The 56,048-nt window shown below is 65.3% G+C and carries 50 protein-coding genes and 1 pseudogene; 7 read left to right on the top strand and 44 right to left on the bottom strand.

Going from position 1 to position 56,048, the window contains the following annotated elements; all coding sequences use genetic code 11:
• The 3 genes from BAC01S_RS28590 to BAC01S_RS28580 form a co-directional block, all read right to left on the bottom strand.
• Window positions 1-554, bottom strand: a 554-nt coding sequence (locus BAC01S_RS28590; protein ID WP_027797830.1) for a contractile injection system protein, VgrG/Pvc8 family, incomplete at its 3' end; no start/stop codon positions are given.
• Between the two features lie 293 nt (window positions 555-847).
• Window positions 848-2,260 carry a hemolysin family protein gene (locus tag BAC01S_RS28585; RefSeq protein WP_027797829.1) on the bottom strand — a complete coding sequence of 471 codons (1,413 nt, stop codon included), beginning with the start codon at window positions 2,258-2,260 and terminating at the stop codon, window positions 848-850.
• 117 nt (window positions 2,261-2,377) lie between these two features.
• Complete coding sequence (locus BAC01S_RS28580) at window positions 2,378-3,133, bottom strand: sensor histidine kinase (protein WP_027797828.1); 756 nt, start codon at window positions 3,131-3,133, stop codon at window positions 2,378-2,380.
• Window positions 3,134-3,312: 179 nt separating this feature from the next.
• Here BAC01S_RS28580 and BAC01S_RS28575 point away from each other — a divergent pair, with 179 nt between their 5' ends.
• Both BAC01S_RS28575 and BAC01S_RS28570 read left to right on the top strand, forming a co-directional pair.
• Complete coding sequence (locus BAC01S_RS28575; protein ID WP_027797827.1) at window positions 3,313-3,654, top strand: FKBP-type peptidyl-prolyl cis-trans isomerase; 342 nt, start codon at window positions 3,313-3,315, stop codon at window positions 3,652-3,654.
• Window positions 3,655-3,718: 64 nt separating this feature from the next.
• Window positions 3,719-4,516 (top strand): AraC family transcriptional regulator, encoded by a 798-nt coding sequence (locus BAC01S_RS28570; protein WP_027797826.1) that lies wholly within the window; start codon window positions 3,719-3,721, stop codon window positions 4,514-4,516.
• 33 nt (window positions 4,517-4,549) lie between these two features.
• On the opposite strand, the gene BAC01S_RS28565 is transcribed toward BAC01S_RS28570, so the two are convergent.
• From BAC01S_RS28565 to leuC, 19 genes are all read right to left on the bottom strand, one after another.
• Complete coding sequence (locus BAC01S_RS28565; protein ID WP_027797825.1) at window positions 4,550-5,410, bottom strand: MOSC domain-containing protein; 861 nt, start codon at window positions 5,408-5,410, stop codon at window positions 4,550-4,552.
• A gap of 90 nt (window positions 5,411-5,500) precedes the next feature.
• On the bottom strand, window positions 5,501-6,697 hold the full coding sequence (locus BAC01S_RS28560) for an O-succinylhomoserine sulfhydrylase (protein ID WP_027797824.1): 1,197 nt from the start codon (window positions 6,695-6,697) through the stop codon (window positions 5,501-5,503).
• A 122-nt stretch (window positions 6,698-6,819) separates the two neighbouring features.
• Window positions 6,820-8,367, bottom strand: coding sequence for an amidophosphoribosyltransferase (gene purF, locus BAC01S_RS28555; RefSeq protein ID WP_027797823.1), 1,548 nt, complete (start codon window positions 8,365-8,367; stop codon window positions 6,820-6,822).
• Between the two features lie 152 nt (window positions 8,368-8,519).
• Window positions 8,520-9,014, bottom strand: a complete 495-nt coding sequence (locus BAC01S_RS28550; protein WP_027797822.1) for a CvpA family protein — start codon at window positions 9,012-9,014, stop codon at window positions 8,520-8,522.
• Between the two features lie 7 nt (window positions 9,015-9,021).
• Window positions 9,022-9,939, bottom strand: a complete 918-nt coding sequence (locus BAC01S_RS28545) for an SPOR domain-containing protein (RefSeq protein ID WP_027797821.1) — start codon at window positions 9,937-9,939, stop codon at window positions 9,022-9,024.
• A gap of 50 nt (window positions 9,940-9,989) precedes the next feature.
• Window positions 9,990-11,300, bottom strand: a complete 1,311-nt coding sequence (gene folC, locus BAC01S_RS28540) for a bifunctional tetrahydrofolate synthase/dihydrofolate synthase (protein WP_027797820.1) — start codon at window positions 11,298-11,300, stop codon at window positions 9,990-9,992.
• A gap of 151 nt (window positions 11,301-11,451) precedes the next feature.
• Window positions 11,452-12,324: an acetyl-CoA carboxylase, carboxyltransferase subunit beta gene (gene accD, locus BAC01S_RS28535; protein WP_027797819.1), complete on the bottom strand. Its 873-nt coding sequence runs from the start codon at window positions 12,322-12,324 to the stop codon at window positions 11,452-11,454.
• A 137-nt stretch (window positions 12,325-12,461) separates the two neighbouring features.
• The gene (trpA, locus tag BAC01S_RS28530) at window positions 12,462-13,277 is read right to left on the bottom strand and encodes a tryptophan synthase subunit alpha (RefSeq protein ID WP_027797818.1); all 816 of its coding nucleotides are present in this window, start codon (window positions 13,275-13,277) and stop codon (window positions 12,462-12,464) included.
• A gap of 52 nt (window positions 13,278-13,329) precedes the next feature.
• Complete coding sequence (locus BAC01S_RS28525) at window positions 13,330-14,247, bottom strand: DNA-methyltransferase (protein WP_027797817.1); 918 nt, start codon at window positions 14,245-14,247, stop codon at window positions 13,330-13,332.
• Window positions 14,248-14,267: 20 nt separating this feature from the next.
• Window positions 14,268-15,461, bottom strand: coding sequence for a tryptophan synthase subunit beta (trpB, locus tag BAC01S_RS28520; RefSeq protein WP_027797816.1), 1,194 nt, complete (start codon window positions 15,459-15,461; stop codon window positions 14,268-14,270).
• A 63-nt stretch (window positions 15,462-15,524) separates the two neighbouring features.
• A complete protein-coding gene (locus BAC01S_RS28515; protein ID WP_027797815.1) occupies window positions 15,525-16,223 on the bottom strand; it encodes a phosphoribosylanthranilate isomerase in 699 nt (232 codons plus the stop codon).
• Window positions 16,224-16,261: 38 nt separating this feature from the next.
• Complete coding sequence (truA, locus tag BAC01S_RS28510) at window positions 16,262-17,056, bottom strand: tRNA pseudouridine(38-40) synthase TruA (protein ID WP_027797814.1); 795 nt, start codon at window positions 17,054-17,056, stop codon at window positions 16,262-16,264.
• A 20-nt stretch (window positions 17,057-17,076) separates the two neighbouring features.
• Window positions 17,077-19,221, bottom strand: a complete 2,145-nt coding sequence (locus BAC01S_RS28505; protein WP_052408867.1) for a FimV/HubP family polar landmark protein — start codon at window positions 19,219-19,221, stop codon at window positions 17,077-17,079.
• A gap of 221 nt (window positions 19,222-19,442) precedes the next feature.
• Window positions 19,443-20,564 carry an aspartate-semialdehyde dehydrogenase gene (asd, locus tag BAC01S_RS28500; RefSeq protein WP_027797812.1) on the bottom strand — a complete coding sequence of 374 codons (1,122 nt, stop codon included), beginning with the start codon at window positions 20,562-20,564 and terminating at the stop codon, window positions 19,443-19,445.
• 82 nt (window positions 20,565-20,646) lie between these two features.
• Window positions 20,647-20,787 carry a hypothetical protein gene (locus tag BAC01S_RS35405; protein WP_218001798.1) on the bottom strand — a complete coding sequence of 47 codons (141 nt, stop codon included), beginning with the start codon at window positions 20,785-20,787 and terminating at the stop codon, window positions 20,647-20,649.
• Window positions 20,788-20,798: 11 nt separating this feature from the next.
• Window positions 20,799-21,866, bottom strand: coding sequence for a 3-isopropylmalate dehydrogenase (gene leuB, locus BAC01S_RS28490; protein WP_027797811.1), 1,068 nt, complete (start codon window positions 21,864-21,866; stop codon window positions 20,799-20,801).
• A gap of 60 nt (window positions 21,867-21,926) precedes the next feature.
• Window positions 21,927-22,577 (bottom strand): 3-isopropylmalate dehydratase small subunit, encoded by a 651-nt coding sequence (gene leuD, locus BAC01S_RS28485; protein ID WP_027797810.1) that lies wholly within the window; start codon window positions 22,575-22,577, stop codon window positions 21,927-21,929.
• A gap of 52 nt (window positions 22,578-22,629) precedes the next feature.
• Window positions 22,630-22,770, bottom strand: a complete 141-nt coding sequence (locus BAC01S_RS35225) for a hypothetical protein (protein WP_169740159.1) — start codon at window positions 22,768-22,770, stop codon at window positions 22,630-22,632.
• Window positions 22,771-22,783: 13 nt separating this feature from the next.
• Window positions 22,784-24,193, bottom strand: a complete 1,410-nt coding sequence (gene leuC / locus BAC01S_RS28475; protein ID WP_027797809.1) for a 3-isopropylmalate dehydratase large subunit — start codon at window positions 24,191-24,193, stop codon at window positions 22,784-22,786.
• Window positions 24,194-24,841: 648 nt separating this feature from the next.
• On the opposite strand from leuC, the gene BAC01S_RS28470 reads away from it, so the two are divergent.
• Entirely contained in the window at window positions 24,842-25,414 is a 573-nt protein-coding gene (locus BAC01S_RS28470) for a cupin domain-containing protein (protein WP_027797808.1), read from the top strand.
• A gap of 84 nt (window positions 25,415-25,498) precedes the next feature.
• Here the strand turns inward: BAC01S_RS28470 and BAC01S_RS28465 are convergent, their stop codons facing one another.
• The 17 genes from BAC01S_RS28465 to BAC01S_RS28385 all read right to left on the bottom strand — a co-directional run bounded on the left by BAC01S_RS28465 (window position 25,499) and on the right by BAC01S_RS28385 (window position 48,263).
• Window positions 25,499-28,660, bottom strand: coding sequence for a multidrug efflux RND transporter permease subunit (locus BAC01S_RS28465; RefSeq protein ID WP_027797807.1), 3,162 nt, complete (start codon window positions 28,658-28,660; stop codon window positions 25,499-25,501).
• 16 nt (window positions 28,661-28,676) lie between these two features.
• Window positions 28,677-29,234, bottom strand: a complete 558-nt coding sequence (locus BAC01S_RS28460; protein ID WP_027797806.1) for a GNAT family N-acetyltransferase — start codon at window positions 29,232-29,234, stop codon at window positions 28,677-28,679.
• 4 nt (window positions 29,235-29,238) lie between these two features.
• Window positions 29,239-29,766 carry a GNAT family N-acetyltransferase gene (locus BAC01S_RS28455; RefSeq protein ID WP_027797805.1) on the bottom strand — a complete coding sequence of 176 codons (528 nt, stop codon included), beginning with the start codon at window positions 29,764-29,766 and terminating at the stop codon, window positions 29,239-29,241.
• Window positions 29,767-29,828: 62 nt separating this feature from the next.
• On the bottom strand, window positions 29,829-31,190 hold the full coding sequence (locus BAC01S_RS28450; protein WP_027797804.1) for a TldD/PmbA family protein: 1,362 nt from the start codon (window positions 31,188-31,190) through the stop codon (window positions 29,829-29,831).
• The gene (locus BAC01S_RS28445; protein ID WP_027797803.1) at window positions 31,190-32,626 is read right to left on the bottom strand and encodes a TldD/PmbA family protein; all 1,437 of its coding nucleotides are present in this window, start codon (window positions 32,624-32,626) and stop codon (window positions 31,190-31,192) included. Before BAC01S_RS28445 ends, BAC01S_RS28450 begins: the two co-directional genes overlap by 1 nt.
• Window positions 32,623-34,251 (bottom strand): ABC transporter ATP-binding protein, encoded by a 1,629-nt coding sequence (locus BAC01S_RS28440; protein ID WP_027797802.1) that lies wholly within the window; start codon window positions 34,249-34,251, stop codon window positions 32,623-32,625. Before BAC01S_RS28440 ends, BAC01S_RS28445 begins: the two co-directional genes overlap by 4 nt.
• Window positions 34,251-35,366, bottom strand: a complete 1,116-nt coding sequence (locus tag BAC01S_RS28435) for an ABC transporter permease (RefSeq protein WP_027797801.1) — start codon at window positions 35,364-35,366, stop codon at window positions 34,251-34,253. Before BAC01S_RS28435 ends, BAC01S_RS28440 begins: the two co-directional genes overlap by 1 nt.
• Window positions 35,320-36,372: a microcin C ABC transporter permease YejB gene (locus BAC01S_RS28430; protein WP_027797800.1), complete on the bottom strand. Its 1,053-nt coding sequence runs from the start codon at window positions 36,370-36,372 to the stop codon at window positions 35,320-35,322. Before BAC01S_RS28430 ends, BAC01S_RS28435 begins: the two co-directional genes overlap by 47 nt.
• Before the next feature lie 16 nt (window positions 36,373-36,388).
• Window positions 36,389-38,284, bottom strand: coding sequence for an extracellular solute-binding protein (locus BAC01S_RS32990; RefSeq protein WP_043204027.1), 1,896 nt, complete (start codon window positions 38,282-38,284; stop codon window positions 36,389-36,391).
• 14 nt (window positions 38,285-38,298) lie between these two features.
• On the bottom strand, window positions 38,299-40,224 hold the full coding sequence (locus tag BAC01S_RS28420) for an extracellular solute-binding protein (RefSeq protein WP_156954569.1): 1,926 nt from the start codon (window positions 40,222-40,224) through the stop codon (window positions 38,299-38,301).
• A gap of 181 nt (window positions 40,225-40,405) precedes the next feature.
• On the bottom strand, window positions 40,406-43,261 hold the full coding sequence (locus BAC01S_RS28415) for a TonB-dependent receptor (protein ID WP_027797798.1): 2,856 nt from the start codon (window positions 43,259-43,261) through the stop codon (window positions 40,406-40,408).
• Between the two features lie 378 nt (window positions 43,262-43,639).
• Entirely contained in the window at window positions 43,640-44,212 is a 573-nt protein-coding gene (locus BAC01S_RS28410; RefSeq protein ID WP_027797797.1) for a helix-turn-helix domain-containing protein, read from the bottom strand.
• A 237-nt stretch (window positions 44,213-44,449) separates the two neighbouring features.
• Window positions 44,450-45,625, bottom strand: coding sequence for a tetratricopeptide repeat protein (locus tag BAC01S_RS28405; RefSeq protein ID WP_156954568.1), 1,176 nt, complete (start codon window positions 45,623-45,625; stop codon window positions 44,450-44,452).
• A gap of 49 nt (window positions 45,626-45,674) precedes the next feature.
• The gene (locus BAC01S_RS28400) at window positions 45,675-46,103 is read right to left on the bottom strand and encodes an ExbD/TolR family protein (protein ID WP_027797795.1); all 429 of its coding nucleotides are present in this window, start codon (window positions 46,101-46,103) and stop codon (window positions 45,675-45,677) included.
• Between the two features lie 19 nt (window positions 46,104-46,122).
• Complete coding sequence (locus BAC01S_RS28395) at window positions 46,123-46,548, bottom strand: ExbD/TolR family protein (protein ID WP_027797794.1); 426 nt, start codon at window positions 46,546-46,548, stop codon at window positions 46,123-46,125.
• A gap of 14 nt (window positions 46,549-46,562) precedes the next feature.
• On the bottom strand, window positions 46,563-47,489 hold the full coding sequence (locus tag BAC01S_RS28390) for a MotA/TolQ/ExbB proton channel family protein (protein WP_027797793.1): 927 nt from the start codon (window positions 47,487-47,489) through the stop codon (window positions 46,563-46,565).
• Between the two features lie 75 nt (window positions 47,490-47,564).
• A complete protein-coding gene (locus BAC01S_RS28385; RefSeq protein ID WP_027797792.1) occupies window positions 47,565-48,263 on the bottom strand; it encodes an energy transducer TonB in 699 nt (232 codons plus the stop codon).
• A 956-nt stretch (window positions 48,264-49,219) separates the two neighbouring features.
• On the opposite strand from BAC01S_RS28385, the gene BAC01S_RS28380 reads away from it, so the two are divergent.
• From BAC01S_RS28380 to BAC01S_RS28370, 3 genes and pseudogenes are all read left to right on the top strand, one after another.
• The gene (locus BAC01S_RS28380) at window positions 49,220-50,116 is read left to right on the top strand and encodes a MipA/OmpV family protein (RefSeq protein WP_084168956.1); all 897 of its coding nucleotides are present in this window, start codon (window positions 49,220-49,222) and stop codon (window positions 50,114-50,116) included.
• Between the two features lie 15 nt (window positions 50,117-50,131).
• Window positions 50,132-50,659 (top strand): annotated as a pseudogene (locus BAC01S_RS32985) (TerC family protein); the annotation flags it as partial.
• 35 nt (window positions 50,660-50,694) lie between these two features.
• Complete coding sequence (locus tag BAC01S_RS28370; protein WP_027797789.1) at window positions 50,695-51,105, top strand: tellurite resistance TerB family protein; 411 nt, start codon at window positions 50,695-50,697, stop codon at window positions 51,103-51,105.
• Between the two features lie 69 nt (window positions 51,106-51,174).
• Here BAC01S_RS28370 and BAC01S_RS28365 read toward each other — a convergent pair whose 3' ends face one another.
• Entirely contained in the window at window positions 51,175-51,831 is a 657-nt protein-coding gene (locus tag BAC01S_RS28365; protein ID WP_027797788.1) for a response regulator transcription factor, read from the bottom strand.
• Between the two features lie 35 nt (window positions 51,832-51,866).
• Window positions 51,867-53,183, bottom strand: a complete 1,317-nt coding sequence (locus BAC01S_RS28360; RefSeq protein WP_043204022.1) for a sensor histidine kinase — start codon at window positions 53,181-53,183, stop codon at window positions 51,867-51,869.
• A 151-nt stretch (window positions 53,184-53,334) separates the two neighbouring features.
• Between BAC01S_RS28360 and BAC01S_RS28355 the strand changes: the two genes are divergently transcribed.
• Window positions 53,335-53,802: a VOC family protein gene (locus tag BAC01S_RS28355; protein ID WP_027797786.1), complete on the top strand. Its 468-nt coding sequence runs from the start codon at window positions 53,335-53,337 to the stop codon at window positions 53,800-53,802.
• 99 nt (window positions 53,803-53,901) lie between these two features.
• Here BAC01S_RS28355 and gltA read toward each other — a convergent pair whose 3' ends face one another.
• From gltA to BAC01S_RS28340, 3 genes are all read right to left on the bottom strand, one after another.
• Entirely contained in the window at window positions 53,902-55,203 is a 1,302-nt protein-coding gene (gene gltA / locus BAC01S_RS28350) for a citrate synthase (RefSeq protein ID WP_027797785.1), read from the bottom strand.
• A gap of 125 nt (window positions 55,204-55,328) precedes the next feature.
• Window positions 55,329-55,595 (bottom strand): FAD assembly factor SdhE, encoded by a 267-nt coding sequence (locus tag BAC01S_RS28345; protein WP_027797784.1) that lies wholly within the window; start codon window positions 55,593-55,595, stop codon window positions 55,329-55,331.
• Window positions 55,596-55,613: 18 nt separating this feature from the next.
• A partial coding sequence (locus BAC01S_RS28340) for a succinate dehydrogenase iron-sulfur subunit (protein ID WP_027797783.1) occupies window positions 55,614-56,048 on the bottom strand: 435 nt, incomplete at its 5' end.

Here is a 56,048-nt window from a genome sequence, read left to right as displayed (position 1 = left end):
TCCCATAAGGACTCCTCGTACATCACCACTTCTTCCATCTTTTCCTGCAGCCCTTCGATCTGGAATTCCACGTCGAAGGCATCGAAATTCTTGCGGTCAACCAGCGCCTGCCTGATCATCTCCGGCAGCGTCACGTCCTTGAAGGTATCTGACCTGATGATCCGCTTGCAGAGGGCAGCAAAGCGCGGCTCGATGCGCAGCCGGTAGGTGGCCTCGTCGCGACTCACGCCGGTGCGCTCCATGCGCGTGATCACGCCGTTGAAGGTGGCGGCTTCATGATCGACGGGTTCGACGTAGCTGACCGAGGGCACGGCCACGCGCTCGTCGATCTGCAGCCCCGCGCGCCGCCCGACGAACTGCCTGCCGTCGAGATCGAGCTGCGACGCGGTCACCGTCAGATCGACCACGTAGTCCTTGCAGAATCCTCCACGCACCCGGAACTTGACCACCTGGAAGTCCTGCTGGAGTATCCCGACCCAGACCCGCAGAAGCTGCCGCAGACGCGCGCTCGGGTGGCGCAATGCAACCGCGAAGTTCTTTGTTACTGCATTCATACGCCATCCCCGCTCTGCCGAAAAAGAAAGGAACGCTGCCAGGCCGTTGCGAAGGCAACGATTAGCGCGTCAGGCTATGCGGGATGAGGAAAGAATGTCGACCGACTTGATCGGAGATGTTGACGAGTCTCAACGTCTGACAGGCAGACGCATGGACCAGCCAAGGGCATAAGGCCGCGATGTTGCGGCTAAATCTGACGGGCCGTTCAGAGCCCCTGAACTGAATTGCGGAGTGGAAACGCGGTACACAAAGATTGGCCGGGAATGCCAGAGAACGGCATTTTAGGCAGCGCTCACCCCCCTTCGTCCACCAGCCCCTTCGGATAAACGCGCACGAGCACGATGCGCGGCCCCTTCATCTTCTTCACGACAATGTCGAACTGCGGGAACGACACGCGCTGCCCCTCGGCGGGCAGATCGTTCAGCGCATGAATCACGAGCCCGCCCACCGATTCCGCGCGCCCTTCGTCGATGTCGATGCCTAGCGCCTGCTCCAGCGACACCACGGGCAGACTCCCGCGCCCCATCAGCGTGCCGTCGTCCATGCGCGTCCAGTCCGTGTCGGCCTGGTGGAATTCGTCGTGAATCTGGCCCACCAGCGCGCCCAGCAGATTGTCGAGCGTGAGGAAGCCATTGGGCCGCGCACCCTTGCGCCCCACGAGCGCGAAATGCGGCGCCCCCTTGCGAAAGCGCCTGAAGAGCGCGAGCGCGGGCGCTTCGGGCTTCACATACTGCACCGGGCGCACGAACTTGCCGAGATCGTCGAGCGCCTGGCCGGCCTCGCGCGCGAGCAGCAGATCCTTCAGATGAATGAGCCCCGCCACGCGCTCGCCCGACCCGTCCTCGAACAGCGGATAGCGGCTGAAGCGATGGCGCGCGACGATCTGCATATTCTCGGCAAGCGGCCGATCGCGCCGCAGCCCCACCATCTCGTGCGTGGGCCGCATGAGGTCCGATACGGTCATGCGCGAAAAGTCGAGCGAGTGCGCGAGCGTGTTCCATTCGTCGGCGCTGTAGGCATTCGCCACGGCGGCCAGAGCGGGCGGCCGGCCGCCGTTCGTGTCGGCGCCGGTCCCGTTCGCACCGTGCGTGTGCTGCAGGGCGGCTTCGGCCTCGGCTGCGGCACGGCGGCTACGCAGGATGAGCTTCAATTCGTCGGTGGAATAGTGAGCGTCCGAGCCGTGCGCCGATGCGAGCCCCGCAATGCGCAGCACCGCGTTCGCGCTGGCGTTCAAGGCCCAGATGGCGGGGTACATGGTCCAGTAGAAGCCGTAGAGCGGCGCGGCCGTCCATAGCGACATCTTCTCGGCCTGACGGATCGCCAGCGACTTCGGCGCGAGTTCGCCCACGACGATATGCAGGAAGGAGATCACCGTGAAGGCGAACACGAGCGAAATGCCATGAATCAGCTGCGCGGATTGCACGCCGAAGAGCTCGAACAACGGCGAGAGCAATTGCGCGAAAGCGGGTTCGCCGATCCAGCCCAGGCCGAGCGATGCGAGCGTGATGCCGAGCTGGCACGCGGAGAGATAGGCATCGAGCTGCCCGTGCACCTTCGCGAGCAGCTTGCCGCGCAGGCCATGCTGGGCCGCGAGGCTCTGCACGCGCGTCTGCCGCAGCTTGACGAGGCCGAACTCGGCGGCCACGAAGAAACCGTTGAGGGCGACGAGCAGCAGCGCGCCGACAAGGGCGATAACCTGGATCAAGACGGAGGGCTCCGGTAGGGCGAAGCGCTCAGTATAAGCGGCGAAAGACAGGGGAAGGCGCCGTGCGGCCCGGTGAGGCCGGCGACAACGGCATTGCGCCCTCAGGGACGGCGCGGCTCACGCCAGCGGCACGTTCAGCCCGAGCGCAGCGGCCTTGCCTTCGGCAAGCGGCCGCTGCTCGAACCGCCCGCCATGCGCCTCGGCCACGCGCAGGCACAACGCCAGCACCCAGGCCGTGCGCCCCGACTCCAGCGGCTCGCGCGCCTGCTCGCGCGCAAACGGTTCCAGCAGATGCGGCAGCGACGCGTCGGTGAGCGCTTGCGGCGCGGCGGTCCACTTCACGTCGAACTGAACGGCGGAAGCCGTCGCGCTCACCTCCAGCGTCACGCTCGCGCCTTGCGCGCTCGACTCGACCGCGAAGGCCAGCATCAGCCATAGCGCCTGCACGAGGCGCTCGCGGTCGCCATCGAGCGTGAGATCCGTCGGCATACCCTGCACGGCGAGCGCGACCTCACGGGCCTCGGCAAGCGCGCCGCGCGCGGCGTCCGCGGCTGCGTCGATCGCCGCGTCGAGCGCGAACGGAGCGCGGTCGATCTGCAGCTTGCGCGTTTGCGCACGCGTCCGGTCCACGAGCGACTCGAGCAGCTGCACCTGCTGCTCGACACCGGTGCGGATACCGCCCAGCGCGCGCTGCGCCGCCGGGTCGGCGGCATCGATCTTGCGCTCGAGAACGTAGGCCCAGCTATGGATGGCATTCAACGGACTGCGCAGGTCGTGCGAGACGCGCGAGAGCACATGGTCCCGCATGAACAGCGCGGCTTCGGCGCACAGCCGCGCCGTGCGTTCGGATCGGGAATCGGAAGTCGACGCCATCGGTGTCCTCGTCTCTCGCCCATGATGGGCCAACCAGAGCAGTTCGCGCCCCGGGCCAGCCCTCATTATAGGCAGGCACCCCAGAGCGCCCGGTTGGCTTGTCTCGCACGCGCCGTGCCTGCGTTGCGCCTCGTGCGCCTACAATAGCGTTTTTATTCCATCCGATTCAGGAGTCTTCCATGTCTATCGTGACCACCGCATCCGGCCTCCAGTACGAGGACCTGACCGAGGGCAGCGGCGCCGAAGCGCGCGCGGGTCAGACCGTCAGCGTGCATTACACCGGCTGGCTGACGGACGGCCAGAAGTTCGATTCGAGCAAGGACCGCAACGACCCGTTCGCCTTCGTGCTGGGCGGCGGCATGGTCATCAAGGGCTGGGACGAAGGCGTGCAGGGCATGAAGGTGGGCGGCGTGCGCAAGCTCACGATCCCGCCGCAGCTCGGCTACGGCGTGCGCGGCGCGGGCGGCGTGATTCCGCCGAACGCCACGCTCGTGTTCGAAGTGGAGCTGCTCGACGTCTGAGCATTGCCGCTCTTTGCAGCGCTTTTTACCTGTAATTCGCGCAGCAGTTCGAACTCGCCCCGCCATGAATCCGCATCACCACGCCCCCGTCGTCGCGCCCAGCGTTGAACTGCGCTGCTACGGCGCGATCGAGGAAACCGATCTGCACGATTTCCACCAGATCGTGCTCGGGCTCGACGGCGCGATGGAGATGACCGTGAACGGCGTGGGCGAGCGCATCGACTGCTGCTCGGCCTGGCTGATTCCGGCCGGCGCGCAGCACGACTACGTAGGCATCGGCGAGAACCGCCAGCTCGTGCTCGACCTGCCCGCCGCAGCGCTCGCCGTGCCCGAACGGCTCTTCGATTCGGCACGCGCCTTGCGCATCGACCCCGCGCTCGCACACCTCGCCCGGCAAATCGCGCAGCGCGCAGCGCTTGCCGCGCCGCCCGCGGGCGGCGAGCCAGGCGCGCGGCGCTTTCACTGGGATGCTTCAGCACGGCTCTGCGCCGCCGTGATCGCGCAAACCGGCATCCTGGCCGGCGCCCCGTTCGACGCGGCGGCAGGCCTCGATTTCGCGCGCATCGACCGCTGGCTGCGCGCCCGTCTTGCGCAACCGCTGCGCATTGCCGACCTCGCCGCGCATTGCGGCTTCGGCATGCGGCGTTTTCATCAGCTGTTTGTCGAGGCGTTCGGCGAAACGCCGCACCGCTACCTCCAGCGTCTGCGGATCGACACGGCGGTGACGCTGCTGGCCGATCCGCGCCGCTCGCTCATCGACGTCGCGCTCGAAGTGGGTTTCGGCGACCAGAGCGCGTTCACGCACGCCTTCACGCGGCGCTTCGGCATCGCGCCGGGGCAATGGCGAGCGTTGCCGCATTAGCGCTCACTCGCGCGTATTTACGCTCACTCGCGCTTATTCATCAAAGCGCCACTCCCACTGAACCTCGGCCCCCACGGCCACGCGCGTCCCCGCCCCGGCCACGACCATGGCGTTCTGCCCGAACGTGAGGCCGCCGTCCACGCGCGCGTCGGCGCGAAAAGCCGCCATCGTGTCGAGCGGCTCGGCTGGCCACGCTGCGTCGCGCAAACCGGTCTGCTGATCGATCGTCGTGATCGGACAACGCGCGCACGGCTTCGCGAAACGCAGGACCACGCCGTCTCCGTCGATCGACATCGTCTCGATGAAGTCCTCGTCGAAGGCACCCTCGCCGTCCACGACGATATTCGGGCGAAAGCGGCTCATCGGCACCGGCGGCGCGCCCTTCTGCGCAAGACGTGCATTCAGGTCCGCGAGCGACGCCTCGCTCGTGACGAGCAGCGGAAAGCCGTCGGCGAACTGCGTCGGCACCTCCGCGCCCTGGGTCCATTTCGGGCTGGACAAACGCGTGACGTCGGGCGCGAAACGCACGAGCCGCAGCGGCACGCCTACCGCCTGGGAAAACCACTGCGCCGCTTCGTCGCCTTCGTCGAGCGCTTCGAACGTATCCTTCCACACCGTTGCCGCGACGCGGCGCGCCTCGCCTCGCGGCTCGAACGGCAGCAGCAGCGTGGTGGGCAGGTCCGCCATGGAAAGCCGCACGCCGCCTTCGACGAAGGCCGGGACGATACGCGCCATCGCCGCGTACTCGCGCTGCGACACGAAGCGGCCCTGCTCGTCCACTGCCATCCAGTGGCGGTCCCACTTGAGGCCCTCGGCTTCGAGCGGCGCCGTGTCGAGCGCGATGGCCCCGCACGATTTGACCGGATACACGAACAGCGCGCGAATAACAGGCATGGCAATCGACCTCAAGCAACGAATGAAAACGGGCCGCAACAGGCGGCCCGAAACAATACTACGTAGGGCGAACGAAATAAAGCAACGACATCAAGCCGCCGCGTCGAGCCCGCGCGCGAGGTCGTTGCGAACGTCCCCCGCGTTCTCGAGCCCCACCGCCAGGCGGATCAGGCCTTCCGTGATGCCCGCTGCCGCACGCGCTTCCGGCGTGATGCGGCCGTGCGTGGTCGTCGCCGGATGCGTGATCGTGGTGCGCGTGTCGCCCAGGTTGCCCGTGATCGAACACACCTTCGTATTGTCGATCACGCGCCAGGCGTTCTCGCGCTGCTTCTCGGGCGTCTCGCCCTTGAGCTCGAACGAGACGATCGCGCCGCCGGCCTTTTGCTGACGCATGGCGAGCGCATGCTGCGGATGCGATTCGAGCCCCGGATAGAACACGCGGCTCACGGCCGGATGCGTTTCGAGCCAGCGCGCGATTTCGAGCGCGTTGGCCGACTGCTTCTCCACGCGCAGCGAGAGCGTTTCCATGCCCTTGAGCAGCACCCACGCGTTGAATGCGGAGAGCGTCGGGCCCGCGCTGCGCACGAACGGAAACACCTTCTCCATGATGAGCGGCTTCGAGCCCACGAGCGCGCCGCCCAGCACGCGGCCCTGGCCGTCGAGGAACTTGGTGGCCGAGTGCATCACCACGTCCGCGCCGAACTTGAGCGGCTGCTGCAGCGCCGGGCTGCAAAAACAGTTGTCGACCACGAAGAGCGCGCCCGCGGCCTTCGCGATCCTGCCGATTGCTTCGATGTCCGATACTTCGGTGAGCGGATTAGACGGCGTCTCGAGAAAGAACATCTTCGTTTCGGGGCGCACGGCGTTCTGCCAGGCGTCGAGATCGGTGGGATCGACGAAGGTGGTCGTGATGCCGAACTTGCTGAAGATCTGCGAGAACATGCCGAGCGTCGAGCCGAAAAGGCTCTGCGAGCTGACGATATGGTCGCCCTGCTGCAGCGCGGCCATCACCACCGACATGATCGCGGCCATGCCCGAGGCCGTCGCCATGCACGCCTCGCCGCCTTCGAGCGCGGCCAGCCGGTCCTGGAACATCGTCACGGTCGGGTTCGTGAAGCGCGCGTAGGTGTAGCCGGTTTCGGAATTCTTGAAGCGCTCGGCCGCTTCGGCGGCGCTGCCGAAACAGAAGCTCGACGTGAGGTAAAGCGCTTCCGAATGCTCGTTGAACTCGCTGCGCAGCGTGCCCGAGCGCACGGCGAGGGTGTCGAAGCCGAAGGTGTCGTCCATGTTCGTGTCGTTTCCCATTCGAAGACCCCGGGACGCGAAACCCGAGGGCGCAAAAAAGCCCGCTTTGCGTCGGCAAAAGCGGGCTTTCGGGGTTTCGGGGCTCGCACACTCCCCGGCCCGTCTTACTCCACCGAGAGCTGCAGATGCAGCTGCGAACGCGCGGCGCCGCCTTCGATCGCTTCGCTCGCGGCGTCGCGATCCGACTGCGCCTGCGGGGCAAGACGCGCGGTCTCGATCCGGTCGAGATAGGCGCTCGTGATGTCGCCTGTGATGTAGTCGCCGTCGAAGCACGAGGCTTCGAAGCGCTTGAGCTCCGGATTGATGTCGCGCACCGCCTGCTTGAGCGCCTCGACGTCCTGATACACGAGGTGGTCCGCACCGATGATGCGCGCCACTTCCTCGTCCGTGCGGCCGTGCGCCACGAGTTCGCCGCGCGTGGGCATGTCGATGCCGTAGACGTTCGGGTACTTCACGGGCGGCGCAGCCGAAGCGAAGATCACCTTGGTCGCGCCCGCGTCGCGCGCCATCTGCACGATTTCGTGCGAGGTGGTGCCGCGCACGATCGAGTCGTCGATGATCAGCACGTTCTTGCCCTTGAATTCGATGCCCATGGCGTTGAGCTTCTGGCGCACCGACTTCTTGCGCATCGCCTGGCCCGGCATGATGAAGGTGCGGCCCACGTAGCGGTTCTTGAAGAAGCCTTCGCGGTATTCCACGCCCAGCTTCTTCGCCACCTGCATGGCCGCCGGACGCGACGAGTCGGGAATCGGCATGACCACGTCGATCCTCACGTCGGGCAGCTCGCGCTTGACCTTCTCGGCGAGATAGTCGCCCATGCGCAGGCGCACGTTGTAGACGGGCACGCCGTCGAGCACCGAGTCCGGACGCGCGAGGTACACGAGCTCGAAAATGCAGGGGTTCAGGCTCGGAGCCGCCGCGCACTGCTGCGAGTGGAAGTTGCCGTCGAAGTCGATGAACACTGCCTCGCCCGGCGCCACGTCGCGCACGAACTCGAAGCCGATGCCTTCCAGCGCCACCGATTCCGAAGCCAGCATCCATTCGGTGCCTTCCGGCGTCTCCAGCTTGCCGATGCACAGCGGGCGAATGCCGAACGGGTCGCGGAACGCGAGCAGGCCGTAGCCGGCGATCAGCGAAACGATGGCGTACGAGCCGCGCACGCGCTTGTGCACGCCCGAGACGGCCTTGAAGAGCGCCGCCGGATCGAGCTCGAGGCCCGAGCTGGCCGTCTGCAGTTCGTGCGCGAGCACGTTGAGCAGCACTTCCGTGTCGGAGTTGGTGTTGATGTGCCGGCGATCGACGCGGAACATCTCTTCCTTGAGCTGTTGCCAGTTCGTGAGATTGCCGTTGTGCGCGAGGATGAGGCCGAACGGCGCGTTCACGTAGAACGGCTGGGCCTCTTCTTCGCTCGACGCCGAACCGGCCGTCGGGTAGCGCACCTGGCCGATGCCGCTGGTGCCCGGCAGGCTGCGCATGTTGCGCGTGCGGAACACGTCGCGCACCATGCCGTTGGCCTTGTGCATGTGGATGGTGCTGCCGTTCGCGGTGGCAATGCCGGCCGCGTCCTGGCCGCGGTGCTGCAGAAGCAGCAGCGCGTCATAGAGAAGCTGGTTGACGGGAGAGCGGGAAACTACGCCTACGATGCCGCACATGGCAGGTCCTTCAAGAAAGCGAAATCGGTAAAACCGCGCGATGGCGGCGGAGGGGCCTGAGCCTCGCCTCTCGCCGCGTGGGCAGTGCTGCTTTTCGAACGGCCTTGCCCCGTTGGTGTCCGGTCGGCTCCGGGCGCATCGGCCCGGGCAGGCTAGACGCGAACGTAAGCCGCGAGCGCGTCGGGCAGCAGCGGTTTCAGTTCGCGCACGCCCTGCTCGGCATAGGGCCGCAGCAGCGCATTGCGCCAGAAGTCCTGCTGGGGCAGCTCCGTCAGTCCGCCGAGGACGACGAGAATCAGCACCAGCACGACGCCTCGCACGAGGCCGAACATCAAACCGAGCGACCGGTCCACGCCGGACAGTCCGCTCACCTGCACGATCCGCCCAAGCAGCGCATTCGCCACGCCGGCCACGAGCACCACGCCTATCACGATCAGCGCGAAGGCGATCAGCCATTGCGTGAGGGCGCCGCCCGGCCAGTGCGCCGGAATCCACGGCACCACGCGCTCCACATAGCGGCAGGCCACCAGAAACGCGACGATCCAGCCGATCAAGCCGAAAATCTCGCCGATCAGTCCGCGCCACGCCCCGCGCAGCGCCGACAAACCGATCACCGCCATTACAGCGTAGTCGAAGGCGGTGAACATCGGCGGCTTAATCCGCTGCCCCGTTCGAACCCGCCATCAAGCCCGCGCCGCGCACCTTCGCGATCGCCTCAGAAGCCGCCGCGCGGTCCGGGAACGGGCCTGCGCGCAGCAGCGTGCGCGTCGAGCCGTCGGGCTGCTTGCGCTGCTCGGTATATGCGGGTACGCCGGCCGCTTTCAACTTCGTCACCCAGTTGCTCGCGGCCGTGGCATTGCTGAACGAGCCCAGTTGCACGGCGAAGCGCGAGCCCGGCGGCGTGGGCGGCGGGCTGCTGTTGTCCCCGCTGTCACCGCTTCCGGCGGCGTTCGTGTTCTGGTTCGACGCAACGGCCATGTTCGCCGAGGGCGCAGCCGGCCTGGCCACAGGCTTGCCGGCGGCGGAAGTCGGCGCCGCGGAGGTCTTCGCGGCGGCGGTCGTCTGGGTCTGAGTCTGCGTGGCGGCCTTCGTGCCGGCCGTGGCCGCGCTCTGGGTGCTTGTGGCGCCCTGCGCCGGCGCCGCGGAAGCGCCTGGCGCCACCGTCGCGAGGTTCGATGCGCCGGGATTGTCGGGCGCGACGCCGGCCTGCGTATCGTCGTCGCTATCGGCGTCGTCGCGGGCCGCGGCCTTCGCGCCGGGCGGCGTCGGGCGGCTCGGAATGTCGATCGCGATGTCGTCGGTAACGGGCTTCGGGTGCGAATCGAGCACCATCGGCAAGATCACGATAGCCGCCACCACGAGCGCGATCGCGCCCACGAGGCGCCGGCGCGCGCGCTGCTTCTCAGGAAGGGTGGGATCGAGCAGCATCGCTTCGGCGTCGGCCGACCGGTCCGGCCGGCGGCTGCGCCGCTCCACGCGCGTGCTCTGGCTGCTACGCCGGCCCGAGCCGGCTTCAGCGCCGCGCCGTCGGGGCGCCGCGTCGTCTTTCTTGCCGAACGAGAAAATTCCCATGTATGGCTGCTTTAGGCCTGTATCTGCGTAGCGTGGCGGCGTGTGCAGGTTCAGTGCTGCTGCGACTTTCGCCAGGCCATCACGCCGGCAACTGTCAGGAAACTACCGAAAACAAGAATTCTATCATTTTCAGATGCGCGTTTTAGCGCATCTTGAAAAGCCGAGGCAGGCGATTCGTAGCACGTGACGCTGCTGTCCGGGCCATCCTCGACGCCGGCCTCGCGCAACGCGGCTTCCAGCTGTTGCGCAGAAGCCGCACGCGGCCCCGGCAGACCGGTCACGCACCAGTAATCGATCTCGCCCTTGAGATGCTGGATCACGCCGGCAATGTCCTTGTCGCGCATCGCGCCAAACACGGCGTAGGTGTACGGGAAGTAGCCCATGCTGCCGAGGTTCTGCGCGAGCACGGCGGCGGCATGCGGGTTGTGGCCCACGTCGAGGATCACCGCCGGCTTGCCCGGCAGCACCTGGAAGCGGCCCGGCAGCTCGACGTTCGCGAGGCCGAGGCGGATGTCCTGCGCGGAAACCGGCAGGCGATCGCGCAGGGCTTCGAGCGCGGCGAGCGCGGCCGAGGTATTGATCAGCTGATTGGCCCCGCGCAGCGCCGGGTAGGCCAGCGCCGAGCGGCGCTGCGCGCGGCCCACGTAATTCCATTGCTGGCGCTCGCTGCCCGCCTGCCCCTCATAGCGGAAATCGCGCCCGAAGCGCCACAGATCGGCGCCGATCGCCTCGGCATGATCGACGAGCGACTGCGGCGGCACGGGATCGGCGCAGATGGCGGGCTTGCCCGGGCGGAAGATACCGGCCTTTTCGAAGGCGATCTTCTCGCGCGTGTCGCCCAGGTACTCGGTGTGATCGAGGTCGATGCTCGTGATGATCGCGCAGTCCGTGTCGAGTATGTTCACGGCGTCCAGACGACCGCCGAGACCCACTTCGAAAATCACCGCGTCGAGCCCGCGCGAGGCGAACAGCAGCATGATCGCGAGCGTCGTGAACTCGAAGTACGTGAGCGAGACCGGCTGCGGCAGCGACAGACGCGCGGCCTCCACGGCTTCGAAGTGCGGCAGCAGGTCGGCATCGCTTGCCTGCTGGCCGTCGACGCGGGCGCGCTCGTTGAACGACAGCAGGTGCGGCGAGGTGTGGCAGCCCACGTGGCAGCCGGCCTTCAGCAGAATCGTTTCGAGAATCGCACAGGTCGAGCCCTTCCCGTTCGTGCCGCCCACCGTGAAGATCGGGCAGTCGAACTTCAGCGGCAGCGCCTCCTTGACCTGGCGGATCCGGTGGAGCCCCATGTCGATGCCGACCGGATGCGCGGTTTCAAGATGCGTGAGCCACGCGTCGAGGGTGGGAAAGGTACTCATCGGACGGATATCGCTATGCGGGGGCGCGCCCTGCCGCGTCTGCTGATCGCAGCGCGTCAGGCCTGCGAGGAAAAAACGGCATTATCGCGGAAATGACAACGCGCCGCTTGCCTAAGGCTTGCGGCGCGTGGGGACATGCGGGAGAGGCGCTTCAGGCCACCGCGTCCGCGGGCTGGCGCGACAGGATGGCGATGAGCTGTGCGATCTCTTCGCGCAGCTTGCGGCGGTCCACGATCATGTCGATCGCGCCCTTCTGCATCAGGAATTCCGAGCGCTGGAAGCCTTCCGGCAGTTTCTCGCGCACGGTCTGCTCGATCACGCGCGGGCCGGCAAAGCCGATCAGCGCCTTCGGCTCGGCGATCACCACGTCGCCAAGGAACGCGAAGCTGGCCGAAACGCCGCCCATGGTCGGGTCGGTCAGCACGGAGATGAACGGCAGCTTCGCGTCGGCGAGCTTGGTCAGCATGGCCGTGGTCTTGGCCATCTGCATGAGCGAAAGCAGGCTTTCCTGCATGCGCGCGCCGCCCGAGGCCGTGAAGCAGATGAACGGAACCTGCTGCTCAAGCGCGTTCTGCGCGCCGCGCGCGAAGCGCTCGCCCACCACGGAGCCCATCGAGCCGCCCATGAACGAGAACTCGAAGCACGCCACCACGACGGGCAGCGTGTGGATCGCGCCGCCCATCACGACCATGGCGTCGGTTTCGCCGGTTTCGTCGATCGCCTCTTTCAGGCGGTCCGGGTACTTACGGCTGTCCTTGAACTTGAGCGCGTCGACCGGCACGATCTCCTGGCCGATCTCATAGCGGCCTTCCGGATCCAGCAGCGCATCGAGGCGCTCGCGCGCGCCGATACGCATATGGTGATCGCACTTCGGGCAGACATGGAGGTTCGCCTCGACGTCGTTGCGGTACAGCACCGCCTCGCACGACGGGCACTTGATCCACAAGCCTTCCGGAATGCTCTTGCGGCTTTTCGGATCGGTTTGCTTGATCTTCGGCGGCAGCAGTTTGTCGAGCCAGCTCATTGATTATCCTTCCTTGACCTTCGTGATGCGCGGCGCGGACGGGACGCTCCAAACGGGCGATCCGGCAATTTCGACCGGGTTCCGACCCCGACCGCGCATGGCGAAAAGTGGATTTTACCGCAGGTCCTGCAGGTCTCTTATTCCTTGCCGCCAGCCTTGCCGTCCAGCGCGGCGCGGATGCCCGCAATGAACGCCTGGAGCGTTTCGGCCGCGGTCTGTGGCGGCGTTTGCTCCAGCAACTGCACGATACGGCTGCCGATCACGACGGCATCGCTCACGGCGGCAACCGCGGCGGCGGTCTGCGCGTCGCGAATGCCGAAGCCCACGCCAACGGGCAACGGCACGCGCGACTTGATGGCCGGCATTTTACTCGCGATGCTCGCGACGTCCAGATTGGCCGCCCCCGTCACGCCCTTGAGCGAGACGTAATAGACATAGCCGCTCGCGGCGCGGCCGACTTCGGCGATGCGCTCGTCCGTCGAGGTGGGCGCGAGCAGGAAAATCGGATCGATGCCGGCCGATTTCATCTTTTCGGCGAAGTTCACGCATTCTTCGGGCGGATAGTCCACCACCAGCACGCCGTCCACGCCCGCCGCTTTCGCGGCGGCGGCGAATGCCTCCGTGCCCATGCGTTCGATGGGGTTCGCATAGCCCATCAGCACGACCGGCGTCTTGTCGTCGGTTTCGCGGAAGCGCTTCACGTCGGCCAGCACGCTCTTGAGCGTGACGCCTTTCGCCAGCGCGCGCTCCGAGGACTGTTGGATCACCGGGCCGTCGGCCATCGGATCCGAAAACGGCACGCCCAGCTCGATCACGTCCGCGCCGCCGGCGGCGAGCGCGTGCATGAATTCGACGGTGCGCGCCGGATCGGGATCGCCGGCGGTCATGAACGGGATGAGGCCTTTCTTCTGCTGGGCGGCCAGCGTTTCGAACGTGTTCTTGATACGGGACATTTCAGGGTCCTCTGTTTCAGTCGTTACCGCGCGTGGCAACGGCGGCGGCGCATCAGGCGCCGGCCACGACGGTTGCGGGCGCGACGGACGCGCAGGCGGCTGCCGGAGCAACGGCCGCGCTCACGCGTTCGCGCGCGATCGCGCAGTAACTTTCGTTGATTTCATAGCCGACGAATTCGCGCTTCTGGCGTGCGCAGGCGACTGCCGTGGTGCCGCTGCCCATGAACGGGTCCAGCACGCGGCCGCCCGGCGGGCAGCTCGCGAGCACCATGCGCTCGACGATCTCAAGGGGCTTCTGGGTGGGATGATCCACCCGCTCCGCGTGCTGCCGGTGCAGCCGCGAAACGGACCAGACGTCCTTGGGGTTGTAGCCGAGCTCCAGCCATTTGCTGCCTTCAAACAACTTGCGCGAACGCGCCTTCTTCGTGACGGCATCGTACGGGATGCGGACGGGATCGAGATCGAAGTAATAGTCCTTCGACACCGCGAAGAAACCGATGTTGTCGTGCACCGAGGTGTAACGGCGCGTCGTGCCGCCCATGCTCGGCACGCGCCGGTCCCAGACGATCTCGTTGATCATCGTGAGCTTCGACTTGAGGAAGACGAAGATTTCCGGGGCGTACTGCCAGGTGCAGAACACGTAGAGCGAACCGCTGGGCTTGAGCTTCGGGATCGCCAGCCCGAGCCATTCATAGGTCCAGGCGAGAAAATGCTCGCCCGAACGCATGTCGGAGTCGTTGCCGTAGTCCTTGCCGAGCCCGTAGGGCGGGTCGGCGACGATCAGGTCGATCGAGGCGTCGGGCAGGTTCGCTGCATCGGTCAGAAAATCGCGGTTCAGAAGCCGGATGCTGTCCGGCAAGACCGGCAGCGCGCCTTCCGAAGGTTGCACGCAGCGTGTGGCTGCGGCAACCGCTTCGGTCAGATCGCTGTCGGGCGCCGGGGCTTGCGGCTCGTCGAACTCGTCGCGCATCGCTTGGGTCACTCAGGGGCTCAGAACTGGATGCCCGATCGCTCGGCGACCGTGTGCATGTCCTTGTCGCCCCGGCCCGACAGGTTCACCAGCAGGATCTTCTCCTTAGGCAGTGTCGGTGCCAGCTTCGCCGCGTACGCGAGCGCGTGGCTCGATTCGAGCGCGGGAATGATGCCTTCGATGCGGCAGCAGTCGTGGAACGCCTTGAGCGCTTCCTCGTCGTCGATCGTCACGTACTGCGCGCGGCCGCTGTCCTTGAGCCACGCGTGCTCGGGACCGACGCCCGGATAGTCGAGACCCGCGGAAACCGAATGCGTCTCGATGATCTGGCCGTTCTCGTCCTGCAGCAGATAGGTGCGGTTGCCGTGCAGCACGCCCGGCGTGCCGGCGGCGAGCGAGGCGGCGTGACGGCCCGTCTCCATGCCGTCACCGGCCGGTTCCACGCCGATCAACTGCACCGAAGTGTCGTCGATATACGGGTAAAAGATGCCCATCGCGTTCGATCCGCCGCCCACGCACGCGATCACGGCGTCGGGCTGGCGCCCTGTCATTTCCGGCATCTGCACGCGGCATTCGTCGCCGATCACGCGCTGGAAGTCGCGCACCATCATCGGATACGGGTGCGGGCCTGCCACGGTGCCGATGATGTAGAAGGTGTTTTCGACGTTGGTGACCCAGTCGCGCATGGCTTCATTGAGCGCGTCCTTGAGCGTGCGCGAGCCCGATTCCACCGGCACGACGGTCGCGCCCAGCAACTTCATGCGATAGACGTTCGCGGCCTGGCGGCGCACGTCCTCGGCGCCCATGTAGACCACGCACTCCATGCCGAAGCGCGCCGCGATGGTGGCCGTGGCCACGCCGTGCTGGCCCGCGCCCGTTTCGGCGATCACGCGCGGCTTGCCCATGCGCTTCGCGAGCAGCGCCTGACCGATCACGTTGTTCACCTTGTGGGCGCCGGTGTGGTTCAGGTCTTCGCGCTTCAGGTAGATCTGCGCGCCGCCCACCATCTCGCTCCAGCGCTGGGCGTGGTAGATCGGCGACGGACGGCCGACGAAATGCTTCAACTCGCGCTCATATTCGGCGCGGAAGTCGGGGTCGTCCTTGTATTTCGCGTAGGCGTCGCGCAGTTCGTCGATCGCCTGCATGAGGGTTTCGGCAGCGAACACGCCGCCATAAGGACCGAAATGGCCACGTTCATCGGGTAAGTTGTACATAAGTCACTCGCTTGAGCCCTGGGCGCCTCGCGTTGCGCGAGCGCCGGCCGGCCAAAGTGTTTTTCATCCCGCGTCCGCTTCGCGCACTGCGCGCACGAACGCCGCCATGCGGGCGTGATCCTTCACGCCCTTTGCGCCCGGGACCTCGATGCCACTGGAGACATCGACGGCGTACGGACGCACCTGGCGAATCGCATCACTGACGTTTTGCGCGTTCAAGCCACCACTCAAAACGGCCCGACGCGCGAGCCCTGCGGGGATAAGTGACCAATCGAAGACCTTCCCGCCACCGCCGTACCCTTCGACATGCGTGTCGAACAGGAGGCCGCTGGCTGACGAATAACTGTTTGCCGATTCTATCAAATCGGCCTGCCGAGTATCGGCCGCCACCCGTAGCGCGCGCAACCAGGGCAAACCGGCAACGGCCGACAGCGATTCGCACTGCGCCGGCGTTTCGTCGCCGTGGAACTGCAGCAGCGTGAGCGAGACATTGCTCGCCACCTCGCCGATCCATTGCGGCGTCGCGTTCACGAAGAGCCCCACCACCGAAACGAAGGGTGGAATATCGTGGGTGAGCTCGACTGCCTGCGCCACCGTCACCGAACGCGGGCTCTTCGGATAGAACACGAGGCCGATCGCGTCGGCGCCCAGGTCGATGGCGTGCGCCACCGCTTCGGGCGTGCTCAGGCCGCACAGCTTGATGCGCGTGCGGCGCTGGGCGGGTGCGGTGGCTTGAGCCGTGGAAGAATCGGCAGCAGTCATGGCGGATAAGGTATGCGGTTCGATGTTGCGCCCCGAGGTCAGGCCCAGATAGCGCTCCACGGCAAGCTCGCCGTATGCGGTCCCGGCACCTGGAATTCGTCAGGATAGCCTACCTCGGCGAGGTAGAGCCCGTCGGGCATGAAGGTCGGCGCGGCCTGGGTGCGGTCGAGCCCCGCCAGCACCTCGGTCATCCACGCCGCCGGATAGCGCCCGCGCCCCACCGCCACGAGGCAGCCCATCAGGTTGCGAACCATGTGGTGCAGGAACGCGTTGGCGCGAAAGCGGAAATGGATGAAATCGCCCTGCGGACGGATATCGATCTGGTAGAGATGCTTGACCGGCGTCTTCGACTGGCACTCCGACGAACGGAACGCCGAAAAATCGTGTTCGCCGATCAGATGGGCGGCGGCCTCGCGCATTGCGTCGACGTCGAGCGGCGTGTGGATCCAGCCCGCGCGGGCCGCCAGCATCGGCGAGCGCACCGCGTTCACGTACAGCACGTAGTAATACGTGCGCTCGAACGCCGAAAACCGCGCGTGGAACGCCTCGGGCATTGGCTGCGCCCACTGCACGGCGACCGTCGAAGGCAGGAACGCGTTGGTGCCGCGCACCCACGAAAATGGCGCGCGATCGAGTTCGGTATCGAAATGGACGACCTGGCCGAGGCCGTGGACGCCCGTGTCGGTGCGGCCCGCCACGACGGTCGGCAGCGGCACGCATGCAAACTCGCGCAAGGCGCGTTCGAGCGCGTCCTGCACCGTCTTGCCGTGCGGCTGCGATTGCCAGCCGCAGAACGCGGCCCCGTCGTATTGAACGCCTAGCGCGATACGCATACGGACTCGCCCGCTCAGGGTCACGAGAGCGGCGCGAGCGTCGAGAGCAACGCCTGCGCGTCGGAACGCGTGGCGTAGTCGTTCGACTCGATCACCTCGTTGATCAGCGAGCGGGCGCCCGCCAGATCGCCGAGCGCGATGTACTCGTGCGCGAGTTCGAGCTTGTTGCGTGCGATCCGAGCCAACTGCTCGGGCGTGAAGACCGGCAGCGGCTCGGCCAGATCGGGCGGCAGGTTCAGGTCGAAGTCGAGCGTGAGCGGGCCGAAGCGCGGAGCGCCGAGGCCGGCAATCGCACCCGGGCCTGCCGTGCCCGCTTCGATGGCCTCGCCGGCCGGCGGTGCAGGCGGCTCGGCGAACGGCATGGCTTGCGCCGCCGTCGTTTCGGGCGAGTTCACCGGCTCCGTCGAGAGCGGCGCGTGCGCCGCGAACGGGTCGGCGGGGTCGGCCTCGATCCGCGGAGGCAGCGGCATGTCGAGACCGCCGAGTGCGTGGACGGCATCTAACGGGAACGCGGGCGGTACGGCTGGGTAATTCATGTCTTCTGCTGCGACTGCGGGCAATACGGGCTCGGCAAAAGGTACGACTTCAGGGAACGGCGTGCCCTCAGGGTGCGGCGGCAGGCTGAGTTGCGGCTCGGGCACGGCGTGCGGTGCGCCCAGGTCCAGCGCAGGCACTTCCGGTTCCGTCGGCGGGAGCGACGGCTCGGCAGCGTGCTCGTCGGGTGTCGCGTCGCCGTGCGGCTCGGGAGCGGCTTCGGGCAATGCCGGTTCGGCTGCCGGTGCCGGTTCCTCGGCCTCGCCTTCGCCGCGCCCGGACGCAAGGCCCTCCGGCGGCAGCGCGGCAGCGCCCGGTTCGACGCCGTGCGTCGTCGCCGGGCCAGGCTCTTCGGGTTCCTCTTGCGGCGAGGCTTGGGTATCCTGCTCCGGCAGTTCGTGTGCCGCTTCGGAGTGTGCCGGCGCAAGCGCTTCGCCGCCGGGATCCGCCGCGGCCGGAACGCTCGCGGGGTCCGTTGCGTGCTCGGGCATTTCGTCGTGCCGCGGGACTTCGGCCGGCGGTACGGCAGCAGCCGGTGCCTCGCGTAGCGGCGTTTCCAGTACCGGCGGCTCGGCCGCTTCGTTCGCGACCGGCGCTCCAGGCACGTCCAGCGGGGCGGCTTCGGCGACAACGGGCTTCTTGCGCTTGCGTATCAGCAAACGAAGGATCAGCGCGAGAAGCGCGGCGCCGATGGCTGCCGCCACGCCCAAGGTCACCGGCGACAGCTCCGGCTGCACCGCGCTCGCGGCCGGGCTTGCCGCACCCGGCGCGGGGCGACTCACGCCGGGCGTGGCCGCTCCGCTCGCGGATACGGCCCCGCTCGCGCCTACAGCCTGGACCGGCTTGCCGATGCCGTGCTTCTGCAGGGCCATGAGCACACGGTTCTTGAGCTCGAGCAGTTGCTGCAGACTCGACAGCGGAACCGACATCCGCGCCGACGACGCCCCTTGAGCGGAAGCCGCGCTGGCAACGGGCGCGGCGACGACCGAGCCGCTCCAGACATGGGTGTCGCTCGCTGGGCTTGCAGCAGCGCCAGCCGACGCGCCCGATGCCGCAGCGCCTGGAGGAGCACTCGCCCCGCTCGCGGCAGTCGCCGCACTGGCGGCCGTAACCGGCATGGAAGCCGCGGACACGGCACTCGCCGACGCCGCCGCCGCCGCTGCACTCGCTGGAGCCGCCGCGGCAGCCGATGCGCCTTGTGCCGCAGCCTGTGCCGGCGCACTCGCCGCCGACGCAGCAGTGGGCGCACTCGCGGGCGCACCCGCCACCGGGGCCGAAGCCGCCTCTGGCGCGGACGCAGCCGTCACGCCAGAGGCACCGGCCACGACACCCGGCACGCCGGGCACGTTCAGCACGGCGCCGATCTTCAAACGGCTCGGGTCGTGCTTCGAGAACGCAGCGGGATTGGCGTCGAACAGCGCCTGCCCGACGTTGGCCAGCAGATTTTTGTCGTGCGACTGCGTGAGATCGACGGCGATGTCGTGCAGGGATTGCCCCGGACGGACCGAATACTGGCCGACGATAGGTGCGGCCGGCTCAGGTGCGGCCGGAGCCGATGCGGAAGACGCCGCGGCCGCCGCACCGCCTTGCGCGCTGGCGACGCCGCTCAGCGCAAGGAAAACCGCCGCCATGGCGACGCTTGCTGCCCGCCGCCCCATGGCTGCGGGAACAGAATCAAATCGAACGATCATCAGGTGCCCTGGCATACCGCTCGCGCGGTTGTCGACGAATCAGATACAGATACGAGCTTGCAAGAAATCACAGACACACGCGATCGAAATAAAAAAGCGCCGCGACTGGCGCGGCGCTTTTCATCGTCTCTACGCGTCATTAGCCGCGTAGTTTAAATGATTCACTTGTCGAGCAGAATGCGCAGCATGCGACGCAGCGGTTCGGCGGCGCCCCACAGCAGCTGATCGCCCACCGTGAAGGCCGACAGGTACTCGCCGCCCATCGCGAGCTTGCGCAGACGGCCCACCGGCACCGTGAGCGTGCCCGTGACCACGGCCGGCGACAGATCGCGCATCGACGCTTCGCGCTGGTTCGGCACGACCTTGACCCAGTCGTTGGCCGAAGCGAGGATGCCGTCGATCTCGTCGAGCGGCACGTCCTTCTTCAGCTTGATCGTGAGCGCCTGCGAGTGGCAGCGCATCGCGCCGATGCGCACGCACAGCCCATCAACGGGGATCGATCCCGGCTCGCCCATGGCCGGCTTGCCGAGAATCTTGTTGGTTTCGGCGCCGCCCTTCCACTCTTCCTTGGACATACCATTGCCGAGATCCTTGTCGATCCACGGAATCAGCGAGCCCGCGAGCGGCACGCCGAAATGCTGCGTCGGCATCGCTTCGCTGTTCATGGCGGCGAGCACCTTGCGGTCGATGTCGAGAATCGCCGAAGACGGGTTCGCGAGATCCGCCGCCACGGCGCCGTTGAGCGTGCCCATCTGCGCGAGCAGTTCGCGCATGTTCTGCGCGCCCGCGCCCGAAGCGGCCTGGTACGTCATGGCCGTCATCCAGTCGATGAGGTTCTCGCGGAACAGGCCGCCCAGCGCCATCAGCATCAGGCTCACCGTGCAGTTGCCGCCGATGAAATCCTTCTGGCCCTTGACGAGCGCGTCCTTGATGACGTCGAGGTTGACCGGGTCGAGGATGATGACGGCGTCGTCCTGCATGCGCAGCGCGGAAGCCGCGTCGATCCAGTAGCCCTTCCAGCCCGCCGCGCGCAGCTTCGGATACACCTCGTTCGTGTAGTCGCCGCCCTGGCAGGTGATGATGACGTCGCACTTCTTGAGCTCGTCGACGCTGTTCGCGTCCTTGAGCTTCGTCTCGTTTTTGGCGAACGACGGCGCCGCGCCGCCTGCGTTGCTGGTGCTGAAAAACACCGGTTCGATCAGGTCGAAATCGCGTTCTTCCTGCATGCGCTGCATCAGCACGCTGCCGACCATGCCGCGCCAACCTACGAGACCTACATTCATGACTTACCCTTGAAATGGACACTTCCCCGCTTCGCTCGCCCGGCGTGGCCGCGCGGGGAAGATGAGCGGGCACGACGAGCGATCAACGAATGGTGATCGTTTTGATAATCGTCGTTTTCGTGGTCGCCTTTGTGGCGATGGCGAGCGAAATCGCACGGGCTGCGCCGTGGATTTTCGAAACAGAGGTGATCTGGGGGATCGTCGCCATCGGCACAATATACACGAAAACCGTCTTTACAGCGCCGCGACCACGGCGTCGCCCATCGCTGCGGTGCCCACCTGCCGGCAGCCCGGCGTGAGAATGTCGCCCGTGCGGTAACCCTGTTCGAGCACCTTCTTTACGGCATTTTCGATGCGATCGGCCTGTTCGGCGCGGCCCAGCGAATAGCGCAGCATCATCGCGGCCGAGAGGATCGTGGCCAGCGGATTGGCAATACCCTTGCCCGCGATGTCCGGCGCCGAGCCGTGCGAGGGCTCGTACAGACCTTTGTTGTTCTTGTCGAGCGAGGCCGAAGGCAGCATGCCGATCGAGCCCGTGAGCATCGCGGCTTCGTCCGAAAGAATGTCGCCGAACATGTTGCCCGTCACCACGACGTCGAAGGCCTTCGGCGCCTTCACGAGCTGCATGGCCGCGTTGTCGACATACATGTGCGAGAGCTCGACCTCCGGATATTCCTTCGCGACATCGATCATGATGTCCTTCCAGAACTGCGAGGTTTCGAGCACGTTGGCCTTGTCCACCGACGTGAGCTTCTTCTGGCGCTTCTGCGCCGCCTGGAAGGCCACGTGCGCGATGCGACGTACTTCGGGCTCCGAATAACGCATCGTGTCGAAGCCTTCGCGCGCGCCCTTGAAGAGACCATCCGGCGCTTCGCGCGTGCCGCGCGGCTGGCCGAAGTAGATGTCGCCGTTCAGTTCGCGCACGATCAGGATGTCGAGACCGGAGACGATCTCGGGCTTCAGCGACGAAGCCCCCGTGAGCTGCGGATAGCAGATCGCCGGACGGAAGTTCGCGAACAGTTCCAGATGCTTGCGCAGACCCAGGATGGCCTGCTCCGGGCGCAGCGCGCGCTCGAGCGAGTCGTATTTCCAGTCGCCCACGGCACCGAACAGGATCGCGTCGGCCGACTTCGCCAGCGCGAGCGTGGCTTCGGGCAGCGGATGGCCGCTCGCCTCGTAACCCGCGCCGCCAACCGGCGCTTCTTCCATCTCGAACTTCTCGCCAAGGACGTTCAATACCTTGACGGCTTCCTTCACGATCTCGGGGCCAATGCCATCGCCCGGCAGCACTGCAATCTTCATCCTGGGATTCCTCGTTTTATTTTGCTGTACGCGGATTCGCGCAAGCCGTCCGGCTCGCGCTCAAAGCACGCGGTTGTTCAGCCACGGCTGGCGCGCAATGCGCTCGGCTTCGTACTGGCGGATCTTCTCGGCATGGCGCAGCGTGAGGCCGATGTCGTCGAAACCGTTCAGCAGACAGAAGCGGCGGAATGCGGCCACCTCGAACGGATATTCCGCAGCGCCGTCGGTCGTGCGCACCACCTGCTTGTCGAGATCGACCGTCAACTGGAAGCCGTTGAACGCAACCGTTTCGTTGAACAGATGACCCACCTGCTGCTCGGTGAGCACGATGGGCAACAAGCCGTTCTTGAAGCAGTTGTTGTAGAAGATGTCGGCGAAGCTCGGCGCGATGATTGCGCGAAAGCCATACTGCTGCAGCGCCCACGGCGCGTGTTCGCGCGAGCTGCCGCAGCCGAAGTTCTTGCGCGCGAGCAGCACCGAAGCGCCCTGATAGCGCGGCTGGTTCAGCACGAAGTCGGGATTGAGCGGACGCTTCGAGTTGTCCTGGCCCGGCTCGCCGTGGTCGAGGTAACGCCATTCGTCGAAGGCGTTGGGGCCGAAGCCCGTGCGCTTGATCGACTTGAGGAACTGCTTCGGAATGATCGCGTCCGTGTCCACGTTCTCGCGATCGAGCGGCGCCACGACGCCGGTGTGTACGATGAATTTTTCCATGATCCGTGATCCAGAAGGATGCAGGGTACGTCGGTAAGACGCAGCCGCGCGCTTACAGCGCGTGCTGCACGGCGCGCGACGAGTCGGTGATGTCCTGGCCGAAGCCCGCCACCGTGTTGCAGCCCGTCAGCGCGAGCAGCAGGCCCGCGAGCGAAAGAAGCGCGGCGCGACGCCAGAAAATGCCTGTCTTCATAGCTTTGCTCCGCTTAGCCCAGCTTGCGAATGTCGACGAAATGGCCTTCGATGGCGGCTGCCGCCGCCATCGCCGGGCTCACGAGATGGGTGCGGCCACCCGCGCCCTGACGCCCTTCGAAGTTGCGATTCGAGGTGGACGCGCAGCGCTCGCCCGGCTCGAGGCGGTCGGCGTTCATCGCGAGGCACATCGAGCAGCCCGGCTCGCGCCATTCGAAGCCCGCGTCGACGAACACCTTATCGAGCCCTTCGCGCTCGGCCTGCGCCTTCACGAGACCCGAGCCCGGCACCACCATGGCGAGGCGAATGTTCGGCGCCACGCGGCGGCCAAGCTTCTTCACGACATAAGCGGCCGAGCGCAGGTCTTCGATGCGCGCGTTCGTGCAGGAGCCGATGAAGACCTTGTCCGGCTTGATCGACTCGATCGGCGTGTTCGGATCGAGCGCCATGTATTGCAGCGCGCGCTCCATCGCATCGCGCTTGACGGGATCCTTCTCGCGCTCGGGGTCGGGCACGCGGCCGTCGACCGACGTGACCATTTCGGGCGAAGTGCCCCACGTGACCTGCGGAACGATATCGGCAGCGCTGAGCTCGACCACGCGGTCGAACTGCGCGCCCTCGTCGGAACGGAAGGTCTTCCAGTATTCGACGGCCTGGTCCCATTCCGCGCCTTGCGGCGAGAACGGACGGCCCTTCAGGTAGTCGATCGTGGTGTCGTCCACGGCGACCATGCCCGCGCGCGCGCCGGCTTCGATCGCCATGTTGCAGACGGTCATGCGGCCTTCCATGGTGAGGCCGCGGATCATCGAGCCGCCGAACTCCATGGCGTAGCCCGTGCCGCCCGCCGTACCGATCTTGCCGATGATGGCAAGCACGATGTCCTTCGCGGTGCAGCCGCGCGGCAACTGGCCTTCCACCTTCACGAGCAGGTTCTTGCTCTTCTTTTGCAGCAGCGTTTGCGTGGCGAGCACGTGCTCGACTTCCGAGGTGCCGATGCCGTGCGCGAGCGCGCCGAACGCGCCGTGCGTGGACGTGTGCGAGTCGCCGCAAACGATGGTCATGCCCGGCAGCGTCGCGCCCTGCTCGGGGCCGACGATGTGGACGATGCCCTGGCGCTGGTCGGTCATCTTGAACTGCGTGATGCCGTAGGAATCGCAGTTCGCGTCGAGCGTGTCGACCTGGAGCTTCGAGACCGGATCCGCAATGCCGTGACTGCGGTCGGTGGTGGGCACGTTATGGTCGGAGACGGCGAGGTTCGCGCTGATGCGCCAAACCGGCCGCGCGTGCAGCTTCAGACCCTCGAAGGCCTGCGGGCTGGTGACTTCGTGCAGCAGATGGCGGTCGATGTAAAGGAGCGTCGTGCCGTCTTCTTCCGTGTGGACCACATGGGTGTCCCACAGTTTGTCGTAGAGCGTCTTTGCCATGATATGCGGGGAATGAGTGACTACGGGCAATACGGTGTGAGCCGATTATGCCACGCGATACGCGCCTCACGCAGACCCCGCACAGGAAAAAGCGATAAAAAACAGGGAGTTGGGTGGTAGTGCCAATACCTGTATCGGCATTACCCGGCACGGCTCCCGGCACTGCGGCGCCGTGCGCTTCCCAACACGCCGGCGTTGCGCCACGCGCGATTCCGACCGCGCCTCGCATAAGCAAAACGTTTGGCACGGCGAATACACTTCAATTACGCCGCGCCAAAACACACGGCTGAATTTATAAGTGATTTTTCGTAAGGACAATTAATGCTATGCTCGCAGCGTGCAGGCTTACCCGCCATGCATCCCTCACGGCACGCAACGGGCCAGAACCCCGGCAAGCCGGAGCCCTTCCCGCCTCGTACACGCACCCACGCCGCGAGAAATACAATTAAACTTTTGGGGAGCGCCCGCAAATACCAAAGACGTTATCGGATGATTTACCACTGCATACCGGCATTAGTGGCCACCAGGGGATAACCGGATATGACAGACGGGGGAAATCAAAGAGGCGCGAATGAAGCACGAATGAAGCGCCATTAAGCCAAAGCGTCTCCAGATTAAAACGCATTTATCTGACAAATACATTTCGTCATGGTTTCGAAAGCCGTCGAATCACAAAACGTCGTCTCCGTAGGCAGCAAGATTCGCGGGCTGCGCCAGCGCCAGGGCCGCACCCTGGACGACATCGCCACGGCGGCCCAGCTCTCCAAACCGTTTCTTTCGCAGGTGGAGCGCGATCTCGCGAGCCCCTCGATCACTTCGCTGGTGAGCATCGCCAAAGCGCTGGGCGTGCCGGTCAGCTACTTCGTGGATACGCCCACCGAAGCGGGCTGCGTATGCCGGGGCCAGGATCTCAAGTTCTTCGGCTTCGCCGATTCCACCGATCTTTATGCACGCCTCACGAACCCTTCCGGCGGCCGCCAGCTCGAAGCGATTCTCGTGCGCATGCCGCCCGGCGACCGTCCGAGCGAAGTCACCACGCACGCGGGTGAAGAGTTCCTGCACGTGCTCTCGGGCGAGGTCACGCTCACCCTGGAAGGGCAGTCGTTCGTGCTGGGTGTGGGCGACAGCGCGCACTACGAATCCACGGTGCCGCACGCGTGGACCAATACCTCCGATCAGGAAACCGTGCTCGTGTGGGTGGGCACGCCGCGCCTCTTCTAAAACGGATATCTGGCTCCCGCTGAACGACGGCGGGGCCATCCGCTCACGAGACCCTTCAAGCCCCTCCTGGCGCCTCCAAGCCCTTCAGCGCAGTTCCGGCTCGTCGTCTTCCACCGTCTGCGACACGCGCATGTCGCGCCTGCGCGGCGCCGTAGCGGGCGCGCGACTGCCGCGCGAGCGCCCGGCCACCGCGAAATAGAGCACCGGCGTAAACACGAGCCCCAGCACCGTGGCCGCGATCACGCCGCCGAACACGCCGGTGCCGATCGAATGCCGGCTCTCCGCGCCGCCGCCGTGCGACAGCACGAGCGGCAGCACGCCGAGCAGGAACGCCGCCGAGGTCATCACGATGGGCCGCAAACGCTCGGCGCTCGCCCCCACCACGGCCGCGCCCAGCGGCAAGCCGCGCGCACGGCGCACGTTCGCCGCCTGCACGATCAGGATCGCGTTCTTCGCGGCAAGACCGATCACCGTCACCATGCCCACCTTGAAATAGATGTCGTTGGGCAGCCCGCGCAGCAACATGGCCGATACGGCGCCGATCGCGCCGAGCGGCACGACGAGCAGCACCGAAAACGGCGTAATCCAGCTTTCGTAGAGCGCGGCGAGCACCATGAACACGGCGAGCAGCGAGAGACCGATGAGTAGCGGCGTTTGCCGCGCGGCCTCGGCCTCCTCGAATGCGGTGTCGGTCCATTCGCCCGAGACGCTCTCGGGCAGCGCGAGCGCGAGCCGCTCCATCTCCGCCATCGCCTCGCCCGAACTGTGGCCCGATGCGGCGCGCCCCGTCACGTCGAGCGACGGATAGCCGTTGTAGCGGTTCAGGATCACGGGACCGACGGTCCAGTGCGTCGAAGCGATCGACGACATGGCCACCGTGCCGCCCGCCGTGTTCTGCACGGGCAGATCGAGCAACTGGCTGTCGCTCATGCGCGTGGACGCGTCGGCCTCGACGATCACGCGGCGCATGCGCCCGCCCGCCGGAAAGTCGTCGACGTAATTCGAGCCGAACGTGCTGCCGAGCACGTCGGCGATGTGGTCGAACGGCACGCCATAGGCATACGCCCGGCTACGGTCGATGTCCAGTTCCACGCGCGGCGCGTCGGGCAGGTCTTCCGAATGCACGCCCGTCACCACGCGGCTCTTGCCCGCCGCGCCGATCAACTGGTCGCGCGCGGCTTTCAGTCCATCCATGCCCACGCCGCCGCGGTCTTCGAGCCGGTAGGTGAAGCCCTCCGAGTGGCCGATACCCGGCACCGGCGGGGGCAACTGCGCCTCCACGTCTGCGTCGAGGAACGCGCCGAACTGGTCGTTCAGCGCATCGCGCAACGTTTCGGCATCCTCATGGCGGCGGCCCCACGGCTTCAACTCGACGAACGCCATCGCCACGTTCTGCCCGCTGCCCGCGAAGCTCCAGCCCACCACGCTCGTCACGTTGCCCACCGCCTCGTGCGCGCGCAGCATCGCCTCGACACGCTTCACCACGTCGAACGTGCGCGCCTGGGTCGCGCCGGCCGGCAACTGGATCATGACCTGCAACTGGCCTTCGTCTTCGGTGGGCAGGAAGCCCTGCGGCAGCTTCCAGTACAGCAGCGCCAGCAAGGCGCACAGCAGCGCGTAGATGGCGAGCATGCGCGGCGCGCGGCGCAGCAGCGCCGCGACGAATGCGCGATAGCCGCGCGACGCGCGCGCGACCTGGGCCGTGATGCCGCGCACCGGTTGCGCGCCGCCCTGCCTCATGTGCTTCGGTATCCTCAGCAGATTCGCGCATAGCGCAGGCGTGAGCGAAAGCGCCATGAACGAGGACACGAGCATCGAGGCGATCATGGCCACGGCGAACTGCCGGTAGATGCCGCCCACGTTGCCGGTGAAGAACAGCATGGGCACGAACACGCCGGTCAGCACCGCCGTCACGCCGACAATGGCGCCGCCAATGCGCTTCATGGCCGCGCGCGTGGCCTCGCGGGGCGCGAGGCCGCGCTCGTGCATCACGCGGTGCACGCTCTCCACGACCACGATGGCGTCGTCCACGAGTATGCCGATGGCGAGCACGAGCCCGAACATCGTGAAGACGTTGATGGACATGCCGCACGCGTAGAGCGCGAGAAACGCCCCCATCAGCGTGACGGGTATCACGACGGTCGGCACGAGCGTCGAGCGCAGGTCGCGCAGGAACAGCCACATCACCGCGAACACCAGCACCACGGCTTCGAGCAGCGTGATCACGACTTCATGGATCGCCACTCGCACGAAATACGCGGTATCGAACGGAATCTCGATAGACACGCCCGAGGGCAGATGCTTCGAGAGTTCGGCAAGCCGCGCGCGTATCGCATTGGACGTTTCCAGCGCATTGCCGCGCGGTCCGAGCTGGATGCCCACGGTGGCGGCCGGACGGCCGTTCAGGCGTGAGTAGAACGAATAGTCGTCGCGGCCTATCTCCACGCGCGCGATGTCGCGCAAGCGCACGAGCGATCCGTCCGTCTTCGCCTTCAGCACGATCTGCCCGAATTCTTCCGGCGTCTCCAGTTGCCCCTTCACGCTCACCGATTCGGTGGTCTGCTGGCCGTTCACGAACGGCGCGTTGCCGAGCGTGCCCGCCGTTACCGGTGAGTTCTGCGCGGCGATCGCGGTGTTGACGTCGGCGGCCGTGAAGCCGTATTCGCGCAGCTTCACCGGGTCGAGCCAGATGCGCATGGCCTCGTCGGCATCCCAGAGCTCTGCCGAGCCCACGCCCGGCGCGCGCTTCAGGTCGCGCATGATGTAGCGGTTCAGATAGTCGCTCAGCTGCGCGGAATCGCGCGTGCCGTCGGTGGACGTGAGCGCCACGAGCATCAGGAACGTGTTCGCGGCCTTCTCCACGTCGATGCCCTCCTGCACCACGGGCTGCGGCAGCCGCGCCTCGACCTGCTTGAGGCGGTTCTGCACGTCCACGAGCGCGATGTCGGGGTTCGTTTCCGGCGTGAACGTCACGTCGATTTCGAGGTTGCCGAGCGCGTCGCTCGTGGTCTCGTAGTAGAGCAGCCCTTCGGCGCCGTCGAGGCTTTCCTCGATGATGCTCGCGACGTTGTTGTCCACCTCCTCCGGCGAGGCCCCCGGATACTCGGCGGAGACGACGATGCGCGGCGGCGAGAGACGCGGGTACTGCGCAACCGGCAGCATCGGAATGGCCAGCAAGCCCGCCACCACCACGGCGAGCGCCACGACCCATGCGAAGACCGGTCTGTCGATGAAGAAGAAGGGCACGCGCGCGTCCGTCCGGTTATGAGGATGAGGGTTCGGCGAAAGGCGGCGCGTCGGCATAGCGCGCCATGTGCAGCGTGTCGGCGAGCACGCCGTCGCGGATCGAGCTGCCGCGCGAGCGGCCCTCCTCGACGAAGCCGAACTTGCGGTAGAGCGCGATGGCGGCGGCGTTGTCCGGGTACACCTCGAGCTCGATCCGGCGCAGGCCGAGCGAGCGGTCCGCATAGTCGACAATCGCGGCCATCAGCGCGCTGCCCACGCCGCGCCCCTGAAATGCGTCGTCAACCGCGATGCCCAGCGATCCGCAATGCGCGCGTCGCGGCTTGCCGACCATGAGCGTCACATTGCCCACCACGCGGGCATTGATTTCGGCACAGAGCCTCACGGAGCCGGGCGTGTGATTGTCGTACCATGCGCGCAACGATTCCGGCGTGCGCCAGCCGCTCGACAGCGTGCCGTGGCGCACGCCAGGTAAATTCATTAGCGCGGCAATAGCCTCGAGATCGGCAGGCTCGCAGGTGCGCACGCGAATCGCGCCAGCCGGCGCCGTCATAGCGGATAGGGTCGGGTCGTGCATCGCGTCACTCCGTGGCGAACGGCAGCGGGTCGCGCAGGCGTCCCATCAGGAACGAATCGATCAGTACACCTTCGCGCAGCACCGAGCCGCGAAGGCATGCCTCGATTTCGAACCCGCATTGGCGGTAGAGCGCGATGGCCGCGGCGTTATCGGTAAAAACGTGCAGTTCGAGGCGGCGCAGGCCAAGCCAGTTGTCGGCGAGGTCGAGCACCTGCGTCATCAGATGGGCGCCGATGCCGCGCCGCCGCCAGTCGTCGTGCACGCTGATGCCGATCTGGCCCACGTGTGAGCGCCGCGTCTTCTGCGGGCTCAGCCCGACCGACCCCACGAGCGTCTCGCCCACCCAGGCGCCAATGAGGACGGCCGGCGGCACGAGCTTTTCGAGCCACTCGCGCGTGGCTTCGAGCGAGCCGTACGGCGCGTGCGCATGCCCGCGCAGCACGGAGGGCCCGCTCTGCAGCGTATGAAAAGCTTCGGCGTCGCCGGGGCGCAGGGCGCGCACGACGAGGCCCTCGGGTATCCTCGACTGCATCGTTGTTTTCCTTGTTGTTGGCGCTGTCGCGGGCCGGCCGGCGGGCCGTGGGGTTGAACGCCCTAAAGCGTCAGTTCGAACTCCCTCACGAGCACGCCGGGCAGCTTCATGCCGCCCGTTGCGCGCTGGCCCCACGAGTCGTCGGAAAGGCGCAGCTCGGGATGCGCGCCCAGACGCTCCAGCCTCTCGCCCAGCAAGCCATACAGACTGTCGTCGAAACGCATCGCCTCGACCGGCGCGACGATGCGGCCCTCTTCCACCCAGAACGTCGCGAAGCGCGTCATGCCGGTCAGGCTGCAGCTCATGCGATCGGAGTAGTTCACGTACCAGAGGTTGCCGACATAGAGACCGGTGCCGAGCGCCGCGAGCACGTCCTCGTCCGCAAGATCGCCGCCCGCCATCGCGAGCGACGAAGGCATCTCGCTCGCGAGCGCGCCGTTCGGCGCAAGGCCATACTCCCGCGCCGTGCGTGCATTCGTCAACTGCGCCACACTGCGGCCTTCGCGTATCAATGCGACGCTGTCGCGTAGATAGCCATCCTCATTGAATGCGGGTGCGATGCCAAGCTCGAGATCTTCCGCCAGTGTCACACGCGGGTCAAGCGCCACCTCGCCGGCGTTGAGCCGGTACAGCGGGCTCAGTGAGGCCGCCTGCGCGCGCGCCGAGAAGCCGCCCCAGGCGGCCACGCTCAGCAGCTCTTCGAGCGCGCCCGGCGCGAGCCACGCGCGATACCGGCCGGGGCCGAGGGCGCGCGGCGCGAGCGCAAGCACCGGCAACCGCGCCGCCGCCTCTTCCACCTTGCGGGCGAAGGTCGCGTCGTCCCAGCTATCGCCCGCGTAGGTCGTCTTGATCGCACGGCCGCCCGGGTGATAAAGCGACCAGCTGAAGCAGAAATTCTCCACCTCGTACCAGCCGCGGCTGCCGCTCGTCGAGGCGAACCCGCGCGCGAGCGTGCCGCCCGCATAAAAGCCCACGAAATCGAGCCCGCGCGCGCATTCGGCGACCGTGCGCACGAGCGCGTGCGGGTCCGGCAAGCGCCCCGTGCGGCGCGTCGAGCGCTGCCACGACGTGGTGTCGTAAAGCAGGTGCGGATCGTCAGGCGCGTCGCGCAGGCCCGCGCGCAGCGCTTCGAGCACGGCGCCGACTTCGCGCAGATCCTGGTCCGCGTCGCCGCAGATGTCGAGCGTCGAGTACGCCTGGCGCGCGCCGTCGATGAGACGCAGCGTGAGACGCCCCTGGGACACCTGACCGGTTTGCCTCACCTTGCCGCCGTTGAAGCGCACGAAGTCCGACTGCTCGCCCGCGAACGACGTGAGCGCCGTCTCGCCGGGCCGCACGAGCCGGTCGATCGCGCCGGCCAGCGTGGTGAAATGCGTATGCCAGTCCACCGACGCTCCGGTGCGCGCAAAAAGGGCTTCGCTCATCATGCGCCTCCGAATACGTCGACGTTGCTGAACACGCACGCGGGCGATGCATGGCCCACACGGATGATCTGGGCGGGCTCGCCCTTGCCGCACATCGGCGTGCCGAACACCTCGCGCGTGGCGGCATTGCCCACCGCGGAAAGGCTGCGCCAGAAGCTTGCGGAAATGCCGCGATAGTTGGGGCGCTTCACGACCTGCGTGAGCTTGCCGTTCTCGATCAGCCGGCCGTACTCGCAGCCGAACTGGAACTTGTTGCGATGGTCGTCGATGGACCAGGACGTATTCGTCGACATCAGGATGCCGTGCTCGATATGGGCGATCATCGCATCCAGCGTTGCCGTGCCCGGCTCGATGTTGAGGTTTGCCATGCGGTCGATGGGCGGGCGGTTCCAGTTCGACGCGCGCGAGTTCGCGACGCCGGGCAGGCCCGCGCGCTGCTGCGAGAGCGCCCCGCCCAGCGGACGCTCCAGCACGCCATTGCGGATCAGATACTGCTTCGTCGCCGCGCTGCCTTCGTCGTCGAAGGCATAGGTGGCGGCCTCCTCGCGCAGTTCGGGGTCGAACGTCACGTTCAGCAGTTCGGAACCGTACTGGTAGCTGCCGAACATCTCCGGCTTCACGAAGCTCCAGCCCGCGAAGTTGCGCTCGTCGCCGAGAATGCGGTCGAGTTCGAGCGGATGGCCGATCGACTCGTGGATCTGCAGCATCATCTGGTCGGGCATCAGCAGCAGATCGCGCGGGCCCGAGGGGCAGTTGGGCGCGGCGAGCAGTTGCAGCGCCTCGTCGGCGACGCGCGCGCCCGCACCGTCGAAGCCGTAGCGCGCGAGAATCTCCATGCCGCCCTGCGCGAGCGTGCCGTAATTGCCGCTCAGCGTGCGCACCTGGGTGTCGCCGTCCGCGTGCGCCGCCACGCTCAGCTGCGGCATCAGAAAGCGAAAACGCTGCTCGATGCGCACGCCGTCGCTCGTCAGATAGAGCTGGTCCGCGTGCGCGACGTGCATGCTCGCCACGCGCTCCACGATGCGCTCGTCGAGCCTCGCAATCGCGCACTCCTGCGCGAGACGTTCGATCCATTCGCGACGAGTGAGAAGCGGCGCGTCGGCGTTCGGCGATGCGTAGCGGCCGCTCTCCGTGGGCCGCGCGATCTCGCGATGGTCGATCAGCGAAAACGCCGCGCTGGCCTCGGCCCGCGCGGTCGCCGTGTCCAGCGCGCGCTGCAGGCCCGCCGCGCTGAGATCCGCCGTGGCCGCATAGCCCGCCCCGGCACCGGCCCAGGCAGTCACCATCGCGCCGCGCTCATGCACCGAGCGCAGCGGCTGCACGACGTCGTTGCGGACCTCGTGGTCCTCGATGTGTTCGTCCACCACGCGCAGCGACCAGAAATCGGCACGGCTCTTCAGCGCCTGCGCCGCGCGTGCCCAGCGTTCGTCGATCATGCGAATTTCTCCACCGGTTCCGGCCCCTGCAGCATCGAGGAGGCCAGCAACGCCTGCGTATAGGGATGCGACGGCGCATACAGCACGTCCTGCGCGTCGCCCTGCTCGACGATACGGCCCGCCTTCATCACGATGACACGATGCGCCATGGCGCGCATCACCGCCAGGTCGTGCGTAATGAACAGATAGCTGAGCTTGTACTTCTTCTGCAAATTCGTCAGGAGTGCGAGAACCTGCTTCTGGATCGAGACGTCGAGCGCGCTCGTGGGCTCGTCCAGCACCATCAGCTCCGGCTCCACGGCAAGCGCGCGCGCAATGGCGATGCGCTGGCGCTGACCGCCCGAGAATTCGTGCGGATAACGCAGCATGGACTCCGCAGGCAGCCCGACTTCTTCGAGCAGCGAACCGATGCGCGCGCGGCGCGCCGGCCCCTCGAACTCCGGGCGATGCACGACGAGGCCCTCGCCGATGATCTGCTCCACCGTCATGCGCGGCGAAAGCGATCCGAAGGGGTCCTGAAACACCACCTGCATGCGCGAATACAGCTCGCGCCGCGATCTGGGATTGCGCAGCGTAGAAAGCGGCATGCCGTCGATCAGAATTTCGCCCTGCGCCGGCCGGTTCAGACCGAGCACGGTGAAGGCCAGCGTGGACTTGCCCGAGCCCGATTCGCCTACGATGCCGAGCGTCTCGCCGCGCCGCAGGCTCAGGTCGGCCTCGTGCACGGCACGAAACTTCGTACCGCCGAGGATCGAGCGCCAGCCCTTGGCCGCCGTGTGATAGTCCACGGCCACGCCCTTCACGTCGAGAATGGGGCGCGCATCGCGGTCGACCGGATCGACGGCGCGTTTCGGCTCGCTATCGAGCAGACGCTGTGTATAGGGGTGCTGAGGGTTCGAGAACAGGGCTTCCGTGGTGTTGGTCTCCACCAGTACGCCTTTTTCCATCACCGCGACGCGCTGCGCGAAGCGCCGCACGAGATTCAGGTCGTGGGTGATCAGCAGCACGGCCATGCCGCGATCGGCCGCTTCCTGCTCCTGCAGCTCGATCAGCAGATCGACGATCTGCTGGCGCACCGTCACGTCGAGCGCCGTGGTCGGCTCGTCGGCCAGCAAGAGGCGCGGCCGGCAGGCAAGCGCCATCGCGATCATCGCGCGCTGGCGCTGACCGCCCGAAAGCTGGTGCGGGAAGCTGTCGATCCGCCGCTCCGGCTCGGGAATGCCCGTGCGCCGCAACAATTCGATGCCGCGCTCGCGGGCTTCGTTGGGCCGCAGCCCCTCGTGCAGGCGCAGGCTTTCGGCGATCTGCTTGCCGATCGTATAGAGCGGATTGAGCGCCGTCATGGGCTCCTGGAACACCATCGCGATGTCGGCGCCGCGAATGCCGCGCATCTGCTGCTCCGTTTTCTGCAGCAAATCCTCGCCGTCGAACAGCATGCGGCCCGAGAGCTTCGCATGCTCGACGAGGCCGAGGATAGACAGCGCCGTGACGCTCTTGCCCGAGCCCGATTCGCCCACCAGCGCGACGCGTTCGCCGCGCTGCATCGAGAGGCTCAGTTCCTGCACCGCCATCTTTTCGCCGAAGCGTACCGAGAAGCGGTCGATTTCCAGCAACGTACGGCTCATCACTTGCCTCCCCCGAATGCCGAACCCTTGGCGCGCGTGTCGAGCGCGTTGCGCAGCGCGTCGCCCATGAAGGTCAGCAGCAGCAGCGTGATGACGAGCGCCGCAAATGCCGAAATCGAAATCCACCATGCGTCGAGATTGTTCTTGCCCTCCTGCAGCAGTTCGCCCAGGCTCGGCGTCGGCGGCGGCACGCCAAGGCCGAGGAAGTCGAGGCTCGTGAGCGAGAGAATCGCCGCGCTCATGCGGAAAGGCAGAAAGGTAATCACAGGCGTGAGACTGTTGGGCAGAATGTGCCGCCACATGATCTGCCAGTTCGAGAGGCCCATCGTGCGAGCGGCCTTTACGTAGTCGAGCGAACGGTTACGCAGAAACTCGGCGCGCACGTAGTCGGACAGCACGAGCCAGCCGAACATCGAGAGCAGGATGAAGAGCAGCCACAAGGTGGGCTCGAAGATCGAGGCGAAGATGATGAGCAGATACAGGTCCGGCATGGAGGCCCAGATCTCGATCAGGCGCTGCCCGATCAGGTCGGTGCGCCCCCCATAGAAACCCTGCACGGCCCCCGTGAGCACGCCGATCAGCACACCCGACACCGTGAGCGCCATGGCCATCAGCACCGATAGCCGGAAGCCGTACAACAGGCGCGAGAGCACGTCGCGGCCGAACTGGTCGGTGCCGAGCCAGTTGTTGGCCGAGGGCGGCGCCGGGAACGGCCGCGTCGCAAAGTAGTCGATCGTGTCGTAATGGAAGTGGTTCGGCGGGTAGATCGCGAAGTTGCTGCCCGACGAAAGCCGCCCGCGGATATACGGATCGAGATAGTTGGTTTTCGCGGGGAAATCGCCGCCGAACAGCGTCTCTGGGTACTCCTTCACGATCGGAAAGTAATAATGGCCGTCGTAGCGCACGACGAGCGGACGATCGTTGGCCAGCACTTCGCCGAGCAGGCTGATGACGAAGAGCCCGCTGAAGATGATGAGACTCCAGTAGCCGAGCCGCTGCGCCTTGAAGCGCAGCCACGTACGACGCCAGGGGGAGACCGGGGCCGCCGGCGCGGCGGCAGCGGACATCTCAGTGGTCCAGGCGGTTGAATTGGATGCGGGGGTCGACGAGGACATAGCAGACGTCAGCGATGAGTTTGGTGATAAGGCCGATCAGCGTGAACAGGAACAGCGAGCCCAACACGACGGGGTAATCGCGGCGGATCACCGAGTCGTAGGAGAGCTGCCCCATACCGTCCAGCGAAAACAGCGTCTCGATCAGCAGATTGCCGTTCAGGAACGCGCCGACGAACGCGGCGGGCAAGCCCGTGAGCAGCGGAATCGCGGCATTGCGCAGCACGTGTTTCCAGAGCACATCGCGCTCGGGCGCCCCCTTGGCGCGCGCCGTCAGCACATACTGGCGGCCGATCTCTTCCAGGAAGGTGTTCTTGGTCAGGATCGTGACGATGGCGAAGTTGCCGACGACCGAAGCCGTCACCGGCAGCACGATGTGCCACAGATAATCGAGCACCTTGCCGATCATGCTCAGGTCATCGAAGTTATCGGAGGTGAGCCCCCGCATCGGGAACAGCTGCCAGAACGTCCCGCCGCCGAACAGCATCAGCAGCAGCACGCCCAGCACGAAGCCCGGAATCGCGTAGCCGGTCAGCACGAGCGCGCTCGTCACCGTATCGAAACGCGAGCCGTTGCGCACCGCCTTCGCGATGCCCAGCGGCACCGCGATCAGGTAAGTGAGCATCACGGTCCACAGGCCCAGCGTGATCGAAACAGGCATCTTCGAGCGGATCACGTGCCAGACGCTGTCATGCTGATAGTAGGACTGGCCCAGATCGAACGTCGCGTAGTTCTTCAGCATCAGAACGTAGCGCGTGAGCGGCGGCTTGTCGAAGCCGAACTCCTTCTTGATCTGCTCGATCTGCTGCGGGTCCACCCCCTGACTGCCGTGATAGCCGCCGCCTCCGCTGCCGGTCTCGCCGCCGCGGCTCGCGCCGTGGCGCAACTGCGTCACCATCTGCTCGACCGGTCCGCCCGGCACGAACTGCGTAACGACGAAGGTCAGCGTGACGACGCCGATCAGGGTCGGCACCATCAGCATCAGTCGTCGGAGTATGTAAGCAAGCATGGGGGATCCTCGATGCTCAATGTGATGCGGAACGGGCGGCAGACGCGGCGTCCGCGGTCTGCGCATTGCGGGTTGCCTGCGGCGCCTTGACGAACCAGTAGTCGATGATCCAGTCCTCGTACTGGTAGGTCGTCGGCACGATAGCCGGATGACCCAGCGTGGTCTTGTAGCCGATACGCGCGTTGGGCAGGTAGTACTCCGGAACGATCAGGTATTCGTTGATCAGCACGCGGTCGAGGGCACGCGTGGCGGCCTCGAGATCGTCGATCGTGTTCGCCTTGAGCACATCCTGGATCAGGCCGTCCACGGCTTTCGACTTGAGGCCCGGGTAGTTCTCCGAACCGACCTGATCCGCTGCTGCGCTGCCGAAGCGGCGCAGCAGTTCGGCGCCCGGAATCGTCACCGGCGGATAGATGTAGGTCGTCATGTCGAACTGGAAGTTGTCGATACGCTTCTGGTAGAGCGCGCTGTCCACCTCGCGAAAGCTCGTCTGGATGCCCAGCAGCGACAACGCCTGCAGATACGGCAGGCAGAGGCGATCCATGCCCGGCTGGTCGTCGAGAATCTCGACGGTAAACGGCGTGCCGTTCGCATCGCGCAGCGCGCCGTCGCGATAGTGCCAGCCCGCTTCGGCAAGCAGATCGCGCGCCTTGCGCAGGTTGCCGCGCAGCGAATTCGGCGGCAGCGTGGTGGGCTGCTTGATCATGGGGCCAAACACCGCCGGCGGCAGCTCGGCACGATAGGGTTCGAGCAGCGCCAGTTCCCTGGCGCTCGGCATGCCGGTCGCCGCGAACGGGCTCGCGTCGAAAAAGCTGTTCGTCCGGCGGTACTGACCGTACAGCAGCATCCGGTTCATCCAGTCGTAGTCGAACCCGAGCGTCAACGCCTGACGCACGCGCGGATCCTGGAACTTCGGCTCGCGCATGTTGAAGAACAGGCCCTGCATCTGCGCGGGGCCGTCGGGGAACGTCGCCTTCGCGAGCGTGCCGTTGCGGAAGTTCTTGCCGATATACTTGCGCGCCCACAGCATCGAATAATATTCCATGCGGGCATCGACGTCGCCGGCCTTGAAGGCTTCCAGCGACGTGTACTGGTCCGCGTAGAGCTTGAATTCCACGCGCTCGAAGCGGTACATCCCGCGCCGCGAAGGCAGGTTCGCCGCCCAGTAATTCGGGTTGCGGCGATAGACGATCTGCTTGTCGTTCTTGCGCTGCTCGATCAGGTACGGGCCGCTTGCAATCGGCGGTACGTTCGAGATCTGGTCGAACGGCGGCCGCGTACCGTCGGCACGCATGCCCCACTTCGGCGAGAACACCGGCAGGTCGCCGGCGATCAGCGGCGCGTCGCGCTCCTTGCGGCTGAAATCGAAGCGGATCGTGAGCCGGTCGATTACCGTCGCGCTCTTGATCACCGAGAATTGCGTGTTGAAGAGCGGCGAGGCCTGCGGGCTCGTCAGGGTATCGAACGAATATTTGACGTCCGCGGCCGTGATCGGGTCGCCGTTCGAAAAGCGCGCGGCCGGGTTGATATGGAAGGTGGCCGAACTCAGGTCGGGCGCCACTTCCACGTCGTCCGCGATCAACGGATAGGCCGATGCCAGTTCGTCCCAGCTACGCTGCATCAGCGTGTCGAACATCAGGTTCTGGATGTCCGGCGCCGGCGCGCCGCGCACCAGAAACGGATTGAGCGAATCGTAGCTCTGCAGATCGTTGTAGTTTTCGAAATTCAGCGTGCCGCTGGTTGGCGCGTCCGCGTCCGCATAGTCGAAGTGCGTGAAGTTGTCCGGATACCTCGGCTGATCGTACTGCGCAATCGAAGGGCGCGCCTGTGCCGGCCCGGCGAATGCGCCGAGCGCGCAGAACAGCGCCGCCGCGAAGGCCGGCGCCAAACATCGTGTCGTTAAATTCCTCATCGGTCCCCGCTTCCTCACTGAACCGCATTACCCGTTCGCGTAACCGACGCCGTCTGCGCATTGTGTGCGCCGCGTTCGGCCTGCGTGCGGGCGTCGTACCAGTACTCGATCACCCAGTCCACGTCCTGATAGGAGGTGGGCACGATCGCCGGGTGGCCAAAACCGGTCTTGTAGCCGACGCGCGTATTGGGCGCGTAATACTCGGGCACCATATAGTACGAATTCATCAGCACGCGGTCGAGCGCCCGCGTTGCCGCTTCGAGATCGGCGAGCGTGTTGGCCTTGAGCACGTCCTGGATCAGCCCGTCCACGGCCTTCGACTTGATGCCCGGGTAGTTCTCCGAACCGATTTGCGTTGCCGCCGCGCTGCCGAAGCGGCGCACGAGCTCGGCGCCGGGAATGGTCACGGGCGGATAGAGATAGGTGGTCACGTCGAAATCGAAATTATCGACGCGCTTCTGATAGAGCGCCGCATCGATCTCGCGAAACGTGGTGCGAATGCCGATCAGATTGAGCGCCTGCATATAGGGCAGATAGAGGCGGTCCATACCCGGCTCGTCGTCGAGAATCTCGATCGACATCGGTGTGCCGTTCGCGTCGCGCAGCGCCCCGTCGCGATAGTGCCAGCCAGCCTCGGCGAGCAGATCGCGCGCCTCGCGCAAGTTGCCGCGCAGCGAATTCGGCGGCAGCGTGGTGGGCTGCTGGATCATCGGTCCGAACACGGCCGCCGGCACGTCGGCACGGTAAGGCTCGAGCAGGGCCAGTTCCTTCGCGCTCGGCATGCCGCTCGCCGCGAACGGGCTCGCGTCGAAATAGCTCTCGTTGCGCCGATATTGACCGTAGAACATCATGCGGTTCATCCAGTCGTAGTCGAACGCAAGCGCGAGCGCCCGGCGAACCCGCGGGTCCTGGAACATCGGCTTGCGCATATTGATGACCATACCCTGCATCTGCGCCGGGCCGTTGGGGAATTCCCCCTTGTGCAACAACCCGTTGCGGAAGTTCTTGCCGATATATTTGCGCGCCCACTGCGTCGCGCTGTATTCGATGTTGAGGTCGACGTCGCCGGCCTTGAACGCTTCGAGCGTGGTGTAAATATCGGCGTAGAGCAGGAACGTGATCTTCTCGAAACGAAACATGCCGCGCCGCGAAGGCAGGTTCGCCGCCCAGTAGTTCGGATTGCGGCGGTAGACGATCTGCTTGTCGTTCTTGCGCTGTGCGATCAGGTACGGGCCGCTCGCAATCGGCGGAACGTTCGAGATCTGGTCGAACGGCGGCCGCGTGCCGTCGGCTCGCATGCCCCACTTCGGCGAAAACACCGGCAGGTCGCCTGCGATCAGCGGCGCGTCGCGTTCCTTGCGATTGAAGTCGAAGCGGATCGTCAACCGGTCGATCACCGTCGCGCTCTTGATCACTGAGAACTGCGAATTGAACATCGGCGAGGCCTGCGGGCTCTTGAGCGTGTCGAACGAATACTTGACGTCCGCGGCGGTGATCGGGTCGCCGTTCGAAAAGCGCGCGGCCGGGTTGATATGGAAGGTCACCGAACCCAGGTCGGGCGCCACCTTCACGTCGTCGGCAATCAGCGGATATTCGGAAGCCAGCTCGTCCCAGCTTCGCTGCATCAGCGTGTCGAACATCAGGTTCTGGATGTCCGGCGCCGGCGCACCGCGCAACAGGAAGGGATTGAGCGAATCGTAGCTCTGCAGCTGGTTGTAGTTCGGGTACGTCAGTTCGCCGTTGTCCGGCGCATTGGGGTCCGCATAGGCGAAATGCGTGAAGCCGGTTGGGTATTTCGGCTGGTCGTATTGGGCGATCGATGGCGCCGCGTGCGCCGAGGGCAGCGCGAGAGTCAGCAGCGCCGCAACACCGGCAGCGATCCTGACGGTCTGATGCAGGTGCGCCTTCGCTGCGGCAAGTGCCCGCGCAGGCTGGAACATCGCTAGTGGCTTCATCGCTCGGTACGTATGCCTCGGCTCGTAGCCGGGGCATGTTGCATCCAGTCCAGTCGAGATAACGAACCGTCTGTCTTGCAGAGGGTGGTTCTTTAAAAAAACCGCTCCGTCTTTCGGGTTGAAAGGCCGGAGCGGTATCGTTCTTCAGGCGTACTACGTTACATCATCAGAACTTGTACGTTGCACCAATCTGACCGTAACGACCGATGTAGTCATACAGCGACGTGTCGTAACCGGTCTGGTAGTACGGATACTGCACGAAGTTCGGGTCGTACGGCGGCGCACGGTTGAAGATGTTGTCGATGCCGGCGTACAGCGTCCAGTGCTTGAAGCCCGTATAGCTGGCCGTCAGGTTGAACACGCTGAACGAACCGATTTCCGTCGGGATCCCCGCCTGACCGAACTCCGTCTCCTGGGCCGTATTGGCATACGGTCCCGTGTAGTTCCACGTCAGAGCGGCATTCCACTGGCGGTTTGGCGATACCCAGCTAACCGTCGTATTGCCTCTCCAGCGCGGGAACGAACCGCCGAACGACAGCGACAGGGAGCTGTTGTTGCCCGCTGCATCGGTCGCGCCGTTCGCAAGACCCGGGGTCTCGAAGTGCCAGACATAGGCCCAGTCCATCGACAGCGAGAACGTTCCGATCTTCGTCGGCAGTCCTTGATGGAAGGTTGCCTCGAAGCCGTCCGTATGCAGGTACGAGAAGTTGACGAGCTGCGAATTGACGTAGTCGATCGAGTTCGTATTCGGATTGCGGACCACGACCGAAGGATCGTTCGCATCCACCACCGGCTGCAGCGGCGCAATACCGATCACGTTGCTCACGTCGATCTTGTACCAGTCGAAGCCGAAGTCCGTGTTACGCATCGGCGACAGCTCGAAACCGACGTTGTAGTTCTTCGTGCGCTCCGGCTGCAGATCCGGATTGCCGTGCATCACTTCGGCGACGGCTACGTCCTGGCCGTACTGCGCGCTGGCCGGATCCGTGTCGATCGCGTTCTGGTTGCCCAGCGACGCGCTACGCGAAGATTCCACCAGCGTCGGCGCACGGAAGCCCCGGTTGTACGACGCGTAGGCCGTGAACGCCTGCGCAGGCTGATAGCGCAGGGCGAAACGCGGCGAGAACGCACCGCCGAACTGGTTGTAATAGTCGTAGCGGCCGGCCTGGCTGAACGTCAGGTTCCGGACGATAGGAATATCGATCTGGTAGTAGACCGCGGCGACATTCCGGCTGGCGTCGGCCGATTGCAGCGGAATGCCGGCGATAACCGTCTGGCCGGTATCGACACCCGTCGGGTTCGAGATGTACTCGCTCTGATGCTGGAACTGCGTACCGAAACCAACACCGATATCGCCGGTCGGCAGATGGTACAGATTCGGCGTCGAAATCGTCGCGTCGACCACGTCGAGCTTCGACATGGCCATGTAGTTGACGTTGTTGAACAGGCCGTTCAGACCATTCGGCGTGAGAGAAGGATTGGCAAAATCGTAGCCGCCGGCGAGGATGCTCTCATACGCCGCGGCATTCATCGCATTCGTATCGGTGACCGAAACGACGCTCTGCGAATGGCCATAGCTGGCTTGCCAGTTCCAGTCGCCCCACTTTTGCGTATCGAACTGCCCCTTCAGGCCGGTAGAAAAGGACCAGAAGTTCGAGGTGTCCTGCACACCCGTTGGCTCGTTCGGGAATGCGTAGTTAATCGGCGTCGCAACCCCGAACGGGTTGTACGGATTGTTCGCGGCAACCGTGTTGTTCAGGGCCACGATGCCGGTCGACGGCGAATACGTCAGCGGCGAACTCAACCCCGGGAGGAACTGCGTGTTCGTCGTGATCGAACTCGTGCCGTAGCTTTCCCAGATGTCCGCGTAAGCCTGGACATTGTCGTTGATCTTGAAGTCGCCGTGAACCTTGATGTTGGCGCGGTCGCTTTCGGGCGCCAGCGAATCGACATTGCTGGTGTTGTAGGCGCAGGCCGAGCCGCCGGCCTGGAAGCCTGCCGTGACCGAGGTGGCCGACGGAATCGTCTTTCCGCCGAACGGGCAGGGACCCAGTGCCTGCGGACCGCTTGCCGTTTGCCAGAACGAGGCCGACTGATTGTTGCCGTACGGGAAAATCTGGCTCGACGTGGTGTCGCGCTGGTCGAGGTCGATGCCGCTCGTGTGCTGGAAGCTCGCGGCGGCCGTGATGTTGTAGCCGTCCGAAGTCAGGTTGCCGAAGCCGCCGAGGATATTGAGCTTGCTCGTGCCGGCGCCGCCGTGCTGAGCGCCGCCGAGGCTGCCGTCCAGCTGCAGGCCCTGGTAGTCGTGCTTGGTGATGATGTTCACCACGCCCGCGATTGCGTCCGAACCGTACTGCGATACCGCACCCGTCTTCACGATCTCGATGCGGTCGATCATGTTGAGCGGCAGCGCGTTCAGGTCGACGAACGAATCGGTGAAGTTCGTATTCAGTGCGTAAGGCGCCACGCGCTGACCGTCGATCAGCACGAGGGTGTACTTCTCGGAAAGGCCGCGCAGTGCGATACCCGCGCCGCCCGGCGCCGTGCTGTACGTATAGTTGTCGCCCCAGCTGCTGGCCGAGTTGGCCGCAGTCGAGCGCAGGTAGTCGGACACCGTGGTCGCGCCGCTGGCCTGAATGTCTTTCTGCGAAACGACCTGCACCTGCTGGAAGCCGGTCTTGTCCGACTGCCGGATCAGCGAGCCGGTCACCTGGAACGTCTTCAGCTGCTTGACGTTCGACTGGCCCGTCGTACCTGTCGCGGCCGCGGTGCCGCCGGTCGTGCCCGCGCTGGCACCGCTGGTGCCATTGGTGCCGGCAGTGGCGCCAGCCGTATTGCCTGTCGTGCCCGTGTCGGCTTGCGCCGTAGTGATCGCCGCGGGCGCCGCCGGTGCAGCGCTCGCCGCGCCGCCGTTGGCGGCCGGCTGGCTCTGCGCGAACGCCGGAACGGCCATCGCCGCCGACAAGGCAACTTCAGCCCAGATTATTCTTCGAATGGCTAGCGCCAGTACCCTTTGTTTCACGTTTTCCCCTTCTCACTCGTCAGTCACGCCCACTTCGGTTTATGCGAAGCAAGGTCTCGTGAACCCCGCTGCTCCTTTTTGACGACGCTGTCGCGCCGCGCCCTTTCTTGCCTTGCTGGATCTGCCGCCTGCCGACTTGCGCACCTGAAACATCGACGACGACACGGTGAATCACTCGAACATCCATTCGCATCGGACTACTAATTCATTGCAATAGCTTGCAACTGAATTTCATTCCGTCCGCGTTCCGGCGTTGTCTTATGCGTCTTCCGGGCGCCCCTGTTGAGCCTTTCCGCCCGGAATGCCCTTCCTTACATTTATTTTGCACTACTGAAAGACTGCTTCCGACTCACATGGCCGGACCGTCCCCTGTACCGCTCAAAACAGCTTCGGCGTACCCACCCACACGAACACGCTTTCCTCGTCGGCGGTATTGGCCCATTCGTGCGGCACCGCCGATTCGTAATGAGCCGTGTCACCGGCCTGCAACACGAAGGTTCTACCTTCGAGCTTGAGCGACACTTGGCCGCTCATCACGTACATGAACTCTTCCACGGCTGAAGTCGCGACTTCCGAAGGCGCTTCGCCCACCGGCATCCGCACGAGATGCGCCTCCAGCAGCTTGTTGCCGCCCGAGCCGGTCAGCCGGCCGAACTGGTTGCCCGAGCCCGCGAACCCGAAGAACTTCAGCTCGTCGCTTCTGGCCACGGTCTGCGCCTCGTCCTGAGTCTCGACGAAGTACTGCACGGTCACGCCAAGCGCTCTGGCGATCCCCGAAAGCGTCGCGATCGAGGGTGTAGCGTGGCCGCGCTCGACCTGGGACAGAAACGGCTTCGAAATCCCCGCCAGCGTGGCCGTCTCCTGCAGCGTGCGCTTGAGCCTCTGACGCAACGCCCGAATCCTGCTTCCAATCGCTGCAACTACTGCCTTGTTATCGAGTGGCGAAACCATAGCAAGCCAGAAACCACGCGTCAAAATTTGTTTGATGTTGCCAAATTGTTTTCCTCGTGGCCGACACGCCCGCCCCATCCGCTTTTGCGAACCGGAACCGGTTGTCTCACGACAGAAAGCCCGGGACCGGTCACCCTCGCCAGTCGATTTGGACTCCTTACTCTAATTTACGGTGTACCGCTCTATTTGCGCGGGCCGCCGGCGCCCACCGGGCTCGGCGGGCCGCCGGTCCTTCATTTACGGCTTCGACGCCACCAGAATCCAGAGCTGAGCAAGATCCGCACTGCCGTCGGTGCCCTTCACGTTGCGGAACGCCTGCACGGCCTTCGCCTTCTGCCCGGCGAAGTAGTACGCCTCGCCCAGACGCAGTTGCGCGAGATCCGGATGGTCCAGACCGCCCTTCGCGATGAGCGCCTGCATGGCGGCGATGCCCTGCTGCGCCTGCCCGGCGAACACCTGGTTGAAGGCCGCGTCGAACGGTGCAACCGGGTTGCCGTTCTGGTCCGCATTGGACTGCGTGCGCTTCGCAGCGAGCGCCTGCAGGCGATGCTCGCGGTCTGCCTGCGCATCGTGGCCCAGCACGCCCGAAGTGAAGCCCTGGTCGATGATCTGCTTGCCTTCAGCCGTCGACCCCGAAACAAGCGCGAGCTGCGTCATTTCCATGTAGTCGTCCGCCGTCGTGAGCGACCCCGTCGCGCGGCGCAGGCGATACGTATCCACGTCGAGCGCGCCCAGATAACCCGGCTTGCTGCGGATCGAATGCAGCAGATCGTCCCAGTACGACTGCTTCGGGTGATACGCCACCAGCTTCTCGAGCGCGCCGCGATAGGCGGCCTGATCGTTGGCGTGCTGCGCGCACGTGCCCAGCAACTGCAGCTGCTCTTCGTCGGGCACGTGGCCCGCGCGCACCTGCGAGTCCACGCTCGCGTTCAAGAGACGCACGGCGCTCGTATAGTCGCCGGACAGGTAGTACGACTCCACGAGCAGCGTTCCCATCTGCGCATCCGTACCGCCGGCCTTCTGGTAGCGCTGCGCGACCTTGATCGCCTGCGCGTAGTTCTTCTGCTGGAAATACAGGCCCGCCAGCGCGGCCGTGGTCTGCTGCTCCTCCGCGCCCTTGAGCTGGCCGCTTGCGAGCAGCGACTCGTAGGCCTGCGCCGCCACGCCGTTCTCGCCCGCAGCCATCGCCGCGGCGCCGCGCATTTCCTCGACCATATAGGTCTCGTAAGGCGTCTTGTTCGGCACGGCGGCCGCCTGGGCGATCTTGCCGAGCGCGCCCTGGTAGTTGTGCGCGCGATAGAGCGTTTGCGCGTCGTTCAACGGCTTCGCCACATCGGGGCGCAGCGTGTCGGCCGCGCGCGCGGCGACCGGCAGCACGGCCAGTGCCGACAGTCCGCTCACCGCCAACGCCAGCGCCGCTTTCTTCAAACGATCAGGAAGGCTGCTCACTCTCATTTCCTCGCTACATGTACTGCTCGTTGCCGATCAGGCCGATCTTCGTCGCCCCTTCGCGCTGCGCCGCCGCCAGCACGGCGGCCACGTCCTTGTACGGCGCAAGCCGGTTCGGACGCAGGTGAATCTCCGCCTGGTCCGGCTCGGCCGCGACCTGCGAGAACTTCTGCTCCAGCGTCGCCTCGTCGGGCACGAGCGTGCCGTTCCAGGTCGTGGTGCCGTCGAAATCGATGTCGATCTGCACCACTTCCGGCTGAACCGCCGGCGGCGGCGGATTGCCCACCGGCAGGTTCATCTTCACCGCATGCATCTGGATCGGAATGGTGATGATCAGCATGATCAGCAGCACCAGCATCACGTCGATCAGCGGCGTGGTGTTGATGTCCACCATCACTTCCGGCTCACTGCTCCCGCCGCCCGACGATACGTTCATGCCCATAACCGCCCTCTCTTTACCCTTAGCCGCCGCGCGCCGGCGGCTCCGTAATGAATGACACCTTCGCGATACCCGCGCGCTCGCACGACGTGATCACGCGGCCGATGAACTCGTAGCGCGTGTTCTGGTCGCCGCGGATGTGCACTTCCGGCTGCGGCGTCTGGACGGACGCCGCTTTCAGTCGCGCCAGCAGCGTGGGCCCATCGACGTGCTGCTCGTACCAGAAGAAGTCGCCGTCGCGGTTCACCGCGATCTCGATGCTCTTCGGCTGCGTCTGCAGCGGTGTCACCGTCTGCTTGGGCAATTCGAGCTTCACCGTATGCGTCACCACCGGAATCGTGATCAGGAAGATGATCAGCAACACCAGCATCACATCGACGAGCGGCGTGGTGTTGATGGTCGAGATGACCTCGTCCTCGTCGCCGTCGCCTCCAACGCTCATGGCCATGGTGTGCCCCTTGCTCAGTCGGCCATCGCCGTGGTGCGAGCCGCACCGCGAGCACGCTTGCCACCGGCCAGCACCACGGCGTGAAGCTGCGCGCCGAAGGCACGCACGCGCTCCATCACAGCCTTGTTACGGCGCACGAGGAAGTTGTAGCCCAGCACGGCCGGCACGGCGACCGCGAGACCGATGGCTGTCATGATGAGCGCTTCACCCACCGGGCCCGCGACCTTGTCGATCGACGCCTGGCCTGCGATACCGATGGCGGTCAGCGCGTGATAGATGCCCCAGACCGTGCCGAACAGGCCGACGAACGGCGCCGTCGAGCCGACCGTGCCGAGGAAGGCGAGGCCGTCCTGCAGGCGGTTCGAGACGCTGGTGATCGAGCGCTCGACCGACACGTCGATCCACGTATTGCGGTCCACGGTTTCGAGCAGGGCTTCGTCGTGGTGCGCGCCGGCATCGATCGCGGTTTCGGCGATGAAGCGGAACGGCGACGACTCTTCGAGCTGCTTCACGCCTTCGGCGAGCGACGGGGCGCTCCAGATCTGTTCGTCGGCAATCTTCGCGCGGCGGTTCGCACGGAACTGCTCGAAGAACTTGGTGATCATGATGTACCAGCTGCCCATCGACATGATGACGAGCAGGATCAGCACGAAGCGCGCGACGAAGTCGCCGTTCTTCCAGAGGGCGCCGAGGCCGTAGGGGTTCGTGACCGTCTCCGAGGTCGCCGGAGCGGGCGGCGGCACGGCCTGGTCGGCGGGTGCGGCCGACGCGGTGGGCGCCGGTGCGGCCGCGCTCGTGTCCGCGCTGGCAGCCGTGGCAGGCGCCGACGCGGCGGCGGCGTCGCTAGCCTGCGCGTAGGCATGCGGTGCGACAAAAGTACCGACCGTGGCTACGGTGATATACATGCTGGCCGCCAGTGCGGCGTAGGAACGCTTCTTCATGCCTGCTCCAGTTCATCCGTTAGAACTACTAAAACGTGAGTAATGACATCCATCCGGTGCGGATTGCGCGCTCGATCAGTTCAGCGTGAACGAGAACGGAACCTGCACACGCACCGGCTGCCCCTGCGAAATGCAATTGAACTTCTTCACCGCGTTGAACGCCGCGCCGTCGAGGCTGCTGTCCTCCGACGACTTGGCCACGCGCTCGTTCGTGATATGGCCTTGCGGGTCCACGACGAATTCGATCAGGACGTCGCCCGTCACGTTGTTTTCCTGTGCTTCCTTCGGGTAGGCGATCGAACCGCGGATCTCGTCCGAATTCGGGCACACCACGCCCACTTCGTGGCTCACCGGCTTGGCAACCGGTGCGGGCGGCGCCGGCGGCGCGGTTACCGGCGCGCTGACGACGGGCGCGGCCTGGTGCGTGATGGTCGGCTGCGGCGGCGCCTGCACCGGCACTTCGGGCGGCGGCACGAACGGCGGCGGCGGAGGCGCGAACTTCGGCGGCGGCAGCTGCACGACGGGCAGCGGCGGCGGAGGCGGCGGCTTCACCGGCTCGATGATCTTCGTTTCGATGGGATGCTGGATGACCTGCACGACCTTGTTGGCAAGCCCATTGACCAGCGCATAGATGAGCACCACATGCAGGGCGATAACTGCCGCGATGCCGCCATAGCGGCGCGCGGGATTCTGCTGCTTGCGTCCGTATTCGCGCGGACGGCCAGGCACGCCCGGCCGACCGGACCCGGCTGGAACATCCACTTGCACTTTCATCACCACCTTCGCTCCCTCGGGCGCCGGGCGCCCCTTTTCTTGACCGCAGCGAACCAGTTTCGAGGTCTGACAGTCGAACTTCAGGAATGTCAGGCCACACTTTCAATCGGACTACGAAACGCATGCGGACGACTGCAGCGGCAAATCTCTCTGTCTCGCCGGAGCCCGAATGCAAGCTGCAGGCCATCCTTGCCAGACATATGATAAGTAGTACTAACCCTAATGCCCGGGTTTACGAGAATTTTCCCGACGGCCCTCTTATATCGTCCGTGAAATACCGCCAGCGATAATGCGCAACATAGGCGTGTTTCAGTTTCGTTTCAGCGTTCGGAAAGATAGCAAGACAAAAACAGAATGAGCAAACTTTTTTTGATGGGAGAATACGGTGTTTAGAAGAATGGCTCTAAATTCACGCCATCCCCTCCCAGAGGGGGTTCCAGGCGCCCGCAAAATAAGCATTGGCGATGTCTGGCGAATAAAATTACAAATAAATAACAAACCCGGCCGTAAATCGCTTTCTCTTCTCTGTAACTACTGAATTTTAATCTTTCGATTTGAAAGGTTTAAATTCCCCTCTCTTCCGTTCAACCAGCACGCTGCCGGGCCATAGTGATCCCCCTTGTTTGACCGCCCGGATTTTTTGTTTGGCATCCTGATTTCGCAGAAAGCAGAGGATTCCGGATGGCAGCGGAGAATCCCGGTGTTACCCCGTCCCGCATGGTGCTTTTCTGCTTCTTCTGTTCGCGAACCGCCCTTTATCGTTGCTAATACAACCATATTGGCGACCACTCATTGCGGCTGAAATGGTCTAGCTCACCCCGCACCTGAACGACCTGCCTCCAGGTCCAGCAAAGCCTGCGCGCTACGCCTGCCCCACCCCTTCGGGTACATCGCTTGCTCAAGCGCCCGAAAGCTATCGGGCATATCGCAGTCCCCCCATGTGCGCTGGAGGCGTCATGACACTGGCAACCCGTGTTGCGCGAAACATACACACCTGGTACAAGAAAACGCGCGGCACGCTGCTGCTGCGCGTCGCCGGCGCCGCCTGCGCTTTTTGGGCCGCTTCGCACGCACAGGCGCAGACGCCCTCGCCGCTCGGCGAATGGCAATATTCGGCCGGCATCCCGCTGGAAAAAATGTTCGAGACGCAGCAACCCGACTGGCAAGTGCGGCTCGGCGTAGGTTCGACCTTCGAACCCCGCTACGACGGCTCCGACCGTTATCGCATGCTGGCCGGGCCCAGCATCGACATCCGCTACAAGGACCTGCTGTTCGCTTCCACCGGCGAGGGTATCGGCGTGAACGTCCTGCAAGGTCCGAACTGGCGGGTAAGCGTTGCCGCCGTGTACGACCTCGGGCGGCGCGCGCACGACGATCCGCCGGAGTTGAACGGGCTAGGCAACATCAATCCGGCCCCGGAGATGAAGATCGCGGGCGAATACGTGATATCGAAGGACTTTCCCCTCGTGCTGCGAGCCGCCTTTACGCGCAGCCTCGGCGGCTCGAACGGCTGGAGCGGCGACTTCGGGGCCTATATGCCGCTACCGGGAAGCAACGACAGGTTCTACTGGTTTGCGGGCCCCTCCGTCACCGTGGCCGACGCCACCTATATGCAAAGCTGGTTCGGCGTCACGCCGCAACAGGCTGTCGACTCCGGTTACCGGCCATACAGCGCGGGCGCGGGTCTCAAGTCGGCCGGCTTCGGCATCACGATGGTCTACTTCGTGAACAAGCACTGGTTCCTGAGCGCCGACGGCGCGCTCCGGCGCCTGCTGGGCAGCGCCGCGGATAGTCCGGTCGTGCAGTCGAAAACCAATGGCGTGTGCGATATTTCGATTAACTATCAGTTCTAGTTCTTCCTCGCGCTCACCGGTGTGAAGATGCTGTTCGGTTCGCAGGAAGCGCATGACGTTGAGGGCAGCACGCTCCTGCGCCTCTTGCGTCGCGTGCTGCCCATCACGCCGCGACCGGAAGGCCGCGCGTTCATCGTGCGGCGCGCACACCCCGTCACCGGTAAAGTCGTGCTTTGGGTCACGCCGCTCTTCATCGCACTCCTGATGATCGCGTTCGCGGATCTGATCTTCGCGGTCGATTCGATTCCCGCGATCTTTTCGATCACGACCGACCCATTCATCGTCTACACGAGCAATATCTTCGCCGTAGTCGGTCAGCGCGCCCTGTTCTTCGCGCTCGCCGTCATGGCACACCGCTTTCATTACCTCAAGGACGCGCCCTGCCATCGGCCCGCGCGTCTCCTGAGCGCCCTCCGGGCACCTTCCCACTCGCGCGGCCAGGCCAGTTCCGGCCGCGTCTCGCACTTCCTCATTTTTCGCTCATTCTGCGCCCGTAGGATGGTTTTCATCGAGGCAGCGCCCCTCGGGCGCCTCCCTCGATGATCTGCCCTGTTCAAACGTTACGAGGACACCTGATCATGCGTACCTACTCCTGCAACAGCCCCCAGGCCGCCGGCCGGATCGTCGCCATCGCGCTGCTCGCGGACGGCCACCTGAGCAGCGACGAGCTCACCGCACTCCATCGCGCGCGCATCGCCGAGCGCCTGGGGCTCGCGCCCGGAGAATTCGGCGCGATCCTGCAGGCCCTGTGCGAGGATCTGCTGACGAGCTCGCATCTGAACTGGAGCGACGCGTGCAAGGTGGACTCCGACGTCATGCAGCAAGTGATGCGCGAGCTGGAAAACCCGGAATTGCGCGCGGAAGTGCTGAACCTCTGCTACGTGGCGATCTATGCCGACCGCCATGTCGCCGATACGGAAACGGCGCTGCTTGCTTCGCTCTCCAAAGCGTGGCAGACGCATCCGCGACAGCGCGTGCTCGCCTCATAAGGCCGGGGGGCGCGGCGAGCCTCGCGCTCGCCGCGCCTGTGTGCGTAGATGCAAGCGTGCGCGCTTGCGTCAAACGCACACGGCCCAGCCCAGTCCGCGTACGTTGCGGATCACGGCGTGGCCGAACTTGCGCCGCACGCTGTAAATCACGGCATCGACGGCATTGCTTTCCACTTCCTCGCCCCAGCCATAGAGCCGCTCTTCGAGCTGCTGCCGCGAAAGAATCGCGCCGGGCCGCTCGAGCAGCGCCAGCATCAGGGCATATTCGCGCGCGGAAAGGTCATCCGATTGCCCGTCGAATGTGAGCCGGCGCGCGTTGATGTCGAGCGTCACGCGCCCGCTGCCCATCGCCGCGGAGGCAAAGCCCGACTTGCGCCGCACCACGGCGCGAATGCGCGCAAGCAGTTCCTTGCTCTCGAAGGGCTTCACGAGGTAGTCGTCGGCACCGAGGTCGAGACCTTCCACGCGCGTATCGACGCCGTCCTGTGCGGTGATGATGATCACGGGCGTCGCGTCGTTCGAGGCGCGCAGGCCCCGCAGCACGTCAAGGCCGCTCATGTCCGAAAGCCCGAGGTCGAGCAGGATCGCGGTGTACGAACCGTCGCGTATCGCCGTGCGGCCGCTCTCGCCGGTGCGCACCCAGTCGACGCTGTACGACGCGTCCTTCAGCGCGCGCAGCAGCGCGGGCCCGATCAGCAGATCGTCTTCGATCAGCAGAATCCGCATCGTAATGTCCTCTCTCTCTCCTGCATTCGAGCGCGTCACTGGCGCGAGAGTTCGACGCGCGCGACGATGCCCGACTGCCCGTCGGCGCGGTTGGCCAGCGTGACGCTTCCGCGATAGCTTTGGGCCACGGCCTGGACGATCGCGAGACCCAGTCCGCTGCCCTCCACGTCGTTCGCACCCGCGCGGAAGAAGCGGTCGAATATGCGCGGCAAGTCCGCTTCGGCAATGCCCGGGCCACTGTCGCGCACTTCGATCACGATCCTCTGCGCCTCGCGCCGCACCGACACGTCGACCTGCGCGCCCTCGCCGCCGTAGCGGATCGCGTTGTCCACGAGGTTGCGCACGAGCACGCGCATGTCGGCCTCGGTCGCGCGTACGCTGGCGTCGTCGAGGCGCTCCACGCCCAGGTCCACGCCGCGCGCATACGCGAACGGCAGCAGATCCGCCATCACGTCGCTCACAACCTGCTGGAGCGGCACCTCGACGAGCACGCGCTGCGCGCTGCCGATCTCCGCGCGCGCGAGGCCCAGCAATTGCGAAACGAGCGAGCCCGTGCGGGCGATGCCGTGCTTCAGCTCGGCAAACCGTTCGGCGTACTGATCGGCTGGCGCGTGGCCCAGATTGTCGATCTGCAGCTGCATAGCCGAGATGGGCGAGCGCAGCTCGTGCGCGGCATCGGCAACGAACTTGCGTTCGGCGTTCACGAGCACCGAAAGCCGCTCGATCATGCGGTTGATCGAGTCGAGAAACGGCCGCAGCTCGACGGGCGCCTTCGCGATATCGAGCGGCGCCAGGTTGTGCAGATCGACGCAGGCGGCACGCTGTCCCATGCGTTCGAGCGGACGCAGCGAAAGACGCACCGTAATCGCGCTCGTGAGCGCGAGCAAGGGCAGCAGGGCGAGCACGGGCAGCAGGGTCCAGAACGCCACGCGCACGGCGTTACGATTGCGTACGCTGCGCGATTCGGCGACCTGAATGAATTCGTCGCCGGCCGCGAGCCCGAAAACATCCCATGCCTCGCCGTTGTATTCGACCGTCGAAAAGCCGTCCAACCCGCGGCGCAGCTTGACGTAGGGATTGCTCGTGCGCGTCGGCACAGCGCTGTCCTCTTTCGACCAGATCTGCACGACGAGATCGTCGGAGAATCGCCGCCGCGCGTCGTTTGCCGAAGCCGGATGCGGCACGCCCGTCTGCACGTGCGCGGCGGCGTCGCGCAGGCTCGCGTTGAACTCCGAGGCCAGGCTGCGCACGACGAGAAACGTCCCGAGCGAGCCGAGCAGCCCAACGAGGATCGCGAGCAAGCCCAGTGCAAGGCTAAGCCGGCGGTGCAGAGAGTTCGCTGCGAAGAACATGGGAATCTCGTGGGACAGAACGGACGCGCCGCACTGCGGCAAAGAGCGTTCCATCATATCGGATTCCCTCGCGCGCCCCGTACAGCGGCGAGACGCGGCCCGCGCGACGGTGCTAGATTGGGCGCACTGACTTCCCCGTGGAGGTATTCACATGAGCACCACGTCATCCCGGCCGACCTTCGCCTCGGCCGTCTACTACCGCGACCCGTTCGCCGCGCTGGAGTGGCTGGAAAAGGCCTTCGGCTTCGAGCGGCAATTCGTCGTGACCACGCCCGACGGCAAGCTCGCGCATTCGGAAATGCGCTTCGGGGAGGGCTACGTGATGATCGGCGGCGGCTGGCCCGGCATGCCCTACACGAGCCCCGCCGACCTCGAAGACAAGAACAACACGCAGTCGGTGCACGTGCATCTGAAGAGCGGGATCGACGCTCATTACGAACGCGCACGCGCCGCGGGTGCAACCGTCGTGCGTGAAATCGGAGATCAGTTCTACGGCGACCGCGTTTATGTGGTGAGCGACCCCGAGGGCCACGTGTGGAGCTTCGGCGAAACCATCCGCGACGTTACGCGCGAAGAAGCGGAACAGGCGAGCGGGTTCAAGATCGACGGCTGGGTCTGAGGTTAAAAATAAAAACACCCCGGCGGGCGAACCCGGCGGGGTGTTTCGTATGCGCCACCAGGCGCGCCATATGAAGCGCGCCGCGGGCAACAGTGCCGCTTAGCGCTGCGCGATCGGCCTGGCTTCGCGCGGCGTTTCGCCGATGAAGAGCTGGCGCGGACGGCCGATCTTCTGCTCGGGGTCGGCAATCATTTCGTTCCACTGCGCAATCCAGCCCACCGTGCGCGCCATCGCGAAGATGCAGGTGAACATCGAGGTCGGAATGCCCAGCGCGCGCTGCACGATGCCCGAGTAGAAGTCCACGTTCGGGTACAGCTTGCGCGACACGAAGTATTCGTCTTCCAGCGCGATCTTCTCGAGCTGCATCGCGAGCTTGAACAGCGGATCGTCGTGCAGGCCCAGTTCGTTGAGCACTTCGTAGCACGTTTCGCGCATCAGCTTCGCGCGCGGATCGTAGTTCTTGTACACGCGGTGGCCGAAGCCCATCAGCTTCACGCCCGAGTTCTTGTCCTTCACCTGCTTGATGAACTCGGGAATGTTGTCCGGCGAGCCGATCTGTTCGAGCATGTTCAGCGCGGCTTCGTTCGCGCCGCCGTGCGCCGGGCCCCACAGGCAGGCGATACCGGCCGCGATACACGCGAACGGGTTCGCACCCGACGAACCGGCCAGGCGCACCGTCGAGGTCGAGGCGTTCTGCTCGTGGTCGGCGTGCAGGATCAGGATGCGGTCGAGCGCGCGCACGAGCACGTCGTTGACCTTGTACTCTTCGCACGGGTTCGAGAACATCATGTGCATGAAGTTCGCGCTGTACGAGAGCTCGTTGCGCGGATACACGAACGGCTGGCCGATCGAGTACTTGTAGGCCATGGCCACGAGCGTCGGCAGCTTGGCGATCATGCGGATCGCCGAGATGTCGCGGTGACGCGGGTTATTGATGTCGAGCGAGTCGTGGTAGAACGCCGAGAGTGCGCCCACTGCCGCAACCAGAATCGCCATCGGGTGCGCGTCGCGACGGAAGCCGCGGAAGAAGAAATGCATCTGCTCGTGAACCATCGTGTGCTGCGTGACGGTCTTCACGAATTCGTCCTTCTGGGCCTGGTTCGGCAGGTCGCCCTTCAGGAGCAGGTAGCAGGTTTCGAGAAAGTCGGCGTTCTGCGCGAGGTTGTCGATCGGGTAGCCGCGATAGAGCAGTTCGCCCTTGTCGCCGTCGATGTACGTGATCGCCGAGTTGCACGACGCGGTCGACATGAAGCCCGGGTCATACGTGAACTTGCCGGTCTGACCGTACAGTTTGCGGATGTCGATCACGTCCGGGCCCAGGGTGCCCTTGTAGATCGGCAGTTCGACGCTCGGCGAATTGTCGCTGAACGATAGCGTGGCTTTTACATCAGACGGGGTCATAGCACATCCTCAATCGAAGGATAAACACAGGATTCGATAGTTTGCACGTCCGGCGCGGCGCCTGCCGCCGCTAACGCAACTGCGGCAACAGCAGCAATTACTGTAACTGCAGGCACCGCCGCGCCTCAGACGTTGCGAAGCAGCTCCAGCACCCGCTTCACGTCCGGGTCGGCCAGGTCGCCTTCTGGTTCCTTGCGTGCGAGCAGCAAGTCCATCAGGTCGTTATCGCTCAGCTCGAGCAGGCGCGTGAGAGCGCCCACGTCGGCGTCGCTGAGGTCATGCTCATAGCGGTCGAAAAAGCGCTCGAAAATCAGATCGTTTTCGAGCAGACCGCGCCGGGCGCGCCAGCGTAGGCGCGCCCGGCGGTGGGGATCAGACTGGTGTGATTCCATTTCAGCAAGGACGCCGCCTCAAACGGCGCGGCGCACCATCAGTTCCTTGATCTTGCCGATGGCCTTCGTGGGGTTCAGACCCTTCGGGCAGACATCGACGCAGTTCATGATCGTGTGGCAGCGGAACAGGCGGTACGGATCTTCCAGGTTGTCCAGACGATCGCCGGTGGCCTCGTCACGGCTGTCCGCGATGAAGCGGTATGCCTGCAGCAGGCCCGCCGGGCCCACGAACTTGTCCGGGTTCCACCAGAAGCTCGGGCACGACGTCGAGCAGCTCGCACACAGAATACACTCGTACAGGCCGTCCAGTTCGTCGCGCTGCTCGGGCGACTGCAGACGCTCCTTCTCCGGCGGCGGCGTGTCGTTGATCAGGTATGGCTTGATCGAGTGGTACTGGTTGAAGAACTGCGTGAAGTCGCAGATCAGGTCGCGCACCACCGGCAGCCCCGGCAA

This window comes from Paraburkholderia acidipaludis NBRC 101816 (assembly GCF_000684975.1).
GTDB classification, from domain to species: Bacteria; Pseudomonadota; Gammaproteobacteria; order Burkholderiales; family Burkholderiaceae; genus Paraburkholderia; species Paraburkholderia acidipaludis.
This window is presented reverse-complemented; position numbering and strand designations above follow the sequence as displayed.

Bases quoted from the DNA above. Each gene is read 5' to 3' on its own strand.
- BAC01S_RS28580 (WP_027797828.1), bottom strand. From the start codon at position 3,133: ATGGCGTCGACTTCCGATTCCCGATCCGAACGCACGGCGCGGCTGTGC.
- BAC01S_RS28575 (WP_027797827.1), top strand. From the start codon at position 3,313: ATGTCTATCGTGACCACCGCATCCGGCCTCCAGTACGAGGACCTGACC.
- BAC01S_RS28570 (WP_027797826.1), top strand. From the start codon at position 3,719: ATGAATCCGCATCACCACGCCCCCGTCGTCGCGCCCAGCGTTGAACTG.
- BAC01S_RS28565 (WP_027797825.1), bottom strand. From the start codon at position 5,410: ATGCCTGTTATTCGCGCGCTGTTCGTGTATCCGGTCAAATCGTGCGGG.
- BAC01S_RS28560 (WP_027797824.1), bottom strand. From the start codon at position 6,697: ATGGACGACACCTTCGGCTTCGACACCCTCGCCGTGCGCTCGGGCACG.
- purF (WP_027797823.1), bottom strand. From the start codon at position 8,367: ATGTGCGGCATCGTAGGCGTAGTTTCCCGCTCTCCCGTCAACCAGCTT.
- BAC01S_RS28550 (WP_027797822.1), bottom strand. From the start codon at position 9,014: ATGTTCACCGCCTTCGACTACGCTGTAATGGCGGTGATCGGTTTGTCG.
- BAC01S_RS28545 (WP_027797821.1), bottom strand. From the start codon at position 9,939: ATGGGAATTTTCTCGTTCGGCAAGAAAGACGACGCGGCGCCCCGACGG.
- folC (WP_027797820.1), bottom strand. From the start codon at position 11,300: ATGAGTACCTTTCCCACCCTCGACGCGTGGCTCACGCATCTTGAAACC.
- accD (WP_027797819.1), bottom strand. From the start codon at position 12,324: ATGAGCTGGCTCGACAAACTGCTGCCGCCGAAGATCAAGCAAACCGAT.
- trpA (WP_027797818.1), bottom strand. From the start codon at position 13,277: ATGTCCCGTATCAAGAACACGTTCGAAACGCTGGCCGCCCAGCAGAAG.
- BAC01S_RS28525 (WP_027797817.1), bottom strand. From the start codon at position 14,247: ATGCGCGACGAGTTCGACGAGCCGCAAGCCCCGGCGCCCGACAGCGAT.
- trpB (WP_027797816.1), bottom strand. From the start codon at position 15,461: ATGTACAACTTACCCGATGAACGTGGCCATTTCGGTCCTTATGGCGGC.
- BAC01S_RS28515 (WP_027797815.1), bottom strand. From the start codon at position 16,223: ATGACTGCTGCCGATTCTTCCACGGCTCAAGCCACCGCACCCGCCCAG.
- truA (WP_027797814.1), bottom strand. From the start codon at position 17,056: ATGCGTATCGCGCTAGGCGTTCAATACGACGGGGCCGCGTTCTGCGGC.
- BAC01S_RS28505 (WP_052408867.1), bottom strand. From the start codon at position 19,221: ATGGCGGCGGTTTTCCTTGCGCTGAGCGGCGTCGCCAGCGCGCAAGGC.
- asd (WP_027797812.1), bottom strand. From the start codon at position 20,564: ATGAATGTAGGTCTCGTAGGTTGGCGCGGCATGGTCGGCAGCGTGCTG.
- leuB (WP_027797811.1), bottom strand. From the start codon at position 21,866: ATGAAGATTGCAGTGCTGCCGGGCGATGGCATTGGCCCCGAGATCGTG.
- leuD (WP_027797810.1), bottom strand. From the start codon at position 22,577: ATGGAAAAATTCATCGTACACACCGGCGTCGTGGCGCCGCTCGATCGC.
- BAC01S_RS35225 (WP_169740159.1), bottom strand. From the start codon at position 22,770: ATGAAGACAGGCATTTTCTGGCGTCGCGCCGCGCTTCTTTCGCTCGCG.
- leuC (WP_027797809.1), bottom strand. From the start codon at position 24,193: ATGGCAAAGACGCTCTACGACAAACTGTGGGACACCCATGTGGTCCAC.
- BAC01S_RS28470 (WP_027797808.1), top strand. From the start codon at position 24,842: ATGGTTTCGAAAGCCGTCGAATCACAAAACGTCGTCTCCGTAGGCAGC.
- BAC01S_RS28460 (WP_027797806.1), bottom strand. From the start codon at position 29,234: ATGCACGACCCGACCCTATCCGCTATGACGGCGCCGGCTGGCGCGATT.
- BAC01S_RS28455 (WP_027797805.1), bottom strand. From the start codon at position 29,766: ATGCAGTCGAGGATACCCGAGGGCCTCGTCGTGCGCGCCCTGCGCCCC.
- BAC01S_RS28450 (WP_027797804.1), bottom strand. From the start codon at position 31,190: ATGAGCGAAGCCCTTTTTGCGCGCACCGGAGCGTCGGTGGACTGGCAT.
- BAC01S_RS28445 (WP_027797803.1), bottom strand. From the start codon at position 32,626: ATGATCGACGAACGCTGGGCACGCGCGGCGCAGGCGCTGAAGAGCCGT.
- BAC01S_RS28440 (WP_027797802.1), bottom strand. From the start codon at position 34,251: ATGAGCCGTACGTTGCTGGAAATCGACCGCTTCTCGGTACGCTTCGGC.
- BAC01S_RS28435 (WP_027797801.1), bottom strand. From the start codon at position 35,366: ATGTCCTCGTCGACCCCCGCATCCAATTCAACCGCCTGGACCACTGAG.
- BAC01S_RS28430 (WP_027797800.1), bottom strand. From the start codon at position 36,372: ATGCTTGCTTACATACTCCGACGACTGATGCTGATGGTGCCGACCCTG.
- BAC01S_RS32990 (WP_043204027.1), bottom strand. From the start codon at position 38,284: ATGAGGAATTTAACGACACGATGTTTGGCGCCGGCCTTCGCGGCGGCG.
- BAC01S_RS28420 (WP_156954569.1), bottom strand. From the start codon at position 40,224: ATGTTCCAGCCTGCGCGGGCACTTGCCGCAGCGAAGGCGCACCTGCAT.
- BAC01S_RS28410 (WP_027797797.1), bottom strand. From the start codon at position 44,212: ATGGTTTCGCCACTCGATAACAAGGCAGTAGTTGCAGCGATTGGAAGC.
- BAC01S_RS28400 (WP_027797795.1), bottom strand. From the start codon at position 46,103: ATGGGCATGAACGTATCGTCGGGCGGCGGGAGCAGTGAGCCGGAAGTG.
- BAC01S_RS28395 (WP_027797794.1), bottom strand. From the start codon at position 46,548: ATGGCCATGAGCGTTGGAGGCGACGGCGACGAGGACGAGGTCATCTCG.
- BAC01S_RS28390 (WP_027797793.1), bottom strand. From the start codon at position 47,489: ATGAAGAAGCGTTCCTACGCCGCACTGGCGGCCAGCATGTATATCACC.
- BAC01S_RS28385 (WP_027797792.1), bottom strand. From the start codon at position 48,263: ATGAAAGTGCAAGTGGATGTTCCAGCCGGGTCCGGTCGGCCGGGCGTG.
- BAC01S_RS28380 (WP_084168956.1), top strand. From the start codon at position 49,220: ATGACACTGGCAACCCGTGTTGCGCGAAACATACACACCTGGTACAAG.
- BAC01S_RS28370 (WP_027797789.1), top strand. From the start codon at position 50,695: ATGCGTACCTACTCCTGCAACAGCCCCCAGGCCGCCGGCCGGATCGTC.
- BAC01S_RS28365 (WP_027797788.1), bottom strand. From the start codon at position 51,831: ATGCGGATTCTGCTGATCGAAGACGATCTGCTGATCGGGCCCGCGCTG.
- BAC01S_RS28360 (WP_043204022.1), bottom strand. From the start codon at position 53,183: ATGTTCTTCGCAGCGAACTCTCTGCACCGCCGGCTTAGCCTTGCACTG.
- BAC01S_RS28355 (WP_027797786.1), top strand. From the start codon at position 53,335: ATGAGCACCACGTCATCCCGGCCGACCTTCGCCTCGGCCGTCTACTAC.
- gltA (WP_027797785.1), bottom strand. From the start codon at position 55,203: ATGACCCCGTCTGATGTAAAAGCCACGCTATCGTTCAGCGACAATTCG.
- BAC01S_RS28345 (WP_027797784.1), bottom strand. From the start codon at position 55,595: ATGGAATCACACCAGTCTGATCCCCACCGCCGGGCGCGCCTACGCTGG.